We start from the raw sequence: 57,671 nt of genomic DNA, 5'->3' as shown, positions 1-57,671 counted from the left end.
GGAATTCGACATTCGCCGGGCGTTCGAGGGCCCTGTCGAGGCGCATGGCATGATCTACGGCCCCGACGGGCGGGTCACCTCGCGCTTCCGTGCCGTGATGACGGGGCGGTTCACCAATGATGGCGGCGTGATCGAGGAGGAGTTCGAATATGCCTCCGGTAGGCGACAGAGCCGTGCCTGGAATATCCAGTTCGGGCCGAACGGCGAGATCAGCTCGACCGCCGACGACATCGAAGGTCGCGCCGAGATGGAGCAGTCGGGCAATGCGCTGCGGATGCGCTATCGGCTGCGGTTGCCCGAGGATGCGGGCGGCCACGTGCTCGACGTGACCGACTGGATTTACCTGATGCCGGACGGGACGCTGCTGAATCGGTCGCAGATGCGCAAATTCGGGATCAAGGTGGCCGAGCTCTTCGCCGTCATGCGCCCAATGACTGAACCGGCCGAGTGATCACTCGAAGCAGCTTGCGCGCCCGTCTTTCTGGATCGTCGCCGCACCGTCCATGATCGACTGTGCGCGGCGCGACAGGAAGCTGCCGGGCTTCGCCGCCGAACGGTCCTTGGGGTCCGGCAGGACGCCAGCGATCAAAGCGGATTGGCGGGCGCTCAACTTGTCGGGCGTGGTGCGGAAATAGCGATGCGCGGCGGCATCGACGCCAAACGCGCCTTCGTCGAATTCAGCGACGTTAAGATAGATTTCCAGAATCCGCTTCTTGCCCCAGATCGCCTCGGCCAGCGGCGTCATCGACGCCTCAAGCGCCTTGCGCAGCCAGTTTCGGCCCTGCCAGAGGAACACGTTCTTCACGGTCTGCTGGGTGATCGTCGAGGCGCCGCGATTGGCGCCATCGTCGATTGCCTTGCGGATCGCGCGCATGTCGAAGCCCCAGTGGTTACAGAAATTCGCATCCTCCGCCGCGACGACAGAGCGGGCGAGCACGGGCGCGATATCCTCGATCGGCACCCATTTCTGATCGACTGCGCCAAGACGCTGTCGCTCGCTCCACATCGTCCAGGTGGTCGGCGGATTAACGAACTTGAACAGGACCATCAGCACAAGCACCAGCGCAACGAGACCCATCACGCCCCGTAGCGCCCATTTCAGGGCGGTGCGGAAAGGCGCGCGCATGCTGCTGGAAACGCTCGATTTCGTGCTGCGTTTGGCGGGTTTTCGGCCCGGTTTTTTCTTGCTCTTAGCCATGTGCGTATAAGTCACAGCGTGCCCCGAAGGGTCAAGCGACAAGCAGCGCCAATTCCGGTCCACGCGCGACCTGTCGCGCGGTTACCATGGTTTCGATCGGCGCATCTGACACCCGCTTCCACGCGGTGCGTATTTCGCGCGCGATACCGTGGTCGTCTTCAAGGACGACATTGCCGGGAAACAGGCTCTCGGTCGGCGCGCCCTCGGCCATGAGGATGTGATGGCGCGCGAAAAGCAGGTGGCGGTATTGCACGCGCGGGCGCGGAGCCACCCGAATGCTATTGCCGTTTACGAGATGCTTGGCGGCGACCAGAACTTCGCTATGGGCGCAGGCGATCTCGGCGCGCCAGCCGCGCAGCAACATCCGATGTTGTTGAGACACGTAAAGAGCGCGTCGATTTCCCATAGCCCCCGGCGCGAACCGGATCGGCGCATAGGCCCCGACGCCGCGACAGACCCGACCACCCGTCCAAAGAAGAGGCTGCGGCCCGTCGTCCTCGGTCATGACAAGATCGCCCGCCTTGAGCCGCTCCACCGGTCGCGGCCCGTCGGGCGTGTCGATCCGCGTCCCGGCGAGGAAGCATTCCGGCCCCAGATCGCCGACCGGCGCTTGGGTGCTCTGCGTGACATAGGTGGAGCTGATGAAGGTCGCGTTGTGGAGGATCGTGCCATCGGACGGCGTGAACACGGCACTCCCGTCGCGCAGGTAGAACGTGTCGCCGGTGATCGTCTCTTGCACGCCGTTCGGACGCTCGATGGTGATCGTGTCGCCACGCCAGACATCGGTGACGCGCTGGCCGTTGATCGTGTCGCGGGCGCTGTTGCTGCTGGAAATCCAATTGTCGTTATTCCGATCGACAATTTCATATGTCGTCGGTGAAAGCGCCGTGCCCGCAGCGGGCGGACTGCCCGGATCCATGATGTAGAACTGGTCGTAATAGGTTGCCATTTTTGCTGCTCGAGTAACGTTATTATAAATTATTCGTTACTTGGTAAGCAGAGATCAGGGCGACACAAAGGCGCCTGTGGGGCGCAAAGTTAACTACGGGTTAAAGAGTGACATCCCGGTCACAGCGGGTTTAGAGGGCAGAGGGGCCCACCATCCGCGCGAGATTTCCAGTTGCACCTTCGGTGATTTCCTTGCCGGTAAAGGCCGTGGTGCCGCCCGAAGACAGGGCGGATTCGAGCCGTTCGTGGAAATCTTCCGGCAGCGGAATTTGCAGCACGCGACCGCTTGCATGGCCTAGGGTCTTCATCCGGTCGAGGACCTCTGCAGCGGTGCCCTTCTTAAGCAAAATGAACACGGCCGAACCGCCTTGCGGCAGGCTCTCGCCCGCTTCGCGCAGGAAAGAGTCGTTCAACCCGAGGTCGGTGAACTTGCCGGACACAGCGCCCGCGCCCGCACCGATTGCCGCGCCGACGACAGGCGACAGGAAGACCAGCCCGAGCAGCCCGCCCCAGACAGCGCCACCGATCGCGCCAAGCGCCATCGTGTTGCTGCTTTCATGAACATTAATCTCGCCGCTTTCGTCGCGGGTCACGACAACAATGTCCTGCGACCGGAAAAATCCTTCTCTTTCCAGTGCTCTGAGTTCCTCGCGCGTCGCGAAACCCGCAGCCTCGGTTTCATGCGCCATCACCAACAGTTCGGACATCGTTACCTCCAGACAGAACAAAGGGCGAAGCATGTGCTTCGCCCTCTGAAACGGTTCCGTTGGGGAAAGGGTTCCCTTATTCCGCCGGCATCGCCTGCGGTTCGTCGCTGAGCGGGTAGGACAGATGCGCCAGCATTTCCTTCGGGCAGACCTGCAGGAAGTTCGCCTTCTCGGTCTCCCAGTGCTGGAGAATATCGGCCCCTTTGCGCGAGCCCGTCTCGGCGACGTGACGCTCGATCAGGCCTTTCAGCTCGGCTTCCCAATGCTCGTGGCCCAGACCGCAGGTGACGAGGCTTTCGAGATTGATCAGCTCTTCCGCCGTGTTGTCCGGATCGTAGAGATAGGCCATGCCGCCGGTCATGCCCGCACCGAAGTTCGGGCCGATCGAGCCGAGGATCACCGCGACGCCGCCGGTCATGTATTCGCAACCGTTGGAGCCGCAGCCCTCGATCACCACTTTCGCACCCGAGTTGCGCACCGCGAAGCGCTCGCCTGCGCGGCCCGCCGCGAACAGGTGACCTTCAGTCGCGCCGTAAAGCACGGTGTTGCCGATGATCGTGTTCTCGGAGGCGACCAGCGGCGAAGCCATCGGCGGACGCACGACGATCATGCCGCCCGAGAGACCCTTGCCGACATAGTCGTTGGCATCGCCCGACACTTCGATCTTCAGACCCGGGGCTGCGAAAGCGCCCAGCGACTGACCGCAGGAGCCGGTCAGCTTCACCGTCAGGTGGTCCGACTGCAGCGCGTTGCGCATCCCGAAGTTCTTCACGATATGGCTCGAAGCGCGCGTCCCGATGGTGCGCAGCGTGTTGCGCACCGCGTAGGAGAGCTGCATCTTCTCGCCTTCCTCGAAGAAGCGATGACCATCCTTGATGATCTCCGCATCGAGCGTATCCGAGACCCAGTTACGCGGCTTCGAACGGTCGTAGACGATTTTGTCCCAGCCATCGACGGTGATCAGGAGTGGATTGAGGTCCAGATCGTCGAGATGGGCCGAACCGCGGCTCACCTGGCTGAGAAGATCGGCGCGACCGATCACCTCGTCGAGCGAACGCGCACCGATCGAGGCGAGGATTTCGCGCACTTCCTGAGCGTAGAAGGTGATGAGGTTCACCACCTTGTCCGCCGTGCCGGTGAACTTGGCGCGCAGCTCCGGGTCCTGCGTACAGACGCCCACCGGGCAGGTGTTCGACTGACACTGACGGACCATGATGCATCCCATCGCGATCAGGGCGGCGGTGCCGATGCCGTATTCCTCGGCACCCATCATCGCAGCCATCACGATGTCGCGGCCCGTGCGCAGACCGCCATCGGTCCGCAGGGTGACGCGTTCGCGCAGGTTGTTCATCGCGAGCACCTGATGCGCCTCGGTCAGACCCATCTCCCACGGGAGACCGGCATATTTGATCGAGGTCGCGGGCGATGCGCCCGTGCCGCCATTGTGGCCCGAGATCAGGATGATGTCGGCCTTCGCCTTCGCGACACCGGCCGCGATCGTGCCGACGCCCGAGGACGCCACCAGCTTCACCGTAACTTTGACCTTCGGGTTGATCTGCTTGAGGTCGTAGATCAGCTGCGCGAGGTCTTCGATCGAGTAGATGTCGTGGTGCGGCGGCGGCGAGATCAGGGTCACGCCCTTGGTCGAGTGCCGCAGACGCGCGATCAGGTCGGTGACTTTCATCCCCGGAAGCTGGCCGCCCTCGCCGGGCTTCGCGCCCTGAGCGACCTTGATCTCAAGCTCTTCGCAGTGGTTGAGGTATTCGGCGGTCACACCGAAACGACCCGAAGCCACCTGCTTGATCTTCGCCGACGGGTTGTCGCCATTGGGTTCGGGCACGAAATGCGCCGGATCCTCGCCGCCTTCCCCCGAGTCCGACTTCGCGCCGATCCGGTTCATCGCGACGTTCAAGAGCTTGTGCGCCTCGGGCGACAGCGCCCCCAGCGACATGCCCGGCGTCACGAAGCGCTTGCGGATCGAGGTGATCGACTCGACCTCTTCGATCGGGACCGGTTTGCCCAGCGATTTGATATCCAGCATGTCGCGGATATGGATCGGCGGGTTCGCCCGCATCATCGAGCTGTATTGCTTCCAAAGATCGTAGCTCGCGCGGTTACAGGCCGATTGCAGCATGTGCATCGACTGCGCACCCCAGGCATGGGCCTCGCCGGTGCGGCGGGCCTTGTAGAAGCCGCCGATCGGGAGCACGTCCTGACCGCCTTTCCAGCCCTTGGCATGCACACCTTCCAGCGCGTGCTGGATGCCGTGCAGACCGATACCGGAGATGCGCGAGTGCATGCCGGGGAAGTATTCCGCGACCATTGCGCGCGACAGACCCACGGCTTCGAAGTTCAGACCGCCGCGATAGGAGGAAATCACCGAGATCCCCATCTTCGACATGATCTTCAGCAGGCCCGCGTCGATCGCGTCGCGATATTTGCGCATCGCGTCGACAAGCGTGCCGCCCAGCAGGCCGCGGTCGATCCGGTCGGCTAGCGTGTCCTGCGCGAGATAGGCGTTCACCGTGGTCGCGCCCGAGCCGATCAGCACCGCGAAGTAATGCGGGTCGATACATTCCGCCGAGCGCACGTTGATCGAGCAGAAGGTCCGCAGGCCTTTCTGCGTCAGCCAGCTATGCACGGCGCTCGTCGCGAGGATCATCGGCATCGCGACCTTGTCCTCGTCCTGCTCCTCATCGCTCAGCACGATATGGAGCGCACCCGAGCGCACCGCGTCTTCGGCTTCCTGACGGATCCGGGTCAGACCCTCGCGCAGCGCATCCTGATCGGCATTGGCCGGGAAGGTGCAGTCGATGATCGTCACCTGCTCGCCGAACTCTTTGAGCATGTGATCGAATTCGGAATTCGCGAGGAACGGGCTCTCGAGAATCCAGATCTCGGTCTGCGAGCTATCCTCGTCGAGCACGTTCTTGAGGTTACCGAAGCGCGTCTTGAGCGACATCACCCGGCTTTCGCGCAGCGAGTCGATCGGCGGGTTGGTGACCTGGCTGAAGTTCTGCCGGAAGAAATGGCTCAGCGGGCGGTATTGCTTGGACAGGACCGCAGGCGGCGTGTCGTCGCCCATCGAGGCGATGGCTTCCTTCCCGTCCTCGGCCATCGGCGCGAGGATCTGTTCGATCTCTTCGACCGAATAGCCAGCCGCGACCTGACGCTTGCGCAGTTCACCGCCCGAGAATTTCGGGTTTTCCGGCACGTCGACGAGGATCGCGTTCAGATCGGTGACCTTGCCGACCCATTCGCCGAAGGGCTGGGCCGCGGCCAGTTTGTCCTTGATTTCGGTGTCGTGGTAGAGCTTGCCCTCGCGCATATCGACCGCGATCATCTGACCCGGACCAAGCGCGCCTTTCTCGACAACGCTCGCCTCGTCGACCGGCACCATGCCGGCTTCCGAGCCCGCGATCAGCACGCCGTCGCCGGTGATGACATAGCGCAGCGGACGTAGACCGTTGCGGTCGAGACCGCCGCAGACCCAGCGACCATCGGTCATCGCTAGCGCCGCCGGGCCGTCCCACGGCTCCATCACGGCGTTGCAATAGGCATACATGTCCTGCCACGCGGAGGGCATCGTGTCGGTGGATTTCGACCACGGCTCGGGCACGAGCATCGTCTTCACCATCGGCGCGTTGCGGCCCGAACGGACCATCAGTTCGAACACCGCATCGAGCGCGCCGGAGTCGGACGCCCCCGCCGGGATGATCGGCTTGATGTCTTCGGCGCTGTCGCCGAAGGCCGAGGAGGCCATGCGGATCTCATGGCTCTTCATCCAGTTGGTGTTGCCCTTGATCGTGTTGATCTCGCCGTTATGCGCCAGCATCCGGAAGGGCTGCGCCAGCCACCATTGCGGGAAGGTGTTGGTGGAATAGCGCTGGTGATAGATCGCGAAGGCGGATTCGAAGCGCTCGTCTTTCAGGTCGGGATAGAATTCCGCGACCTGCTCAGCCAGCATCATGCCCTTGTAGATGATCGAGCGGCACGACAGCGAGCACATGTAGAGCCCGTTGATCTGCGCCGCGATCGCCGCTTTCTCGATACGGCGGCGGATGATGTAGAGCTCGCGCTCGAACTGCTCCTCGTCGATATCCTTGTCGTTGCGGATCAGGATCTGCTCGATCTCGGGGCGGGTCGAATTGGCTTTCTCACCCAGCACTTCGGTGTTCACCGGGACGTGGCGCCAGCCGTAGATGTAGTGACCCATCCGCAGAACTTCGGATTCCACGATCGTGCGGCAGCGCTCCTGCGCGCCGAAATCGGTACGCGGCAGGAAGACCTGACCGACGGCGACCATTTTCTCCATGTCCGGCTCGTGGCCGGTGCGGCGGATCTGGTCGTAGAAGAAGGGGGCGGGGATCTGGACGTGGATGCCCGCGCCGTCGCCGGTCTTGCCGTCGGCATCGACCGCGCCGCGGTGCCAGATCGCCTTCAGCGCGTCGATGCCGTTCTCCACGACGCGACGCGAGGCCTTGCCGTCGATCGACACCACGAGGCCGACGCCGCAGGACGCCTTCTCGTCTTCTTCCTTCCACAGCGAATTCTCGTTCATCCACTGGCGTTTCGCTTCCTCGGCGGCCACCCAGGCTTCGTCATATTTGGTCATTGCAGTGCCTCCTTGGAGAAAGAGCGGGAAAGGGGGGCGAGGCTGACTTGCGTGGGCCGAAGATCGGCCTGCGTCATCATCAGGTCGCAGTCATATTCGGGCGTCTCGGTCGAGAAACCGGGATCGCCGGGAAAGTCGAAGCGCACGGGGCTGTCGTCATAGCTCACAACGTCGCCCTGATCGTTCTCGAACCGCTCCGCGCCGCTGAAAAACACGCGATACTTGCGCGAGATATATTGCGTGCCGGTGCGGGTCGCGACGGTCTGGCCGTTCTGGTCATCCTCGCGCAGATCGAAGGTGATCGTCTCGAGCGGGACATCGTCGATGCTGACAGACTTGCCCGTGAGGGTATCGCTGCCGACATAGCGGCGCAGGCCCCGGTAATTCGAGCGCGTGACGAAATCGTAATCGTCCTTGCCGTCCGACAGGAGCGCCGAGAACGAGGGAGCATCCTTCGACGCGCCCGGATCGAACATCTCGATCTCGCCGGTATCGGTCGACACGCTTTCAAGCCAGCGCGTCTCGGCATCGATATGGCTCAGGTAATAGATGCCCTCACCATCCGCGAAGGCGGTCCAGAGATCGCCCTCGGGATCGGCGGCGCAGCGGTAGTAATTGGCGACCTGACAGTTATGCATCTGGACGGTCATGAAGACCTCGCAGCCCTGCGGTGGCTCGAAATCCGCGGCATGGGCGGGCAGGGCGCTGAACAGCCCCCCGCAGATCGCCATGCCGAGAAAATTCGACCGCATCGCATACATTCCTTTTCAGATCGGCAGGGCGCGGATCACTCCGCCGCCACAGCCGCCACGTTTTCGAGATAGCGCAGGATCGAGCCCGCCGCTTCGCGCCCGTCGCGGATCGCCCAGACGACGAGGCTTGCGCCGCGCACGATGTCGCCGACCGCGTAGACGCCGGGGATCGAGGTCGCGTGGGTGCCGAATTCGGCCTTCACGGTGCCCCAGCGGGTGGTCTCCAGATCGTCGGCCTCCCAAGCGCCGGGCAGGTCCTCCGGCTCGAAGCCGAGCGCCTTGATCACCAGATCGGCCTCTTCGTCATAGATGCCGCCCTCGATCTTCTCGGGGCTCTGACGACCCGAGGCATCCGGCGCGCCCAGACGCATCTGCTGCACCGAGCAGTTGGTGACCGGGTTGCCCGAGAAGGCCGCGGGGGCGGAGAGCCAGACGAATTCCACGCCCTCTTCCTCGGCGTTTTGCACTTCGCGCTGCGAGCCCGGCATGTTCGCGCGGTCGCGGCGATAGAGACATTTCACCGACTTGGCGCCCTGACGGATCGCGGTACGCACGCAGTCCATCGCGGTGTCGCCGCCGCCGATGACGATGACGCGCTTGCCTTCCGCGTTCAGCGTGCCGTCTTCGAACTCGGCCACGTCGTCCCCGAAGCTCTTGCGGTTCGACGCCGTGAGATAGTCGATCGCGCGGACGATGCCGGCAGCGTCTGCGCCTTCGTCGGTCAGTTCGCGCGTCTTGTAGACGCCCGTCGCGATCAGAACCGCGTCATGCTTGCCGCGGATCGCGTCGAAGGAAATATCGGTGCCGACATTGCAGTTCAGCACGAACTCGACGCCTCCATCTTCCAGCTGCTTCACGCGCTGCATGACGATGTCTTTCTCCAGCTTGAAGCCGGGGATGCCATAGGTCATCAGGCCGCCCGCGCGGTCGTAACGGTCATAGACCGTGACCTGCACGCCGGCACGGCGCAGCGCGTCGGCGGCCGCCAGGCCGCCCGGGCCTGCGCCGATGATGCCGACGCTTTCGGCGCGCTCGGTCGCCGGTTTGATCGGTTTCACCCACCCCATGTCGAAGGCGGTGTCGGTGATGTATTTCTCGACTGCGCCAATGGTGACGGTGCCGTGGCCCGACTGTTCGATCACGCAGTTGCCTTCGCACAGACGGTCCTGCGGGCAGATGCGGCCGCAGATTTCCGGGAAGGTGTTGGTGGCCTGCGACATCTCGTAGGCTTCCTGCAGACGACCTTCGGCGGTCAGCCGGAGCCAGTCGGGGATGTTGTTATGGAGCGGGCAATGCGTGTGGCAATAGGGCACGCCGCATTGGCTGCAGCGGCTCGCCTGCTCGGCAGCCTTCTCGGCCGCGTATTCGCGATAGATTTCGTTGAAATCATGGGAGCGCACGTTCGCGTCGCGCTTCTGAGGCATCTCTTTCGCCGTCTTGACGAACTTGAGCATCGGTTGCTTGGCCATTGTGGCGCCTCCCTAGAAAACCGGTGGGTGCGCATGACTACACTGCCTGCCACAGCAATAAAAGTAAGCAAGGCTGACCTAAATGTGCATTTTTTGCGAGAGGCGTACGAGAAGGCACCTCAAATTCGCTCAAAATAGGTCAGCTTCATTTACTTTATCGCCGCGTTACCCTGATTTTCCTGAGGATCACGCGTCGCCAAAAAGCGATTCGCTCCTGATCAGCCTAGCACACCGACCGCCGCAAGGCTCAGCAGAAGCCCGCCGAAGATGATCCGGTAGATCGCGAAGATGGTGAAACGGTGCCCCTGAATATAGCCAAGAAGCCATTTCACCGCGACAAAGGCCGTGACGGTCGAGACGACGAAAGCGATGCCGAGCCCGGCCCAATCCTCGTTGCCGCCGGTCCCATCCTTGAGCTGCTTGAGCAATTCGTAACCGCTCGCCGCGTACATGGTGGGAATGCCGACGAGGAAGGCGAATTCGGTCGCCGCCGCCCGGTTCGAGGTGCCCAGAAGCATCGCCACGAAAATCGTCGTGGCCGAGCGCGAAGTGCCCGGAAAGACCCCGGCCACGATCTGCGCGATCCCGACCGCGATGGCGACGCGCCAGAAAATCTGGCTGTTATCGGCCTGCCGATCCGCGACGCGTTCCGCAAACAGCATCCAGAAACCGCCGATCACCAGCGCCCAGGCGACGGGCTGGATCGTTGTCGGCAACTCGAAACCCATCTTCTTCACGATCAGGCCCAGAACGGCGGTGATCAGGAAGGCGACGGTCAGCTTCGCGAGATAGTCGCGGTTCTCCGGATTGCGCCAGTTGAACAGCAGCTCCATCAGGCGACGCCAATAGATCAGCGTCACCGCAAGGATCGCCCCGGCCTGAATGACGATGTTGTAGGTATCCGAGCGCGTGCCAAGCCAATGTTCGGCCAGGATCAAGTGGCCAGTGCTCGAAATCGGGAGAAACTCGGTGATCCCTTCGATCACACCGAGCAGAACGTCGTTCAGATAGCTCAAGAAATACCGCCTAGGTCAGAGAGGCGCCGCAAGCGGCACCGGGGAGGAAGGAGGGGGTTATGTCTTGCGAAGGTTCTTCGCCGAAGCTTTGATGTCGTCATATTGCCCACCGGGGCGGAAGCGCCACAGGTAGCCGGGCATCACCGCTTCCATTGCCATAGGCTGAATTCCGAGATCGGAGAAGCCTTTCGCGCCCTCGGACACGACATTGTCAGCTTGCAGGTTCTTCACCTGATCGCGGGTGAGGATGCGGTTCGTGAACAGACCGCCGGTGACCGCCTGACCCAGATCGAAGACGCCGCCGAGGATGCTTGCGACCCAGCGGGGCAGCGACAGCACGAGGCGACGACGGTGAATCACCGTCAGCATCTGCTTCATCAGGTCGTGGAAGGTCTCCACATCCGGCCCGCCGAGCTCATAGGTGCCGGGCGAGACTTTCCCGTCCGCTGCCATGACCGCGACCTTCGCGACATCATCGACGAAGACCGGCTGGAATTTCGTGTGACCACCCGTGATCGGAAGGATCGGGGTGAAGCGCGACATCGAGGCGAATTTGTTGAAGAACCCGTCCTCGTTGCCGAAAATGATCGAGGGGCGCAGGATCACGGCCTGCGGATAGGCATCCAGCACCGCCTTCTCGCCTGCAGCCTTGGTGCGGGCATATTCGCTCTCGCTGTCGGGATTGGCGCCGATGGCCGAGATCTGCACCAGTTTCGGCACACCCATCTCTGCAGCGATACGCGCCACGCGGCCTGCACCTTCGGCTTGCACGGCGCCGAACTTGTTCTTGCCTTCATTGACGAGAATACCGACGCAGTTGATCACCGCATCCGCGCCCTGCATCGCCGCGCGCACGCTGGCATCGTCGCGAATGTTGCAGAAGACCGGCTCGACTTGCCCGACCGCACCGTAGGGTTTGACGAAGAGCGCCTCGTTCGGACGCCGGACCGCAACGCGAATCCGCCAACCGTCCTTTGCCATGCGCTGCGCGATATAGCGCCCGACGAACCCCGAACCGCCGTAGATCGTAACCAGCTTGGACATGGGCAGAGGCCTTTCCTTGCAAGAATTTCGTTCTTTGATTACCGCCTCGCCCCCGCGGGAACAAGGCCAAAGACCCGAAGAGTCGAAGCTTGCGAATTTTTCGTGTCGATCCCCGTTGACAGTCCCAGCGCCGCTATGTATCTCGCGCTCCACGACACCTGCCCAGGTGGCGGAATTGGTAGACGCGCACGGTTCAGGTCCGTGTGCCGCAAGGCGTGGAGGTTCGAGTCCTCTCCTGGGCACCATAAACCAAGCGAAAAGCTCGGAAAACTTCGGTTTTCCGAGCTTTTCTCTGTTTTGGGCCTGTTTTTGCCTCAAAAACTGTCCCGCATGTGAATTTCATGAGGCGGGTTATGAATATCGTTCGTGAGGGTCGACCCTGAGGCACAACGATAAGATTCGGGCGCACCGGTTCCGGTTCAGTGGAGCAAATGCGGAAAGGATTTGGTGGCGCGCCCAGATGAACATTGGCTCGCCATCTCTTCAGCGCGATTACCGGCTCGCCTAAAGTCGCGCAGGCAAGTCCACCGACGCCGCCTGATCCAGCCGATGAAGGCTTGGCCTTCACGGGCCAAGGCGGCCAGTCAACTGCCCGCTATCTGGGGGGGCGCGGTTGACCGGTCGCTGTCTCATAGTGTGCGTCGCGCCCATACCCCGAAGTCGCCTGTTTTTGCGCCGGCCAATGGCAGGATTTTACCCCGCCGTTGACGGTCGCTCCTCATCGTCAAGGCTGTGCGCGGGGCGTCGACCTCCTTAGCCCGGCAAGAAGGGGCCTCTTTGCGCGATCGCCTCGTTTCCATGTCCTATCGAATGAATTTGCTCAGTTAAAAACGTTTGACACAAATTTGGAACGTTCCTATAGATATTTGGAACGTTCCTATTTGCTGAGTCTTTTGGGGGCGTGTCGACTGAAATCTTGTCTGGGGTCGGCAATTTGGATTGGGAGAAGCGAACTATGGGCACCATCGTCAGTGCATCGGAAGCAGTGGGGAAAATCGCGGATGGCGCTATCATCACGGTGTCCTCGTCTTCGGCATTGGGCTGCCCCGATTCCGTGCTCAAGGCGATCGGCGAGCGCTTCGATCAGGAGCAACATCCGCAGAACCTGACCATGATCCATCCGATCGCTGCGGGGGACATGTACGGTGTGAAGGGCATCGACCATATCGCCAAGGATGGTCTGCTCGACACGGTTCTGGCCGGATCCTATCCGTCGGGTTCGTCGAACCTGCCGATGCCGGAAATCTGGAAGATGGTCGTCGAGGATCGGGTTGCTGCCTATAACGTGCCCTCCGGCATCCTGTTCGACATGCATCGTGAAGCGGCTGCGCGGCGTCCGGGGGTGATGACCAAGGTCGGTCTGAAAACCTTCGTCGATCCCGAGCGCGAGGGCTGTGCGATGAACGATCGCGCAGCAGGCGCCCCCATCGTGCGCCGCGTGGAATTCGATGGCGACACCTGGCTCCATTTCCCGAATATCTATCCCGATGTCTGCATTCTGCGCGCAACCACCGCCGATGAGCGCGGCAATCTGACCTATGAGCACGAAGGCGCCTATCTCGGCGGGCTCGAGCAGGCGATTGCGGTGCGCAACAATGGCGGGCTGGTGATCGCGCAGGTGGAGCGGGTTACAGCGGCGGGTTCGCTGCGTCCCCATGACGTCCGGGTGCCGGGCCATCTCGTGGATTACGTGGTCGTGGACGAAGATCAGAAACAGACCTGCGAGACTCCCTATGATCCGGCGATCTCGGGTCAGGTAATGCGTCCGTGGTCGAGCTTCGAACTGGCCGAGCACGGGATCGAGAAGGTGATCGCACGGCGCGCGGCAATGGAGCTGCGCGGAGGCATGACGGCCAATCTCGGCTTTGGGATTTCGGCGATGGTGCCGCGCATCCTGCTCGAGGAAGGCCATCCCGACGCGGTCACCTGGGCGATCGAACAAGGCGCGGTGGGCGGTATGCCCCTGACCGGCTTCGCCTTCGGCTGCGCATCGAACGCCGATGGCTACGTGCCCTCGCCGCAGCAATTCATCTATTTCCAGGGCGCCGGGTTCGACATGTCCTTCCTGTCCTTCCTCGAAGTCGACGTAGAGGGGAACGTGAATGTCTCCAAGCTCGGCAAGAAACCCTACTTGACCGCTGGCTGCGGCGGCTTCGTGGATATCACCGCCCATGCGCGCAAGATCGTCTTCTCGGGTTGGTTCGAGGCCGGGGCGCAGATGGAGATGGACGAGACCGGCATCCGCGTCCGTGCGCCCGGAAAGTTCACCAAGATGGTCGACCAGGTCGAGCATGTGACCTTCTCCGGGGAGCGTGCGCGCGAGCAGGGGCAGGAAGTGCTCTATATCACCGAGCGCTGCGTGATGCGGCTCGATGACAAGGGGCTTATCGCGACCGAAATCATGCCGGGGATCGATCCCGAGCGGGACATCGTCGGTGCCTCCGAAGGGCGGGTGCGCGTGGCGGAGAATGCCGTCACCATGTCCACGAAGCTTCTCGCCGATGCCCCGATGGGGTGGACGCCATGAGCGATATTCACCTGATCATCGACGGCGCGGTGGCAGAGCTGCGCCTCGACAACCCGGCGAAGATGAACGCCCTGACGGTCGAGATGCTGAGTGCGCTTGAGGCGCATCTCGACCGGATCGAACGCGACACCGATATCCGTTGCGTGCTGGTGACCGCCGAGGGCGACCGGGCCTTCTGCACCGGGGCGGATATCAACGGTTGGGGCGATCTGAGCCCCGCCCAGTTCGCGCGGCATTGGGTCCGCGACGGGCACCGGATCTTCGACCGGCTGGCGCGCCTATCGAAGCCGACGATTGCGGCGCTGAACGGGCACGCCTTCGGGGGCGGGCTCGAACTTGCCGCAGCCTGCGACCTTCGGGTCATGGCACCCGGCGCCAGCCTTGCCCTCCCGGAAGCTGGCGTCGGGATCGTTCCCGGTTGGTCGGGCACGCAGCGGCTGATGCGTCTGCTGCCCGAACCGATGGTGAAGGAGATGGCGCTTTTCGGTCACCGGGTGAAAGCCGAGCGGGCTTTGGCGGTCGGCTTCGTGGCCGCGATCTCCGACGATCTGCGCGCGGCGGCGCAGACCCTGATCGACCGTGCGCTCGGGCTGTCGCCCCGCGCCGTCGAAATCACGAAATCGATGATCCATGTCGCGGCGGGTGAAGATCGCGGCGCCATGGCTGAGGCGCTCGGAAGTGCCGCCATTTCGGCCAGCGAAGATCGCGCCGAAGGGGTCACGGCTTTCCGCGAGAAACGCAAACCTAATTTTTCGGGACTTTGAACATGACCGAGCTGAACCTGATCTCTGCCGTCGATGCGGCGATCCCCGCAGAGCCCTTCATCTGTCGTCACCTGATCGCAGGCGAGTGGCGCGACAGTGCCTCTGGCGAGACCTACGATCGGATGTCCCCGGCGCATGGCTGCCTCGTGAGCCGCGCGGCGCTGGGCGCCGAAGCCGATGCGGAAGCCGCGATCGTTGCGGCGCGTGAGGCATTCGACAGTGGCGTCTGGAGCCGGATCTCGGGCAAGGAGCGCGCCACGATCCTGCTGCGCGTTGCCGATCTGATCGAGGGCAATGTCGAGCGCATGGCACTGCTGGAGACGCTCGAAAGCGGCAAGCCGATCTCGCAGTCGCGCGCCGAAGTGTCGGGCGCCGCGGACCTGTGGCGCTATGCGGCTTCGCTGGCGCGCACCATGCATGGCGATAGCCACAACACGCTGGGGCCGGACATGCTCGGCGTCGTCGTGAAAGATCCGATCGGCGTCGTCTCGATGATCACGCCTTGGAATTTCCCGTTCTGGATCCTGAGCCAGAAACTGCCCTTCGCGCTTGCCGCCGGCTGCACCACGGTCATCAAGCCGTCCGAACTGACGCCATCGACCACCGTGATGCTCGGGGAGCTGTTGTTCGAGGCGGGGATGCCCGCGGGCGTCGTGAATATCGTTCTGGGCTATGGAGCTTCCGTGGGCAGCGTGATGACGACGCATGAGGCCGTGGACATGGTGACCTTCACCGGATCGACCATGGTCGGCAAGGCGATCTCGGCGGCCGCGTCGAGCACGTTGAAGAAGGTCGCGCTGGAGCTTGGCGGGAAGAACCCGCAAGTCGTGTTCCCCGATGCCGATATCGAGAGCGCAGCCGATGCGATCACCTTCGGCGTCTATTTCAACACCGGGCAATGCTGCAACTCGAGCAGCCGGATCATCGTCCATGAAGATATCGTGGATGAGGTGGTCGAGCGCGTGGTGGACCTGTCGAAGCGCGTGGCTTTCGGCGACCCGCTCGATCCGCGCACGCAGGTCGGGGCGATCATCTCCGTCCAGCATCAGGGCAAGATCGACGACTATGTTCGCGCGGCCGTCACTGAAGGCGCCGAGATCGCGCTGGGTGGCGGGCCGATGACCGTGCCGGGCCTCGAGGGGCAATTCTATCAACCCACCGTCGTGCGCGGCGTCTCGCCCGAGATGGCGATCGCCCGCGAGGAGGTCTTCGGACCGGTGCTCTCGGTTCTGACCTTCCGCACGATGGACGAAGCGGTAGCGCTAACGAATGATGCAAGCTACGGTTTGTCTGCGGGCGTTTGGAGCGAGAACGTCCACACCTGCCTCGAGTTCTCGACGCGGGCGCAGGCTGGGACCGTCTGGACGAATACCTGGATGGACGGTTTCCCGGAATTGAGCTTCGGTGGGGTCAAGCAGTCCGGTCAAGGGAGAGAGATCGGACGCTACGGCCTGGAGGAGTTCTTCGAGATCAAGACGCTCGTGATGCGCATCGGTCGCACGCGAGAGCCTTGGGTGAGACCCGAATGACCTGATCGGTCGCACGGGAGGGAGTGTGACGACAACGCAAGAGGGAGGAAAATCATGCGTAGTTACATCGGACGGACACTGAAAATGGCGAGCGTTCTGGCGCTCGTGGCAGGGTCGGCACAGGCGGAGGATGTGGAGGTCCTTCACTGGTGGACTTCGGGCGGCGAAGCAGCCGCGCTCAACGTTCTCAAGGACGATCTGCAGAAAGAAGGCATCGGCTGGAAGGATATGCCTGTCGCAGGTGGCGGTGGCCAAAGTGCGATGACCGTGCTGCGTGCGCGCGTCACCTCGGGTGATCCGCCGACCGCGGTTCAGATGCTCGGTTTCGACATCTCGGACTGGGCGCAGCAAGGCGCGCTGGCCGATCTCGACAAGGTCGCGGCCGATGGCAACTGGGATGCCGTGGTGCCTGCGGCGCTGCAGAAGTTCTCGAAATATGACGGCCATTGGGTCGCGGTTCCGGTGAACGTGCACTCGACCAACTGGGTCTGGTCGAACAAGAAGATGCTCGCCGATCTTGGCATCGAAGAGCCGAAGACCTGGGACGAGTTCATCGCTGCGATGCAGAAGGTGAAGGATTCCGGGAAGATCGCGCTCGCCGCGGGCGGCCAGCCCTGGCAGGAAGCCACGATGTTCGATGGCGTCGTGCTGTCGGTCGGTGGTCCCGAGTTCTACAAGAAGGCCTTCGTCGATCTCGATCCCGAGGCGCTCGGTGGCGAGCAGATGGTCGAGTCCTTCAAGCGCATGGAGCAGCTTCACAGCTTCGTCGACCCGAACTTCTCGGGCCGCGACTGGAACCTCGCGACCGCGATGGTCATCAATGGCGAAGCCGCCTTCCAGATGATGGGCGACTGGGCCAAGGGTGAATTCCTGCGGGCCGGCAAAGAGGCCGAGGTCGATTTCGGCTGCTTCCGGACCCCGGGGACCGCAGGCGATGTGACCTTCAACTCCGACCAGTTCGCGATGTTCAAGGTGGGCGAGGATGCGCAGGCCGCACAGGACGCGATGGCGAAAGCCGTGATGTCGCCGTCGTTCCAGATCGCCTTCAACACGGTGAAAGGCTCTGTTCCTTCGCGCACGGACGTGTCGGACGAAGAGTTCGACGCTTGCGGCAAGAAGGCGATGGCTCAGCTGAAATCGGCGAGCGAGAACGGCACGCTGCTGGGTTCGATGGCGCATGGCCATGCCGACCCGGCTTCGGTGAAGAACGCGATCTACGACGTGGTGACGGCGAATTTCAACGGCGAATATGACGCCGAGACCGCCGCCAAGGAACTCGTCAAGGCCGTGTCGCTGGCTCAGTAAAAGGCTCTCGGGCCGGTCGATCTGACCGGCCCGTATCCCCACCCATCCGTCTCATTTCCCCAAAGGAGAGAGCAATGGCCCGTCCGGTCCAGTCAGACTTGCGTACCCGGCTTCAGGAATGGATTCCCAAGATCGTCCTCGCGCCCTCTGTCGCGTCCATGTTGATCTTCGTCTACGGCTTCATTGTGTTCACCGGGTACCTGTCGTTCACAAACAGCCGGATCCTGCCGAGCTTCGACCTTGTCGGCTGGCACAATTACTGGCGGCTTTTCCAATTGCCGACCTGGACGATCGCGGTCCAGAACCTTGCGATCTTCGCCTCGCTCTACATCGCGATCTGTATCGCGATCGGGCTCACCCTCGCGATCTTTCTGGATCAGAAAATCCGCGGCGAGGGGATGTTGCGCCCGATCTTCCTCTATCCGATGGCGCTGTCGTTCATCGTGACGGGCACGGCGTGGAAATGGCTTCTCGATCCGGGCATCGGCATCGAACATACCCTGCATCTCTGGGGATGGGAGAGCTTCCATTTCGGCTGGATCAAGAGCTCGTCCATGGCGATCTACACGGTGGTGATCGCCGCGGTCTGGCAAAGCTCGGGCTTCGTCATGGCGATGTTCCTCGCCGGACTGCGCGGCATCGACAACGAGATCCTGAAAGCGGCACAGATGGATGGCGCCTCGAACTGGAACCTCTATCGCCGCATCATCATTCCGCAGCTTCGGCCCGCCTTCCTGTCGGCCTTCGTCATCCTCGCGCACCTCGCGGTCAAATCCTATGACCTCGTCATCGCGCTGACCGGTGGCGGCCCGGGCCGGGCAACCGAACTGCCCGCGACCTTCATGTATTCCTACACTTTCACCCGCAACGAGATGGGCGTGGGCGCAGCGTCGGCGGTTATCATGCTGATGACCATCGCCGCGATCATGATCCCCTATCTCTACGCTGAACTGAAGGAGCCGAAGTAATGTCCGGCGCCGTCGATACCGGGGTCGCGATCCGCACAAATCGCGTGACCCGCACCTTCATCTATCTCTTCCTGCTGCTGTTCGCGCTGTTTTACCTGCTGCCGCTCGCGGTGATGCTGATCAACTCGGTCAAACCTCTGAGCGAGATCACGGGCGGCAACATGATGGCGCTGCCCAATGTCTGGACCTTCGAGCCCTGGCGCGAAGCCTGGTCCTCGGCCCAGATCGGCGTTCAGCCAACCGGCCTGCGCCCCTACTTCATCAACTCGATCCTGATCGTGGTTCCGGCCGTGGCGATCTCGACCATCATGGGCGCGCTCAACGGGTACGTGCTGACCAAGTGGCGGTTCCGTGGCGACACGATCCTGTTCGGGATGCTGCTGTTTTCGTGCTTCATTCCGTTCCAGATCGTGCTGATCCCGATGGCGCGGGTGCTGGGCATGATCGGGCTCGCAGGCTCGGTGCCGGGGCTGATCCTCGTCCACGTCGTCTACGGGCTCGGCTTCACGACGCTTTATTTCCGCAACTACTACTCGGCCTTCCCGACCGAGCTGGTGCGCGCGGCGCAGATCGACGGGGCCGGGTTCTTCCGGATCTTCTACCGCATCCTGCTGCCGTTGTCGGGGCCGATCATCGTGGTCACGATCATCTGGCAGTTCACCAATATCTGGAACGACTTCCTGTTCGGGTCGTCCTTCGCCGGGCAGGCCAGCCAGCCGATGACCGTCGCCTTGAACAACCTCGTTCAAAGCTCGACCGGCGTGAAGGCCTACAACGTTCACTTCGCGGGTGCGATCCTTGCGGCGCTGCCCACTCTCATCGTCTACATCGTCTCGGGGCGCTTCTTCGTGCGCGGCCTGATGGCGGGCTCAGTCAAGGGGTAATGCCAATGGGTCTCCTCGATATTTCAAACGTCACCAAGTCCTACGGCGCGGTCGAAGTGCTGCACAGCGTCGACATCTCGGTCGATGAAGGTGAATTCCTCGTGCTGGTCGGCCCGTCCGGCTGCGGCAAGTCCACGCTCTTGAGCATGATCGCGGGGCTGGAAGGGATCACCTCCGGCGAGATTTCGATCAAGGGGCGCACGATGAACGGTGTGCACCCGTCGAAGCGCAATATCGCGATGGTGTTCCAGTCCTACGCGCTCTACCCGAACATGACGGTCGGCCAGAACATCACTTTCGGTCTCGAGATGCATGGCACGCCCAAACCCGAACGCGAGGACGCGATGAACCGGGTGGCGGAGATGCTGCAGATCGACAATCTGCTCTCGCGCAAACCGGGGCAGCTTTCAGGTGGTCAGCGTCAGCGCGTCGCGATGGGCCGTGCGCTGGTTCGCGATCCGGATGTGTTCCTGTTCGACGAGCCGCTGTCGAACCTCGACGCGAAACTGCGCGTCGATATGCGCACCGAGATCAAGAAGCTGCACCAGAGCCTTGGCACCACGATCGTCTACGTGACCCACGACCAGATCGAGGCGATGACGCTCTCGACCCGGATCGCGGTGATGAACAAGGGCTATGTGCAGCAGCTTGGCACGCCGAAGGAAATCTACGACACGCCCTCGAATGTGTTCGTGGCGACATTCATGGGTAGCCCCGCGATGAACGTGTTCCCGTCGCGGATCGTGGTGAAGGACGGTGCGCCCCATGCCGCCGTGACGGGCCATGACGGGGTGGAGCAACTGCTTCGCTTCCCGCAAGCCAATCTCGCTCAGTGGGACGGGCGCGAAATCCTTCTCGGAATCCGGCCGGAGACGATCACCGATCCGGAGGGGGCCGATCGCAACGCCGCCCATATCGCGTCGCTGCGCAACCATATCGGCGTCACCGAACCCGCAGGGTCGGACACGTTCGTGACGATGACGCTGGGCGGGCGCGACGCTATCGCCCGGATGCGGGCCGATGTGACCGTGCGGGCGGGCGAGGTCTTCGATTTCGCCGTCAACATGGACAAGGCGGTGGCCTTCGATCCCGAAACGGAGGAGCGCATCCAGCCATGAGCGATGCCGACGTCATCATCATCGGCTCGGGTATGGGCGGTGCCACCACGGCGGCGGCACTGGCCCGGACGGGGCGGCGCGTGCTGGTGCTCGAGCGTGGCGAACGCCTGCCCGACACGCCAGACGCGCGCGACCCGGACGCGATCTTCGCGCGCGGTCATTACCGGCCCGAGGAAACCTGGCTCGATGGCGATGACGTGCCGTTCAACCCCGGTAATTACTACAATGTCGGCGGCAATTCGAAATTCTACGGCGCGGTTCTGATGCGCTACCGCAAGGCGGATTTCTCACCCGTCGCGCATCAGGGTGGCACCACGCCGGGTTGGCCGATCGCCTATGACGAGATCGAGCCCTTCTACCAGAAGGCCGAGGCGCTCTATCAGGTGCGCGGTCAGCTTGGAGAGGACCCGACGGAGCCGCGCCATTCCGGTCTCTACGCCCATGCGCCGGTCCCGGACGAGCCCGATATCAAGGCGCTCCGGCGGCGGTTGAAATCGGTCGGGCTGCATCCGTCCTCCCTGCCGCTCGGGGTCGATATCGACCGCTGGCTCGCGCATGGGCGGACGCCTTGGGATGCGTTCCCCGATACCTGCGGCGGCAAGATGGATGCCGAAAGCGTCGGTCTGGCGACGGCGCTGAAAGCCCCGAATGTGGAGCTGATGACGGGCGCGCGGGCACAGCGTCTGATCGTGGGTGACGAGAACCGCATCAGCGGGGTCGAGATCGAGAAAGACGGGCAGACGCAGACGCTCACGGCATCGGTCGTCGTGCTCTCCGCCGGCGCGGTGCAAAGCGCGGCCCTCTTGCTGGCCTCTGCGAATGAGCGTCATCCGACCGGGCTGGCGAACGGTTCCGATCAGGTCGGGCGCAATTTCATGAACCACAATTGCTCGGCCGTTCTGGCGCTGCATCCGCTGCGCCGGAACCGGGCGATCTACCAGAAAACGTTGGCGATCAACGATTTCTACCTGTCGGGCGGGGCGAACGGCGCGCCGCTGGGCAATATCCAGCTGCTCGGCAAAATCTCCGGTCCGATCCTCGCCTCGGCCTCGCCGCTGCCGCGTCCGGTGGCAAGCTGGATCGCCAACCGTTCGGTCGATCTCTACGCGATGTCCGAGGACCTTCCCAATCCCGAGAGTCGCGTGACGCTGAAGGATGGCAAGATCCGGCTCGACTGGAAGCGCTCCAACTGGGAAGCCCATCTCGAACTCGTCGCCATGCTGCGCAGAAAACTGCGCGCTGCGGGCTACCCGATCGTGCTTGCGCGGCCGTTCGACCGACAGACCCCGTCGCATCAGTGCGGGACGGCACGGATGGGTAACGATCCGGCGTCCAGCGTCGTCGATACCTTCTGCCGCAGCCACGATCACCCGAACCTGTTCATCGCCGATGCGTCCGTCCTGCCGACCTCGGCCGCCGTGAACCCCGCCCTTACCGTCGCGGCGCTCGCCCTGCGCGCCGCCGAGCATATCGCACAGACAGAGCTTGCCGCCTGAGCCACCCGGGCCGCGGCGAGAGACTTGGCCAAGGAGGCCAGCATGAAGACGACTTACGATTTCATCATTATCGGCGGCGGTTCGGCGGGCTCGGTGCTGGCCGGGCGTCTCTCCGAGGACCCGTCGGCTGACGTGTTGCTGCTCGAGGCGGGCGGCAGCGATCGCCACCCGTTCTATCATCTGCCCGCGGGCTTCGCGAAGATGACCAAGGGCATCGGCAGCTGGGGTTGGGACACGGTTCCGCAGCGCCACATGCAGAACAAGGTCTTTCGCTACACGCAGGCCAAGGTGATCGGCGGCGGCTCCGCGATCAACGCGCAGGTCTATACCCGTGGCAATGCGCGCGATTACGACGAATGGCGTCAGATGGGATGCACCGGCTGGGGCTATGAGGACGTGCTGCCCTATTTCCGCAAGGCCGAGGATAACGCGAGCATCGAGAACCGGTATCACGGCAAGGGCGGCCCGCTCGGCGTGAGCGATCCGCGCGCGCCCCTGCCGGTCTGCGAGGCCTATTTCGAAGCGACGGCCGAGCTTGGCATTCCGCGCAATTACGACGTGAACGGCGAGAAGCAGGACGGGGTCGCCTATTACCAGCTGACCCAGCGCAACGTGCGTCGCTCCTCGGCTGCGATGGCCTATGTTGCGCCCAATCGTCACCGCGAGAACCTCACGGTGAAGCTGGGTGCTCAGGTGCGCCGGATCGTGGTCGAGAATGGCCGCGCCACCGGGGTCGAGCTTGTCGATGGCACGCAGCTTCGGGCGGAAAGCGAAGTGCTGCTCTGCTCGGGGGCGATCGGCTCGCCGCGGCTGCTGCAGCTGTCGGGGATCGGACCGGCGGATGAGCTGGCCTCGCTCGGGATCGATGTCGTCTTCGACCAGCCGGAGGTGGGGTCCAATCTGCAGGATCACCTCGACCTTTATTGCATCAGCGAACTGTCTGGTCCCTATAGCTATGACCGTTATGCGAAACCGCATTGGGCGGCGCTGGCGGGGCTGCAATATCTGTTCGGACGCAAGGGGCCGGTGGCGTCGTCTTTGTTTGAAACCGGTGGCTTCTGGTATGCCGATCCCGAGGCGCGGTCCCCGGATCTGCAGTTCCACCTCGGGCTCGGGACCGGCATCGAACACGGCGTCGTCTCGATGCCGCAGGGCGGTATCACGCTCAATTCCTGTTACCTGCGCCCGCGCTCGCGCGGCAGCGTCCGCCTACAAAGCGACGATTCGGCGAAGGCGCCGCTGATCGATCCGAACTACCTGCAGGATCCGCTTGATCGCGAAATGTCGATCCGGGGGCTGAAGCTGACCCAGGAAATCCTGTCGCAATCGCCTCTGCGCAAATATATCCTCGCCGAGCGCCTTCCGGGGCCCGATGTCCGAACCGACGAGGATTACTTCGATTTCATCTGCACCCATTCGAAAACGTCGCATCATTGCGCGGGGACATGTCGCATGGGCGCCGATCCGGGAGCTGTCTTAGACCCGACATTGCGGTTCAACGGGATCGAGGGGCTGCGCGTCGTCGACAACTCGATTATGCCACGTGTGATCTCGTCCAACACCAACGCCGCGGCGATCATGATCGGCGAGAAAGCCGCCGATATGATCCGCGCGGCACATGGAGGCTGACATGACAGTGCGCCACATCGTTCTCGTCAAATTCAAACCCGAACTGAGCGAGGAAGAGATCGCGCCGCTCTGGGAGGAGCTGCATGCGATCGAGGGCAAGGTGGACGGGCTTGGCGCGATCTGTGCGGGCCGCTCCGAGAGCCCCGAGAAGATCGAGCGCGGCTACATGCATGGCTTCACGGTCGATTTCCGCGACTGGGAGGCGCTCGCCGCCTATCAGGAACATCCCGATCACCGGGCGCTCGGTGCGAAGCTCGTCGCCAACGCCCAAGGCGGGATCGACGGCATCCTCGTCTTCGACCTTGAGATCGCGGCACAGCCGGAAGGGGCGTGACATGGCGCCGAGCGACCGCAGACCGACGATCATCGACGTGGCCCGCAAGGCCGGGGTCTCGAAATCGACCGTCAGCCTCGTGATCCAGAACAGCCCCCTGGTAAAGCAGAAAACGCGCGAGCAGGTGCAGGCTGCGATGGCCGAGATCGGCTATGTCTATAACCGGGCGGCGGCCAATCTGCGCAGCGCCGGGGCCGGGCTCATCGGTCTCGTGATCAACGACCTTCGCAACCCGTTCTTCACCGAATTCGCGACATCCGTTCAAATGGCGTTGTCGAGCCGCGGCTATGCGGCCGTCGTGGCCAATACCGACGAAGACCCGCAGCTGCAGGCGCAGGTGGTCGAGGCGATGATCGAGCACGGCGTCTCCGCGATGATCCTGTCGCCCGCCTATGGCGACGAGGCGCTGAGCTTCGAGGCGCTTCAGCGGGCGGGCATTCCGGCGATGCAGGTGCTGCGCAAAGTCGAGATGCGGACCGAGCTTTTCCCCTTCGCCGCGCCGGACTATCCGAACGGGACGCGCATCGCGACCGAGCATCTCCTCGAACAAGGCGCGAAGCGGATCGCTTTCGTGGGCGGTCTGGAAGGCCGGGCCGTAACGCAGGAACGTATGGCGGGGTATCTGAGTGCGATCGAGATGGCCGGGCTCGAGCCTCATGTTCTGACCGGCAGCGCGAGCCGCGCCTTCGGCAGGCAGGCGGCGCATGAGCTTGCAAAGGATCATCCGGAGGTCGATGCCGCAGTCTGCTTCAACGATCAGGTCGCGCTCGGGATGATTTCCGGCTGCGCCGAGATCGGGCGCAATGTCGGCCGCGATCTGCGCATCGTGGGCTTCGATGACATCGAGGAGGCGGCCCATTCCTGGCCCCCGCTTAGCTCGGTGCGCTGCGACATTGACGGCTTCGGGAAGCTTGTCGCCGAAACGATCCTGGCCTGGCTCGAGAACGACAAGGTGCCGGCGCCGGAAATCCGCACGCCGGTCTCGCTGGCCATTCGTGGCTCGAGTGGCGAGACGCCCGCGGGCTGAGACGACAGGGAGACGGGAGGCCCGCCCGTTCGGACGAAACAGAGACGAGACCGCGCGGAGAGACACCGGCGCGAACAGGAGAGGAGTGTTCAAATGACAGAGATCCGCGTTGCCGTGCTCGGCGCTTCGGGGTGGATGGGCAAAGTCCATACGATGGCCTACCAGACCTTTCCGCATTTCTTCGGGACCGAGGGAGGTACGGCGCGCGTCGTTACCCTCGTTGATCGCAATCCCGCGCGGGCGCAGGAACTTGCCGCCCGGGTGCCCGGTGCGCGGATCGTTCAGGACTGGCGCGAGGTGATCGCCGATCCCGAGGTTGACCTCGTGGATATCTGCCTGCCCGACAACCTGCATTACAAGGTCGCGAAAGCCGCGCTCGAAGCGGGCAAGCATGTCTTTTGCGAAAAGCCCCTTGCCGAGTCCTCCGAGGAGGCGCGCGAGCTTGCCGATATCGCGAAGGCGCGCGGCCTGATCACCCGCGTCGGTCACGGCTTCCCGCGCAACCCTGTCCATGATCTCGCGAAGGAGATCATCGATGCGGGCGAGATCGGTGAGATCACGATGTTCAAAGGGTGCCAGCATGTCGACATGTATGGAGATCCGATGGTGCCCTATATGTGGCGCGCCGACGGGTCGCTCGCGCCGACCGGGATCGTCGGGGATACCGGCAGCCACGTCTTCAGCTTCATGGAATTCCTCGTCGGTCGCGTCTCGTCTCTGATTGCCAACAACATCATCGTCACGCCGCGCCGTCCCAAGATCGAAGGGCTGGGGCTTGGTGAGACGGCAGAGCTGACCGGCAGCGAGGAATGGGCCGATATCACCAATCCCGACGCGAGCCAGATTCTGTGCACCTTCGAGAACGGCGCCAACGGGATCGTGGATTTCAGCCGTGTCGCGACCGGACGCAAATTCATGCAGACCTATGAGATCTACGGCACGAAAGGCAGCCTCGCCTATACGTTCGACGAGGTGAACCGGCTGCGCTTCTACACCAATGCCGATCCGATCGGGCGCCGCGGCTACCGCGAGATCGATGTCGGGCCCGAGCATCCGACCTATGCGGCCTTCCTGCCGCTGCCGAATTTCGCGCTCGGCTATAATGAGACCAAGATCATCGAAGCGGCGGAGGTCATCCGCTCCATCGTCTCCGGCAAGGCGATGTGGCCGACCTTCGAGACAGGCCATCACATCACCCAGATCGTCGACGCCTGCATGAACTCGTCCCGGCAACGCGCCTGGGTCGATATTCCGCAGAGCTGACCGGACCGCAAACGGAGCCAAGACATGGACAGTGCAATTCCTCAGGAAATCCTCGACGCCCTGACCGATATCGAGATGCCGCGGCTGCGGGCCGACGAGGCGATCCCGGAGATGCTTGAGGTCGCGGGCCTCACCCTGCCGGTCTATCGCACCGGCTGTCTCGTCGTCGGCAGCGGGGCCGCGGGCCTTCGCGCCGCCGTCGAACTCAAGCGGCGCGGCGGCGAGGTTGTCGTCGCGAGCCAGAGCGCCTGGGGCGGGACCTCCGCCTGTTCGGGCTCCGACAAGCAGACGCTGCACACCGCGAACACCGCCGATCACGGGGATGATTTTCAGGCGATGGCGCGGGCGATCCGGGCTGGCGGCGCGATGGACGAGGACACGGCCTATATCGAGGCGGTGGGCTCGCCGCGCATGATGGCCTCGCTGCAATATCTCGGCCTGCCGCTGCCGCAGGACCGGTTCGGCGCGACGCTGCGCTACAAGACCGACCATGACGAGACCGGACGCGCGACGAGTTGCGGCCCCAGAACCTCGCGGTTGATGGTCAAGGTACTGGCGGAAGAGGCGCTGCGGCTCCACGTGCCGATCTTCAACCACACGACGGTCGTGCAACTGCTCACCGAAGGCGAGGGGGATGACCGCCGGGCCACCGGCGCGCTGGCGTTCCGCAAATCCGACCGCAGCGAGGCCAATCCCTATGGTCTCGTGCTGTTTGCCGCGCCGAATGTCGTGCTAGCGGCGGGCGGGCCGGGCGAGCTTTATCGCGACAGCGTCTATCCCAATGGCTGTTTCGGAACGCTGGGTCTCGCGCTTGAAGCGGGGATCGAACTGGTGAACCTCACCGAGAGCCAGTTCGGCATCGGGACGCGCCGCGAGGGGTTCCCGTGGAACCTTTCGGGGACCTACGTGCAATCCCTGCCGCATATCTATTCGGTCGATGCCGACGGGCGCGAGCATCATTTCCTCGCGCAATATTACCGGACGACGCAGGAGCTGGCCTCCAACGTGTTCCGCAAGGGCTATCAATGGCCGTTCCACGCGACGCGGATGCTGGATTTCGCGTCGAGCCTCGTCGATCTGGCGATCTGGCGCGAGAGTGCAGCGGGGCGCCGGGTCTTCATGGACTTCAACCGCAATCCGCTTCCGGTGCCCGGGGATCAGCCCTTCGATCTTACCCGCCTCGACGAGGATGTGCGGACCTATCTGGGCACCGCCGGGGCGGATCAGGAGTTGCCGATCGACCGGCTGCGCCACATGAACCCGCTCGCGATCGAACTGTACCGACGCTACAAGGTCGACATCGCCGCCGCGCCGCTCGAATTCGCGGTGAACAACCAGCATATGAATGGCGGGATCGCGGTCGACCCCTGGGGGCGCTCCAACCTGCGCGGTGTCTATGCCGCGGGCGAAGCGGCGGGCACGCATGGCGTGACGCGCCCGGGCGGATCGGCCCTGAACGCCGGTCAGGTTTTCGGCACTCGCGTTGGCGAGCATATCGGCGCGAGCCGCACGGCCCATGCGCCGGATGCCGTCGGATCGGAGGCCCTCACGGCGGCGGTGACGGATCTGCTTGCACGGTTGAACACGGACAGCGCGCATTCCGTGAAGTCGGTTCGCGACGAAGTTCAGGCCCGGATGAGCGACCATGCCGGGATGATCTGCAATGGCGAGGACGTGGCCGAAGCGCTTGCAGCGGCGCGCCAGTTGAACCGGAGTTTGCGCAGCGGCGGGATCGCCCCGGAGCGCGCGGGCGATGGCGGGCGCGCGATCCAGTGGCAGCAGATGGCGCTTGCCTCCGAGGCCGTCCTTGCCGCGCTCGACCAGTATATCTCGCAAGGCGGTGGCAGCCGCGGCGCGCGCGCGATCTGTTCCGATGAGGGCGAAGCGATCCCGATGGCGCGCGACACGGATCTGAGCGCGTTCCGCTTCAAGACGGAGCGCGACATCGACAAGCAGACGCAAATCCTCGTCCGTCTCGATGGGGAAGACTTGAAGATCGACACCCGCCAAAACCGCAGCTTCGACGAGAGCGCACGCGCGTTCTTCGAGCGGGACTGGCCCGATTGGCTGACCGGTCGCATCTTTGACCTCGATGCGAAAGGCCTGCGCGAATGAGCGAGAACCCGAAGAAGATGGTCGCAATCGGGGAAGCGATGCTGGAACTCGCCCCGGTCGAGGGCCGCACGTTCCGCCTCGGCTATGCGGGCGATACGTTCAACACGCTGTGGCATGCGGCGCAATTGCTTGGGTCGCGTGCCCGGGCGGGCTTCGTCACGCGCATCGGCGAGGATAAGCTGTCCGGTCGTTTCCTCGCAGAGATGGAGGCGGATGGCTTGGACATCTCCACCGTTCAGCGCGATGCCGAACGCGAGATGGGTCTCTACATGATCGAGCTCGAGGGGGCGGAGCGCAGTTTTCACTATTGGCGCCAGCTCTCTGCGGCGCGTCGGCTCGCGGATGATCCCGATACACTCGGGCGCGCCTTGTCCGGCGCGGATCTCGCCCATGTGTCGGGCATCACCCTCGCCATTCTCTCGCCGGAGGCGCGCGAGACGCTGTTCGACGCGATTGCCAAACTGCGCAGCGAAGGCGCGCGAATTTCCTTCGATCCGAACTATCGGCCACGGCTCTGGCAATCGCCGGAGGAGGCGCGTGACACGTGTCTGCGCATGCTCGACCATACCGATATCGCGCTGCCGAGCTTTGACGACGAGGCTGCCTTGTGGGGCGATGCGACGCCGGAACAGACCTTGGAGCGATTGAGTGGGCAGGGGGTTGCTGAGATCGCCGTGAAGGATGGCGCGCAACCCGTCTGGTATCATGCCGAGGGCCACACTGGTCGGCGCGACACCCCGGTTCTGACAGAGTTGCGCGATACCACCGGCGCGGGCGATGCGTTCAATGCGGGCTATCTTGCCGCCCGTCTTCTTGGGCACCCGGTCGAACAGGCGATCGGCATGGGGCAGACAGTCGGCGGCGCGGTCTTGGGCGAGCCGGGCGCGCGGCTGGGCAAGGACGCAGCGCGCGCCCTCGCGGCATCGCTGGAATAGGGCGGTTACGGTCCATCGAGTGACCTCATGCCTATGCGGTGGTCGTCATTCCGCCGCGCCGTGACGCTTCAAACCTGTCAGGCTGCCGTGTCGGGCGCGGGACTTCCACCCACGCCAAACCGCTCTGGCATCTGAAAATAGGTAAGCGTTGACGTGTGTTCTTCTCACGAACCTCATTCGCCTTCAGGATGGGCATGCCTTTGGCTCTCATTGAGAGACAGGTCGGGGAGGCCTATGGCTCCGCGTGCTGCCGGGACTGCGGGCGACAGAGGATCCACATTGGCAATGGCCTCGATTCGGGAATGGACGTCGCTGAGAGGTCCCGTAATCAGGTCTGCCATCGGGCTGAAGCTCATGCCCCAGGCCTTCAGTATGTCGACCGAGGCGTCGAACATAGCTCGTGTGTCTGCGGCACGCCCGGCGCGACGGGCCCTCCACTCGGTGAAGAGAGCAAGCCTGACGTTGGCACAGCGTGCCTCGGCCTTGATGAGTCCCTCGTCTTAAGAGACCTGTTAATCTCACGGAGGGGTTCGACGTCCGTAAACTCATTCGGGACGCGCATGCGGAAGTAGTAGGTCTTGCCCGTTGCCCCACCCGGGTGGAGTTCTCGCAAATTCCACCCGCAGTTGGGTGGAGAAATTTCTCCAAAGAAACTAGGAGCTTCCGACGCCCGAGAGAAAATTGCTTTCTCCCTCGAGGCAGCATCTCCTGGGCACCATTACTCAAAAAGTCGCGCAACTCATCCGGGTTGCGCGACTTTTTCGTTTCCGGGCTGAGCTTTTTCGCGCAGGCGCGCGCGCTGGGCCTTATTTCCTGCGGAAAAAGCGCGCACGGTCATAAAGGGCCTCCAGCCGCGCCATGCGGGCCGAGGTTTCTTCCCAAGTCAGCGACTGGATCGCGGCCATGAGCGTTTCGACCAGAACCTGAATCGCGACCGTCGAATCCCAGGCCGAGGGCGCTTCGATCTGCGCCGAGAAGCGATACCGCGCATGGGTTGCGGCGGGCGAGACCCAAGGGTCGGTGATCAGCACGACTTCCGCGCCCTGCTCGACCGCCATCTCGACCAGTTGCAGCACGCTCGATTCGTAGCGGCGAATGTCGAAAACCAGCAGCACGTCGCCCTTCTGCATCTCGAGAAGCGCGGGCGGCCAGCTGTTCGAGAGCGGTTCGAGCAGTTCGACCCCGGGGCGGATCACCTTCATATGCGCCACGAAATAGGCCGCGATCGGGCCGGTGATCCGGCCCCCGGTCGCGAAGATGCGGCGCTTCGGGTCGGCCATCAGCGCGGCGGTGGCGTCGAACTCGGCATGGTCGATTTGCTTCAGTGTCGCCTGCAGGTTGCCCAGAACCGTATCGGCGAAGCGGTTGATCATATGGGTGTCGGGCGCATCCCCCGCCCAGCGATCGTGTTTGACCAGCGGCGAGACAAGCTGCGCCTCCAACTCGTCGCGCACCGCCTGCTGCAGCCCCGGATAGCCGCCATAGCCCATCTTCTGCGCCAATCGCACCACGGTGGGAGAGGACACTTCGGCGGCCCGCGCCAGCTGCGCGACAGATCCCAGAAGCGCCATCGGATAGTGGCGCAGGATATGTCCGGCGAGTTGCTTCTCGGTCCGGGTCATCTCTTCGATGCCCGTCCGGAGCCTGTCTTCGATGCTTTGCGTCGCTGCTGACAAATCGGGCACCCCCGTGCGAATCAAGTTAGAAATGATTGTAACAGAATTTTCTTCTCTGAAATTTTCTTGACAGATGCGGCTTGGCGGGGCGAGCCTGACCCCAGGACGCGACGTAGAATCGCGCCGCTCAACAGAGAGGGACCGATTTGAACAGCGCGCATGTAGCGGTGGAAATCGAAGGCGCGGATCGACCGGGTGAGGTCGTTCTGGTCTGCGAACATGCGTCGAATGTTTTTCCCGCGCCTTGGGGCGATTTGGGGCTGACGCCCGATCAGCGCGAGGCGCATATCGCTTGGGATCCCGGCGCGCTGGGCCTTGCGCGCGGTCTGGCTGCGAAACTGCACGCACCGCTGGTCGCCGCCCGCCAGTCGCGGCTGATCTACGATCTCAATCGTCCGCCGCATCATCCGGGTGCGATGCCCGTGACCTCCGAGATTCACGACATTCCCGGTAATGCGGCGCTTTCGCCGGATGACCGTAGTGCGCGCACCGAGGCGCTTTACGAGCCGTTCCACGCAGCCCTACGTAGTCTGATCGCCGAGCGGTTGGCCCGCGGGCGGCCGACGGCGCTGGTGACGGTCCATTCCTTCACGCCGATCTGGTTCGGGAAGCCCCGCGAAGTCGAGCTTGGCGTGATCCACGATGCCGATCCGAGCCTGGCTGAGGCGGTTCTCGAGGAAGCCCGCCGTGTGACCCAGCTCGATGCGCGTCTTAACGAACCTTACTCCGGCGCGGATGGCGTCTGTCATACGCTGGCGCTGCAGGCCACGCCGATGGCGCTGCCGAATGTCATGCTGGAGCTGCGCAACGATCTGATCGCCGATCCTACCGCGCAAGAGGCGATGGCTGCGACGCTTGCCCCGGTGCTGCAAGCCGCGCTGTCGCAGATCACCGCAAATAACGGGGAGGCCGCCTGATGCCACGCTGGAGTGTCGCCTATGTTCGCCTGATTGACGGGTTCAACCGCAAGCTCGGCAAGGTGGCGATGTACCTTCTCTACGTGATGATGGCGATCATGTTGTTTTCGTCGCTGACGAAGATCTTCGAAATCCCCGCGCTCTGGACGCTCGAGATGGCCCAGTTCACGCTGGTTGCCTATTACATGCTCGGCGCGCCGTGGACCCTGCAGGGCGACACGAACGTCCGGATGGACCTGCTGTACTCCCGCTGGTCGCCGAAAGGGCAGGCCTGGTGGGATGCCTTCACCGTCTTCGCGCTGATGTTCTACCTCGGGATCATGGTCTACTCGGCCTTCGATTCCACGGTCTATTCCTTCGAATATAACGAGCGAAACCCGACCGCGTGGCGCCCGGTGTTGTGGCCGATCAAGGTCATCATCACCACGGGCTTCGCACTTCTCTTCTTGCAGGCCGTGGCCCTTCTGATCCGCGATGTCGCGACTATTCGCGGAGAGGAAATCTGATGGATCACAACACCATCGCCCTTTTGATGTTCTCGACGATGCTGCTGATGATGCTGACCGGTCAGCGCGTCTTCGGTGCCATCGGCTTCGTCGCAGTCGTCGCGGCGTTCTGGCTCTGGGGGCCGGGCGGCACGCAGATGGGCTTCGGCTCGGTCATGAAGCTGATGAAATGGACGCCGCTCCTGACGCTGCCGATGTTCGTCTACATGGGCTATGTGATGTCCGAGAGCCGTCTGGCCGAAGACCTCTACCGCATGTTCCACGTCTGGTTCGGGCCCTTACCGGGGGGGCTCGCCATCGGGACGATCATGCTGATGGTGATGATCTCGGTGATGAACGGGCTGTCGGTCGCGGGCATGGCCATTGGTGCGACGATCGCGCTGCCGGAACTGCTGCGGCGCAACTACGACAAGCTGATGATCTCGGGTGTCATTCAGGCGGGCTCGTCCTTGGGCATCCTGATCCCGCCCTCGGTGGTGCTGGTGCTGTTCTCGCTGATCGCGCGGCAGCCGGTGTCGGAACTGTGGCTGGCAGGTGCGGTACCGGGGCTGCTGATGGCCACGCTTTTCGTCGCCTATATCGTGATCCGCTGCAAAATGAACCCGGACCTCGCGCCGCCGATGGATGCGGAAGAGCGCGCCATGATCACCATGCGCGAGAAGCTGCGCCTGCTGCGCGCGGGCCTGATGCCGGTCTTCATCTTCGTTGCGATGATGGTGCCTTTTCTTAAGGGCTGGGCGAGCCTGACCGAAGCCTCGGTGATCGGCGCTCTGGCGGCCGTCTTCGCGGCGGCCATCAAGCGGCGCTTCACCTGGCAGGTCTTCAAGGTTTCGACCGAGAACACGCTCAAGATCACCGTGATGTTCATGCTGATCATCACCGCGGCGCTGTCCTTCGGGGCCGTGTTCGACGGTCTCGGTGCGGGCCGCGCGATCGAGGATTTCTTCACCGACAGCCTCGGCCTCGGCCCGTGGCAGATCCTGATCCTGATGCAGCTGAGCTTCCTCGTGATGGGGATGTTCCTCGATGACACGGCGATGCTGGTGATCGTGGCCCCGGTCTATGTCTCGCTCGCCCGGCATCTGGGCTTCGACATGATCTGGTACGGTGTCCTTTATACCATCACCTGTCAGGTTGCCTATCTCACGCCGCCCTTCGGTTATAATCTGTTCCTGATGAAGGCGATGGCGCCCAAGGAATTCACCCTGCCGGTGATCTACGCCTCGGTGATCCCCTTCGTGGGCGTGATGGTCCTGACGCTGATCCTCGTGATGATCTTTCCGCAGCTGGCGCTCTGGCTGCCGCATGCGGTGCTTGGAAGATAACCATAACCCGGAAAAACCGGGATCAACCAACAAGGAGAGAGAGTGATGACGACAAGAAGACAGTTCCTCACCACCGGTGCAGTGGGTGCGGCTGCGGCGGGCCTTGCGGCCCCGGCCGTCGCGCAGACCACACCGATCAAGTGGCGTATGCAGACCTATGCCGGCCCTGCGCTGGCCGAACAGGTCGTGGACAATTGCATCAAGACCTTCAACGAAATCGCCGATGGCGAGATGGAGATCGAACTTTACTACGCCGACCAGCTGGTGCCGACCTCCGAGCTGTTCCGCGCGATGCAGTCGGGCACGATCGACGCCGTGCAATCGGACGATGACTCGATGGCCTCGCCCACCGAAGTCACCGTCTTCGGCGGCTATTTCCCCTTCGGCCTGCGCTACTCGCTCGACGTGCCGACGCTGTTCAACGAATGGGGCCTCAACGAGATCTGGGACGAGCAGTATTCGGCCGTCGGCGTGAAGCACATCTCGGCGGGCTCGTGGGATCCGTGCAACTTCGCCATGAAAGAGCCGGTGAAGTCGCTGGACGATCTCAACGGCAAGCGGGTCTTCACCTTCCCGACCGCCGGGCGCTTCCTTGCGCAATTCGGCGTCGTGCCGGTGACGATCCCGTGGGAAGACGTCGAAGTCGCGCTGCAGACCGGCGAGCTCGATGGCGTCGCATGGTCGGGCATTACCGAGGATTACACCTCGGGCTGGGGCAAGAACGCGCCCTACTTCCTGACCAACAACATCTCGGGCGCATGGATCGGCCACTTCTTCGCCAACATGGATCGTTGGAACGAAGTGCCGGATCGTCTGAAGACGCTGATGAAGACCTGCTTCGATCAATCGCATTACCACCGCCAGTACTGGTACTGGTCGGGCGAGGCGAAGCTGCGCGTCGAAGGCACCGATATGGAGCTGACGACCATTCCGGACGCCGAATGGCAGAAGGTCGAAGACGCCGCCCACAAGTTCTGGGACGAGATCGCGGCCGAGAGCGAGTTGAAGGCCAAGGTCGTCGACATCTTCAAGAAATACAACGCGACGATGGCGAAGGCAGGCCCGCCCTATCGCTGCGGCTAAGCAAAGCGGGGGCGGCGGAAACGCTGCCCCTACGACGCAACATTTGCCCTCTTGTGGGGCCCCGCACCGCGCGGCAATCTCGCGCGGTGATCTTGATCCCGGAGGAACTCATGTCGCGCAAATTATCGTTCGACGCGCTCAAGAAATCGGTCAATGCAGGCGAGGTCGATACGGTCATCGCAGCCCTTGTGGATATGCAGGGGCGGCTTCAGGGCAAGCGGTTCCACGCGGCGCATTTCATCGACAGCGCATGGGAAGAGACCCATTGCTGCAACTACCTGCTGGCGACCGACATGGAGATGGTCACCGTGCCGGGCTATGACGCGTCCAGCTGGGAGCGCGGCTACGGCGATTACGTGATGAAGCCCGACATGGAGACGCTGCGGCTGATCCCGTGGGTTCCGGGCACGGCGCTGGTGATCTGCGATCTGCTCGATCATCACAGCCACGAGCCGATCCCCCATTCGCCGCGCCAGATGCTGAAATCGCAGATCAAGCGCGCCAAGGACATGGGCTTTGACGTGATGATGGCGACCGAGCTGGAATTCTTCCTGTTCGAGGAAAGCTATCCGCAGCTCTTCGATGCGGGCTATCCCGATCCGACCCCGGTCGCGCGCTACAATGTCGACTATTCGCTGATGGGCAATTCGCGCGCCGAACCGGCGATGCGGGCGATGCGCAACGCGCTCTATGCGGCGGGCGTGCCGGTCGAATGCTCCAAGGGCGAGGCCGAATGCGGTCAGGAAGAGCTGAACGTTAAATATGCGGGCGGGCTTCAGACCGCCGACATGCATGTGCTGGTCAAGCAATGCGCCAAGGAAGTTGCCCAGTCCCACGGGCTCTCGGCGACCTTCATGGCGAAATACCACACCGACAAGGCGGGATCGTCGAGCCACGTGCACCAGTCGCTCTGGAAGGGCGGAAAGCCTGCCTTCTTCGACAAGGACGCGCCGAATGGCATGTCCGAGCTGATGCACCAGTTCCTCGCCGGTCAGCTGACCCACGCGCGTGAGATCACCTATTTCCTCGCGCCCTACACCAACAGCTACAAGCGCTTCTGCGAGGGGCTTTTCGCGCCGACGAAAGCGGTCTGGTCTTTGGACAACCGCACGGCGGGCTTCCGCATCTGCGGCGAGGGCACGAAATCCATCCGCGTCGAATGCCGCATCGGCGGGGCGGACCTGAACCCCTATCTGGCCTGCGCGTCGCTTCTCGCGGCGGGTCTTGCCGGGATCGAGGGTGAGATGGACCCGGGGCCGGAAGCCGCAGGCGACATCTACAAGGCGGGCGAAGTGACCGAGGTGCCGAAATCGCTGACCGAGGCGCTGGGCGCTCTGGAAGGTTCGGACATGCTCAAATCCGCCTTCGGTGAGGACGTGATGGCCCATTACGTGCGCGCCGCCCGCTGGGAAATCGAAGAGCAGAACCGAGTTGTGACCGACTGGGAGCGGATGCGCGGTTTCGAACGCGCCTGAGTTTTGACAGACCCGCGGGGCCCTACCCCCCGCAAGGAGACATGATGACCAAGACCCTGAAATGTATCTCGCCCGTCGACGGGCAGGTCTATGCCGAACGCGAGGCGCTGAGCGCCCCCGAAGCGCAGGCGCTGGCGGCAGGCCTGCGCGCCGCGCAGCCCGCATGGGCCGAACGCCCGCTGTCGGAGCGTATCGCGCTCGTCGAGGCGGGCATCGCCAAGCTCAACGAGATGAAGGATCTCGTGGTCGAGGAGCTTGCGTGGCAGATGGGCCGCCCGACCCGCTATGGCGGCGAATTCGGCGGCATGAACGAGCGCGCGGGCTACATGGCCTCGATCGCCGAAGAGGCGCTGGCCCCGATGGTTGTCGAGCAAAGCGACAGCTTCCTGCGCCAGATCGCGCGCGAACCGGTCGGCGTCGTCTTCATCATCGCGCCGTGGAACTACCCCTATATGACGGTGATCAACTCGCTGGTTCCGGCGCTGATCGCGGGCAACACGGTGATGTTGAAGCACGCGACGCAGACGATGCTGGTCGGCGAGCGCATCGCGGAAGCCTTCCACGCGGCGGGCGTGCCGCAGGACGTGTTCCAGAACGTCTACCTCACGCACGAGACCTCGGAAGAGCTGATGGGCGCGAAGGCGTTCGATTTCGTCAACTTCACCGGCTCGGTCGGTGGCGGCCGCGCGGTGGAGCGCGCGCTGGCGGGCACCTTCACCGGGTTGGGCCTCGAACTGGGCGGCAAGGATCCGGGCTATGTGGCCGCGGATGCCGATCTGGACGCGGCGGTCGACGGGCTGATGGATGGCGCGCTGTTCAACGCGGGCCAGTGCTGCTGCGGGATCGAGCGGATCTACGTCCATGCCAGCCTCTACGATGCGTTCGTCGAAAAGGCCGCAGCCTGGGCGAGCAAGCTGACCCTCGGCAATCCGTTCGAACCGGAGACGACCCTCGGCCCGATGGCCAACAAGCGCTTCGCCGAAGTGGTGCGCGGCCAGATCGAGGATGCGATCACCGATGGCGCCAAGCCGCTGCTCGACCCCGAGCTGTTCCCGGCAGACGACGGTGGCGCCTATCTCGCGCCGCAGATCCTCGTCGACGTGAACCACGAGATGCGCGTGATGCGCGAGGAAAGCTTCGGTCCCGTCGTCGGCATCATGCCGGTGAAGGATGACGAGGAAGCCATCGCCGCGATGAACGATTGCGATTACGGGCTGACCTGCTCGATCTGGACCGCCGATCCCGCCCGCGCCGAGGCGATGGGCAAGCGGCTGCAGACCGGCACCGTCTTCATGAACCGCTGCGACTATCTCGACCCGGCGCTGTGCTGGACCGGCTGCAAGGAAACGGGCCGTGGCGGCTCGCTTTCGGTGCTGGGCTATCACGCGCTGACGCGTCCGAAATCCTACCATCTCAAGAAGGTGACGAAATGACTGCCCCCACCGCAAACTGGTCCTATCCGACCACGATCAAATTCGGCCCCGGCCGGATTTCGGAACTGGCCGATCACTGCAAATCCGTGGGTATCGCGAAGCCGCTTCTGGTGACCGACAAGGCGCTGGCCGCGCTGCCGATCACCGCCGTTGCGCTCGACGTGCTGGACGCGGCGGGCCTTGGCCGCGCGGTTTTCTCCGAGGTCGATCCGAACCCGAACGAGGGCAACATGACCGCCGGGATCGAGGTCTATAAGGCGGGTGGCCATGACGGCGTGATCTGCTTCGGCGGCGGCTCCGCGCTCGATCTGGGCAAGATGATCGCGCTGATGGCGGGGCAGGACGCTTCGCTGAGCGTCTGGGATCTGGAAGATATCGGCGACTGGTGGACGCGGGCGAATGGTGACGCCATCGCGCCGATCATCGCGGTGCCGACGACGGCCGGGACCGGCTCGGAAGTGGGCCGCGCAGGCGTTCTGACCAATTCCGAGACCCACAAGAAGAAGATCATCTTCCACCCGAAGCTGATGCCCGCGATCACGATCTGCGATCCGGAGCTGACGGTCGGCATGCCGCCCTTCATCACGGCGGGTACCGGGATGGACGCGCTCGCGCATTGCCTCGAGGCGTTCTGTAGCCCTCATTACCACCCGATGAGCCAGGGCATCGCGCTCGAAGGGATGCGGCTCGTGTTCGAGAACCTGCCGCGCGCCTACACGACGCCGGACGATCTGGAGGCGCGCGCCAATATGATGTCGGCAGCGGCGATGGGGGCGGTGGCCTTCCAGAAGGGCCTCGGCGCGATCCATTCGCTGAGCCACCCGGTCGGCGCGGTCTACGGCACCCATCACGGCACGACCAATGCCTGCGTGATGCCGATGGTGCTCGACTTCAACCGCGCCACCATCGAGGAGCGGATCAACCGCGCGGCGGCTTACCTGGGCATCGCGGGCGGCTTCGAGGGCTTCAAGGCCCGGATCGAGAGCCTGCGCACCGAATTGTCCATCCCGGCGAACCTGACCGAGATGGGCGTGAAGCGCGAAGATCTCGACATGTTGGTCGAGATGGCGCTGGAAGATCCGTCCTGTGGCGGCAACCCGGTCGAGATGACGGCCGAGAATACCCGCGCGCTTTACGAGGCGTGCCTTTGACATCGGCGCGAGCGGGGGCTGCGCCCTCGCTCGTTGGCGCGGCTCACGCGTCTGTAACTAGTGTTGATGAGGAATTTTGCTTCAACATCTGTACTGCCAAAAATCTGTTACAACGCCCGCATAAAGGGTCGCCGATGCCGGAGCCAACCGGACGGCACAACCGTCGAAAGACATTAGCTCGGGGGAGACAGGACCGCATGAGGCGGCACCGCCCTCCATCAACGGGGAGAGACCTGAAAATGACCTTCAAGTTCCGTTACCTTGCAGCGGCCAGCGCCATGGCCCTTGCTGCCAGCACCGGCGTCAGCTTCGCCGACAGCATGGATGACCTCTACGCTGCTGCGAAAGAAGAAGGCAGCCTGACCACGATCGCGCTGCCGCATTCGTGGTGCAACTACGCGGGCGTGATCGACGGCTTCAAGAAGAAGTATCCCGGGATCACCGTGAACGAACTGAACCCCGATGCGGGCTCGGCCGACGAGCTCGAAGCGATCCGCGCCAACAAGGACAACAAAGGTCCGCAGGCGCCCGACGTGATCGACGTGGGCCTTTCCTTCGGCCCGGCGGCCAAGGACGAGGGTCTGATCCAGCCCTACAAGGTCTCCACCTGGGACACGATCCCGGACAGCGCCAAGGATGCCGAAGGCTACTGGTATGGCGACTATTACGGCGTGCTGTCGTTTGCGGTGAACAAGGACATCGTCGACAACGTGCCGCAGGACTGGTCGGACCTGCTTAAGCCGGAATACGCGAACTCGGTGGCTCTCGCGGGCGATCCGCGCGCCTCGAACCAGGCGATCCTCGGCGTTCTGGCCGCGGGCGTCGCAGCAGGCGGCGAGCCGGGCAAAGCCTCGGGCGAAGCTGGCCTGAAATACTTCGCCGAGATGAACAAGAACGGCAACTTCGTGCCCGTCATCGGCAAGACCGGGACGCTCGCACAGGGCGCGACCCCGATCGTCGTCGAGTGGGACTATAACGCGCTTGCCGGTCGCGACACGCTGAACGGCAACCCGCCGGTCGACGTCGTCGTGCCGAAATCGGGCGTTGTCGCCGGTGTCTACGTTCAGGCGATCTCGGCCTACGCGCCGCACCCGAACGCAGCCAAACTCTGGATGGAATACCTCTATTCGGACGAAGGTCAGCTCGGCTGGCTGGAAGGCTATTGCCACCCGATCCGCTTCAACGACCTGTCGGCCAACGGCAAGGTTCCGCAGAAGATGCTCGACGCGATGCCGCCCGCCGAGGGCTATGCCAAGGCGGTATTCCCGTCGCTCGACGCGCAGGCTGCGAACAAGGAAGTCGTGACCGGCGGCTGGGATAGCGTCGTCGGCGCGAACGTCCAGTAACCGAACCCGCATAAGCACACGCCCCGCGCCTGATCGCGCGGGGCGACTTTATTGAAAATTCTGCAAAGCGAGGCCCGATGCAAAGCCGCAAGCTGCCGCTGACTTGGGTGGGGATGGTTCCCTTCACGCTCTTCGCGCTTTTGTTCCTGATCGCCCCGACGATGTATATCGTGGTGGGCGCGTTTAGGACGAGTGACGGGGGCTTCACGCTGTCGAACCTCGTGAACCTGTTTCAACCGACGATCCTCGCGAGCTACTGGATCTCGATCAAGATCAGCCTCGCCACCGCGCTTGTAGGCTGCCTGATCGGCTTCGCGCTGGCCGCCGCCGTGACGCTGGGCGGCCTGCCGAACTGGCTGCGCGGTCCGGTGATGACCTTCTCGGGCGTGGCCTCCAACTTCGCAGGCGTGCCGCTGGCGTTTGCCTTCCTTGCGACGCTGGGACGTCTGGGCCTCGTGACCGTGCTGCTGAAGTCGTGGTTCGGCTTCAACATCTACACGCATGGCTTCAACCTGCTGAGCTTCTTCGGCCTGACGCTGACCTATCTGTTCTTCCAGATCCCGCTGATGGTGCTGATCATCACCCCCGCGCTGGACGGTCTGAAGCGCGAATGGAAAGAGGCGGCGAGCATCCTCGGCGCGACCGGCTTCCAGTATTGGCGCATCGTCGCGCTGCCGATCCTCTGGCCGTCGCTGCTGGGCACGCTGGCGCTGCTGTTCGCCAATAGCTTCGGCGCGGTGGCGACGGCCTATGCGCTGACCGGCTCGTCGATGTCGATCGTGCCGATCATGCTTTACGCGCAAATCCGCGGCGATGTGCTGCAGGACCCGCATCTGGGCTACGCGCTGGCCTTCGGGATGATCGTCATCACCGGCCTCGCCAACCTCGCCTATGTCTGGCTCCGCGTACGCTCCGAAAGGTGGATGCGATGAAATCCAAGAAACTCTGGTCCTGGCTCGCGCTGGCTTTCGGGGCGCTTTATTTCGCGCTGCCGCTGCTCGGCACGCTGGAATTCTCGCTGCGCGCGCGGCGCGGGGTCTATTCGCTCGACGCTTACCGCTCGGTGCTCGCCGATCCGCAATTCCGCGAAACCTTCAGCTACTCCGTCGTGATGGCGATCTTTACGATCCTCGTGGGCGCGCTGATCGTGGTGCCGACCGCCTATTGGGTGCGTCTCAAGCTGCCGCATTGGCGCCCGGTGGTGGAGTTCATCACGCTCCTGCCGCTGGTGATCCCGCCGATCGTGATCGTCTTCGGCTATATCCGGCTCTATAACACCTCGTCGATCCTGCCGCTGACCGGCACGACGACGGGCACTAACCTTCTGCTGATGCTGGGCTATGCCACGCTCTCGCTGCCTTACATGTATCGTGCGGTCGATACCGGACTGCGCACCATCGATGTCGGGACGCTGACCGAAGCCGCGCAGAGCCTCGGCGCCGGGTGGAGCACGATCCTCGCCCGCGTCATCCTGCCGAACGTGCTGGTCGCGGTGCTCTCGGGCGCCTTCATCACCTTCGCCATCGTCATCGGCGAGTTCGTCCTCGCCTCGCTCCTCAACCGGCCGGCATTCGGCCCCTACATGCAGCTGACCGGCGCGAACAAGGCTTACGAGCCTGCCGCGCTTGCGGTGATCGCCTTCTCGATCACCTGGATCTGCATGGGGCTGATCCAACTCGTCACCCGGTTTTCCAAACATACGAACGCAAAGCGGTAACCCATGGCCTCTCTCGAGATCGAACATCTGGAAAAATCCTTCGGCGCGAACCGCGTGGTGAAGGATTTCAACCTCTCCATCGAAGAGGGCGAATTTATCTCGCTGCTCGGCCCGTCGGGCTGCGGCAAGACGACGGTGCTGCGGATGGTGGCAGGCTTCGAGAGCCCTTCGGGCGGAGCGATCCGCATCGGTGGGCAGGACGTCACGCATCTGGGGGCGAACCAGCGCAATATCGGCATGGTGTTTCAGGCCTATGCGCTGTTTCCCAACCTGACGGTCGCGCAGAACGTGGGCTTCGGGCTGCGCGTGGCGAAACGTCCGCGCGCCGAGATCAAGGCCCGTGTGGCCGAGATGCTGGAGCTGATCGGTCTGCCCGATCTGGGCAACCGCTATCCGTTCCAGCTGTCGGGCGGGCAACAGCAGCGTGTGGCGCTGGCGCGCGCGCTCGCGATCCAGCCGCGCGTGCTGCTGCTCGACGAGCCGCTTTCCGCGCTTGATGCGAAGATCCGCGTCTCCTTGCGCGAAGAAATCCGCGATATTCAGCGCCGCCTCGGCATCACCACGATCTTCGTGACGCACGATCAGGAAGAGGCGCTGTCGATCTCGGATCGGGTGGTGGTGATGAATGGCGGTGTGGCCGAGCAGATCGGTGCGCCTTTCGAGATCTACAACCAGCCGAAGACCCGTTTCGTCGCGCAATTCGTGGGCACGCTGAACGCGCTCGAGGCCGAAGTGGCCGATCCGGCGCGCGGCGCCCTGCGCGTCGGCAATACCGAGGTTATCCTCTCCGAACCCGTCACCGCGGGCCAAGGCACTCCGGTCACGCTGGCCGCGCGGCCCGAAGTTCTGGCGCTGGGCCGCCGCGAGGGCAATGACACAGTGTTCACGGGGCGGATCGTCGAGACGCATTTCCTCGGCTCGATCCTGCGGGTGCGAATGGAAGTGGAAGGGCAGCTTATCGCGCTCGACACGTTCAACCGCCCCGGCAATCCGCCGCCCAAGGTCGGCACCGAGGCCGAGGTCAGCGTGGCGAGCCGCGATTTGCTCGTTCTGGCCGACTGACGACGCGAAAACGGGCCCGCACCCCTCTTTTCTCCGGGTTTTCGGACCCGGAGCCCCTTCTGCTGCGTTGCCGATGAAAGCTTACACGCGACCGTTGCAGAAGGATGAAAATGGAGTGGCTCGTCGATCATAATCAGGTGGTGAGTATTGCGGTGCAGATCGTCACCGCGCTCGTCTGGATTATCTATCTGCAACTTCTGCTGCAGAATTTCCGGCGGGAGCGTCGCTCGAAACTGCTGCTTACCCGGGTCGCGGGCGGCCATGAGCGCGGGCATCTGATGCTCGGCAATATGGGCGCCGAGCCGATTTTCGTGAAAGCCCTTCTGGCCGATCTCGTGATCGACGGGAAAACCTATCACTCGATCGCCAGCGATTCCGGCGGGTTTGCTCCGTTCGCGGATTCCGGCCCCAACGAGTCGATCAAGGGCCCGCTGAAAACCGCGGATTATCGCGATCTCGGCCGCATCTCCGATCTTGTGGACGTCGCGCTGGACTTCTCGAGCTTGCCCGACGACGCAAAAGAGGTGGAGTCGGTGGTTTTCACCGTTCTCGCGGAAAGCAGTCGCGACAATATCCTGACCGCCGGGCGGCTCTGTTTCGATGTCTATCACGCCGGGGAGCATCAGCGCTTCTTGCCGCAGACCTCTTCGACGGTGCAGCTGCGCAGTTTCCGCAAGCGTCGGGAATTGGCGTCGCGGCTGGAGGAAATGCTGGAGCAGGAGGCGCGTGCCTTCCTGACCAGCGAGGACGGCGAGCGTCGAGCACGGGGCGCAGAGCTGAAACTGCTCCGACAGCGGCAACAACAACGCCGGCAGGATCAGCAGACGGGCTCTCCGCAGGAGGCCGCCGAATGAAGCACCGCGGGAACTTCAGCTAATTCAACCGACCATGGCGCGCCGTTCCGGCTTGAGGCGCCAAAGGAGAAAACATGTTCAACTGGATCACCGGCGTCATCGCGTCCTTCGGCTATTTCGGTATCGCGGGCCTGATGTTGCTGGAGAACGTGTTCCCGCCGATTCCGTCCGAGCTGATCATGCCACTCGCAGGCTATATGGCGGCGCAGGGGAAATTCTCGCTGATCGGGCTGATCGTCGCGGGCACCATCGGTTCGGTGCTGGGCGCGCTCCTTTGGTACTGGATCGGCCTCAAGATCGGGATCAAGCGCCTGTGCCACCTGTCGAGCCGCCATGGCCGCTGGATCGGCATCACCCCGCGCGACATTACCCGGACCAAGAAATGGTTCGACAAGCACGGCTGGGTGGGCGTGTTCTTCGGGCGCATGCTTCCCGGCGTCCGCACGCTGATCTCGGTGCCGGCGGGCATGGCGCGGATGCCCTTCGTCCCGTTCCTTGCCTACACGACGCTGGGCAGCGCGCTCTGGACCGCCTTGCTGACCGTCGCGGGCTATCTGCTCGGGAAGCAGTACAGCGAAGTCGCAAGCTGGGTGAACCCGGTCTCGACCGGCGTGATCGTGGTGCTCGTCCTGCTCTACGCCTATCGGGTGATTACCTGGAAGCCGCTGAGAGATGACGACGAACCCAGCGGCGCCACGCCCGCGCGCGAGAGCTGAACTGCTGAGCACAAGCGACACCTAAGCCGGGTTTTGCCATCTCGCGTTGGCAAGAACGCGGCAAAAGGCTTATATGCCCGGCAAGACGTTAAAGAAGGACACGCCGTGGCAATCCACCTGCATCAAAACGACCTTCCCGACGGGCTCGATCTCGGTCCCGTCGTAGCCATCGACTCCGAGACGATGGGCCTCGACCCGCGCCGCGACCGGCTCTGCCTCGTGCAGCTTTCGGCGGGCGACGGCGACGCGCATCTGGTGAAGATCGCCCAAGGTCAGACCGAAGCGCCGAACCTGTGCCGCATGCTGGCCGACCCGTCGGTGGAGAAGCTGTTCCACTTCGCGCGCTTCGACGTCGCCGCGCTCTACAATGCGTTCGGGGTGGAGACGAAGCCGGTCTTCTGCACCAAGATCGCCTCGAAGATGGTGCGCACCTTCACAGATCGCCACGGGCTGAAAGTGCTGGTGCAGGAGCTTGTCGGCGTCGACATTTCCAAGCAGCAGCAAAGCTCGGACTGGGGCGCGGCGGAGCTGACCGACGCGCAGATGGAATATGCGGCCTCCGACGTGCTCTACCTGCACCAGATCAAGGCCGAACTCGTGGCACGGCTCGAGCGCGAGAACCGGCTCGGACTGGCGCAGGCCTGTTTCGATTTCCTGCCGGCGCGTGCGAAGCTCGATCTGCTGGGCTGGGATGAACCCAATGACATCTTCCACCACTGATTATTCCGACATCGCCCGTCGCGTGATCGGCATCGAGGTCGCCGGGCTGGAAGCCTTGGCGGCGAGCCTCGATGGCGAGTTTTCGCGCGCGGTGGCGATGATCCTCAAGACCGAGGGGCGTGTGATCGTCTCCGGCATGGGGAAATCGGGCCATATCGGGCGCAAGATCGCGGCGACGCTGGCCTCGACCGGGACGCCTGCGCATTTCGTGCATCCGGCGGAGGCGAGCCACGGTGATCTGGGCATGGTCACCCGGCACGATCTGGCGATGGTTCTGTCGAATTCCGGGGAGACGCCGGAGCTGGCCGATCTGATCGCCCATACGCGGCGCTTTCAGATCCCGCTGATCGGTGTCGCGAGCCGCCCGGACTCGACCCTGCTGCGGCAGGCCGATCTGGCGCTGGTGCTGCCCAAGGCGGAGGAAGCCTGCGGCACGGGCGTGGTACCCACCACCTCGACGACGATGACGCTCGCGCTGGGCGATGCGTTGGCCGTCGCGCTGATGGAGCATCGCGAATTCACCGCCGAGCATTTCCGCACCTTCCATCCGGGCGGAAAGCTGGGCGCGCGTCTGTCGAAAGTCTCCGACCTGATGCATCGCGATATGCCGCTGGTGGCGGAAGACACGCCGATGCCCGATGCGCTCTTGATGATGAGCCAGAAGGGTTTCGGCGTGGTCGGCGTCACCGATGAGGCGGGCCGTCTGACCGGGATCGTCACCGACGGCGATTTGCGGCGTCATATGCAGGGTCTTCTGGAGCACAAGGTCTCCGAGGTGATGACCGCCAATCCGCGCACCATCGCGCCCGGACAATTGGCCGAGGCCGCCGTGGCGCAGATGAACGAGCGCAAGATCACCGCGCTTTTCGTGGTCGAAGACGAAAAGCCCGTGGGCTTCCTGCAGATCCACGACTGCCTGAGGGCCGGGATCGTTTGATGATGTACGACAACAGCCATACACGACTGGTGACCTGGGCGAAGATCGTCCTGCCGCTGCTCGCGCTGGCGCTGTTGTCGACGATCTTTCTCGTCTCGCGCCGGATCGATCCGAGCGCCGCGATTCCCTATGCCAAGGTCGATGTCGAGAAACTCGCGCGCGAAAATGCGGTCACCCGGCCCGAATATTCTGGCGTGACCGATACCGGCGCGACGCTCTCGGTGACCGCAGCAATGGCCCGCACCCAGCCCTCGCAGGATCAGGGTGCTAGTGCCGATCAGGTCGCGGCAAAGCTGACCGCGCCCGATGGCCATGTGACCGATCTGAGCGCGAATGAGGGTCTATTCCAGCCCAATTCGAACCGGATCGACCTGACCGGCAAAGTCGCGATGCAGACCTCCGATGGCTACCGGGTGAACTCCGACAAGGTCGAGTTGCAGACCGATAGCAGTATCCTGACCTCGCCCGGCCCGATCCATGGAACGTCCCCTTTCGGAACGCTCGATGCGGGCTATATGCAGATGGTCCCGACGGCGGATGGCAGCAGTCACGATCTTGTTTTCAAACAGGGTGTGAAGCTGGTATATCAGCCGCAACAATGAGGGTGTGGATGTTTCGAGCGCGTTTTTTCACCGCCTGTGCGATGGCGGTTTCGTTCCCGGTTCTCGTGATGGCGCAAAGCGTCGATTTCGGCGGGCTGCGCGCCGACAAGACGGCCCCGGTCGAAGTCACGGCCGACTCGCTCAACGTCAATCAGGAAAGCGGGCAGGCGGTGTTCTCCGGCAATGTGGAGGTCACGCAGGGCGACATGCACATGAAAGCCGCCGAGCTTGAGGTGTTCTACGCCAGTGACAAGCGCTCCGAGATCACGAAGCTGCACGCGACGGGCGGCGTCACGCTGGTTTCGCCCACTGAGGCGGCGGAGGCCGAGGAAGCCGTCTATGACGTGAAAGCGGGCACCGTCGTGATGACCGGCAATGTGCTGCTGACCCAAGGCGACAATGTGATGTCGGGCAACAAGCTCAACGTCGATCTGAGCACCGGCGCCGGCACGATGGACGGGCGTGTGCGCACGCTTCTGAAGCCCGCCGGGAGCAAGTGATGACCGAGGATGCCGTCAAAAGCGACGCCGGGCTCGCCCCGGTCGCGGGCCAGGGCGGTTTGCAGGTCCGGGGTCTGCGCAAGAGCTACAAGCGCCGCCCCGTGATTCGCGACGTCTCGCTCGACCTGTCGCGCGGCGAGGTCGTGGCGCTTCTCGGGCCGAACGGGTCGGGCAAAACTACCTGTTTTTACAATATCGCCGGTCTGATCCGACCCGATGCGGGCGAGGTTCTGATCGACGGGCGCGATGTGACGGGCCTGCCGATGTATCGCCGCGCGCGGCTCGGGATCGGCTATCTGCCGCAGGAAGCCTCGATTTTCCGGGGTCTCTCGGTCGAAGAGAACATCATGGCGGTGCTGGAAGTGGCGGAGTCCGATCCGCACACCCGTCGCGAACGGCTGGAAGAACTTCTGGGCGATTTCTCGATCGGCCACCTGCGTCACGCGCCCGCTTTGGCGCTGTCGGGGGGCGAACGCCGGCGCTGCGAAATCGCACGCTGTCTGGCCGCCGATCCGAAATATCTGTTGCTGGACGAACCCTTCGCGGGCGTCGATCCGATCGCCGTGTCGGAGATTCGCGCGCTCGTCGCACAGCTGAAAGATCGGGGTATCGGGGTTTTGATCACCGATCACAATGTGCGCGAAACGCTCGAGATCGTGGATCGTGCCTACATTCTGCATGACGGCACGGTGCTGATGTCGGGCACCGCGGAAGAGGTTGTGCAGGACGAAAACGTGCGCCGCGTCTATCTCGGCCAGCACTTCCGCATCCTCTGATCGTGATCCGCGGATCCCTGCCGGGCGCCTCCGCCTACCGGCAGTTTTGCACTGCAGCGAGGGAGACCCGTTGACACCCCCCACGATCCATCCCCAAATACATAAGAGATGCGTAATGTTCGCCCCCACTCCCCGGGCGCGCTTGCGGCTCCCGAAAGGGGTCCGGCGCGCGGAAGGTCCCCGAAAGAGGGCCCGGGCGAATTCAGACTCAACGCGACTTTTCAAGAGATTAACCGGCCCGAAATACCTCAGCCCAAAGGTTGGGGTCACTGGCCCAATGCGTGAAGGAGGAAATCCATGCGTTACCAAATCACCGGCAAACAAATCGATGTCGGAGAGGCCCTGCAATCTCACGTCAAGTCGGAGTTGGGCGAGGTCGCCGAGAAATACATGCAGCGTCCCACCGACGCGCAGATCACCTTCTCGCGCGATGCGCATGAGTTTATTTGCGAGGCGACGGTGCACCTGTCGACCGGGCTCACCGCTTCGGCCAAGGGTCATGCCACGGAAATCTATGCGGCCTTCGATGCGGCGCGCGAAAAGATGGACAAGCAACTGCGGCGTCACAAGCGCAGATTGAAAGATCATCACCGCGACCGTGCTGAACCAGTTGAATTCGAAGCTGCAGGTCTATATGTGCTCGCCTCGGAAGAGGATGACGATACCGGCGAGACGCACGAAGGTGCTCCGATGATCGTAGCCGAGATGGAAACCAAGGTTCCCACTCTCTCGGTCGGTGAAGCGGTCATGCAGATGGAGCTGTCTGATGCGTCGCTACTCGTCTTCCGCAACGAGAAACATGGCGGGGTCAACGTCGTTCATCGGCGTGAAGACGGCAATGTCGGCTGGATCGACCCGCGCAACAGCAAATGAGCGGCCCGGAACGGGCGCGGAGTAGACGAGTTCATGGACCTATCTAAACTTCTCGTGCCTGGCGCGGTCAAAGTGCTGTCGAATGTCACGAGCAAGAAACGCCTGTTTCAGGATCTCGGTGATATCGCGGCGGCGTGCTACAAGATCGACGCCTCGGAAACCGTCGATGCGCTGCAGGAGCGTGAAAGCCTCGGGCCGACCGGTGTCGGTCATGGCGTTGCGCTTCCGCATGCGCGGCTCGACGGGCTGAGCGAAGTCGTGGGTGTCTTCCTGCGTCTGGAAAAGCCGCTCGATTTCGACGCGGTGGACCGGCTGCCGGTCGATCTGGTCTTCGCGCTCTTCGCGCCGAAGGATTCCGGGGTCGAGCATCTCAAGGCGCTGGCCCTCGTGTCGCGCACGATGCGCGATCCGGAAACCTGCGAGAAGCTGCGGGCGAATACCGATCCGTCGACGCTGCACGCGGTGCTGACCGAGGCGCAGAGCCGTCAGGCGGCCTGAACCGGTCTCGAATGAAAATCGAAAAGCGCGTCGGTCTGCCCGGCGCGCTTTTTTCATGGGGCAGGCTCAGTCGCGCCAGTTGCCGAAGCCGAACTGCATCATGTCGCGCGTATAGGTCTCGCGCGCGGCGGCCTCGAGGTCGGGCGTCCAGATATCGGCGAGCTTGATCGGCGCGGTGTCGGTCTCGCCGGGCGCGAAGGCAGGGGCCTCCACCCCGGCCATGTTGGCGAGATAGGCGAAATCCTCCGCCATCCGCTCCTCGCGCACCAGAAGGTCGGGCAGGGCGAACTGGCCGATCCCCTGAAGCGCCGCGGATTGCGTGGCCCAAAGCGTATTCACCGGCAGGCTCGTCTGGTTCGCGAGATTGGATTTGAGCCAGCCCAAGAACACGATCAGCGCCTCGGTATAATCGGCGGGCGCGATGCTCTCGCCTTCCTTCGGGATCGGCAGCTTGTAGCTTTGACGCAGGACGGCGCGGGTCTCGTCCATAGTGTCCCAGTTGAGCACCGCGTTGAACGCCAGATGCGCGCGCATCAGCGGGTGGCGCAACACGGTGAAGCTGCGATGGCCGGGATGGCGACGCTTCCACTGGCGCAGGGTCTTCTGGCTGAACCCTTCGACCAGTTCGCCGGTCGCCGCCAGCCAGTCGCGGATCGGCGCATCCATCGCGGGCCGGAGCGGCATATAAAGCAACCCCGCCTCGCTCGCGATGAAGCCGGGGACGCCGGGGCCGCGGCGGGGCTCGAAATTCGGGGTTTTCGACAGGTTGAACCGGTCGAGCCGCGCCAGCGACGCTTCCATCCCCGGGAAATTCGCGACCTTCGTCTCCAGCGGCTCGGGGTTCTGCACTTTCAGGCTCTCGGGCAACTGTTTCAGCCGCCCCGCGACGCCCAGCCAATTCGCCAGACCGTTGAGCACCTCGACCGACTGCGCATCCTCGTAATCGATATAGAAGGCCGTCTGCCCAGAGCGCTGCAGCGCGTTTTGCAGCGTCACCTGAAAATCCTGCAGCCCTTCCAGATGGGCCTCGAACTCCTCGGCATCGAAGCGCGCCTTGGTGGCCTTGCGGTGCTTCGCATCGCCCAGCTTCCACTGGCCGGTGGCGCGCGCGATCATCAGGCTGACATAGCTCTCGATCGGATTGCGGGTCAGCACGATCTTCGCGCATTTCGGGTCGTTCACGAAGACGGCGAGCATCCGCGGGTCGTGATCGTGGAAATAGCGGCAGCCGTTCAGCCCGTCCTGCGATTTGATCGCGCCCCACAGCGCCAGCGGATCGTCATCGCGCTGCGCCTTGGTGACGCCCACCAGCTCCTTGCGGTTGGGATAGCCGATCAGCGCCGGATTGAACGCCTCGCCATGGCAGGTCACGCCGTCCAGATCGTTCAGCGCGGCTTCCACGAGGTTGGAGCCGGTGCGCATCTCGGCGAAGACGACGAAACTGTCAAATTTGGGCATGTCTTATTTCACCAGATAGGGGCGGCCGCGGCGGGTGGCGGCATCGCGCTTCCCGCTTTGCTCGAGCGGGAAATCCCCCATCACGAGCGGCTGCATCCCCTGGTTCTTGAGATTTTGCAGGAATTGGTTGAACCCCGACAGATCGACCATCTGCGGCGCCTCGGTCAGACGACGGGTGGCGCGGGGGCTGATCTCGTCGATGATGGTCTGCAGGGGCTCCATCGGGTTCTCGATGAAATCCGCGACGGTCCAGATCCGCACGCGCGCCTTCACATACATCGAGCGCAGAATCTCCAGATGCTCCAGCTCGCGCTTTTGCAGCATCGCGGCCTCGCGCCGGATCGTCGCGAAATTCTCGTTCTTGCGCGACAGCGGCAGGGCCCAGGCCCCGGTGATGACCGAAATCTGCGCATTCGGATCGGTCGCGGTGAACCAGTTATTCGCCTGATTGTCGCGCGGCGAGAACATGTAGCACTGACGTTCGCCGCGCGAGTTCCAGATCAGGTTCGTGAGAAAAGCACGCGGGTTGTAGTCGCGCAGCGCCGCGTCGTCGGTCAGGCAGCCGTTGAACATCCGCTCATTGCCCGCGAACTCGGCGCGCTCGGGGGCGTAGAGATGGCCATGCACCCGCGCGCCCACGTATTTCGCGAGCCAGCCGTCGAAATTCTCGAATAGATCCGAGAAGCCGTGGAAGATCGAATAGGGCGCCGAGGTCTTGCCGTTCTCGTGGTCCTTCTTGGGAAAACGGCTTTGCATGTAGAGGCCCGGTCGCCCGCGGGTGCGCCGCTCGATCGACTTGGAAAACAGCCGGTCGATCTTGGCCGGGTTCGGCTCCGCCATGACGGACCGCCCGGGGCTTTTGTCGAGGAAGGTCCGATAGAGCTTGTCCGCCTTGGGCCAGATTTTCCGCGCCACGAAACAGTCCGACCGCCGCAGTAGCTGCAGGTGATCGTCGTAGAAGATATGCGGCTTGCCCTGAAAATCGAACTTGGTCAGCGTCAGCGAGCGGCTCTCGATAGAGGTGGAATAGAGCCTTGCGAGGGTCTGGAAATAGCTCTCATCCGGGATCCAGACGCGCTTGAAATAGCGGTCGTAAAGCGCGCGATCGGGGTCTTCCAGAATGGCTGAAAGGGTCTGGCGCGTCAGGCACCACCATTGGCTGCCCAGATGCGGCACCAGCCCGTCGGGGATGCGCCGTTTGAAGCCCACGCGGCGTTGAAATTCGACATAGCGGTCGAACATGCGCCGCTGCTTCTTCCACGAGAAGGGAAAGCGCAGCGTGAAGCGTTCGATGTCGATCCCGCCGACGGTCCAGCCGACTTCGGTGGTGGTCACGCTCTCGATGAAATCGGTATAGGGCCGCGCGTCGAGATAGTCGGTCAGCTCGTGCAGCGGGCGCAGCGGCAGGCAGGAGCCCGACGCCAGATAGACGTGGCGCACGTCGTCATGCAGCGCCAGCATCTGCTCGGCCGCGGCTTGGCTGGCGGCAACCAGCGACCACGTGCCCCAGTCGCATTTGTAGCGCCGCGAGAAGGAGACATTCTCCAGATCGGAGAGCATCTTCTTGAAGCCGTTATAGTCATGCGCGGTCACGCGGGCATCGACATGGATCACCACGGGCGATCCGCCCTCCGACCAGAACCGCGCGACCTGCGCGGCCCGGTCGAGCGCGGTGTGGCACATCATGATGAATCCGACTGTCACGCGCCTTGTTTCCTCACGCCCAATTGCCCTTCGACATCAGCCCGAGGATCTCGAGCTGGCGCCAGTTGATATATTTCTCAGACCATTTGCACCACAAATCGGGCTCTTTTGAGATCGTGCGGGCATAGGCGTGATATTCGCGCGATCCCGCGTAATGCTGTTTGCGCTGCAATTCCTCTTCGACCTTGTCGGTCAGCGGCGAGAGGAACTTCGCATGCAGCAGGCAGCCCGAGACCATCTCGCCGCCGATCGTGTCGTATACCTGGTTCAGACCACGCGGCAGCAGCGCATGGGTCGAGGAGATATAGACGTTCCCGCGCTCCCATCTGACCAGCGGAATCTTGTTGAGCGAGGGGGCTTTCTTGGGCGCGTCGGGAAAGAAGATGCGCGCCCGGGGCCCGCCTTGAATCCACAGATTGTTGGTCTCGGGATTGGGCGAGATCATGTAGTTGCCCGCGTCGAACCAGCAAGCCAGATCGAACGGGTTCTGCCCCTCGCGATAGGGCTGCGCGTCGATCGGGCCTTTCGGATACATATCCAGCAGCATCGCCGGGAAGGACCGGATGCCATAAGTGTCGAGCCAGTCGGTCAGCGCCTGAATGGGCCGGGTATCGCAGAACGGGTAGACGAAGAACTCGTCCGGATCGAGCGTCAGCGTCCAATGCCCGGTGCCGTATTTGCGCAGCAGCCAGTTCATCCAGTCGATGCCGAAATTCGATGCCTTGTAGGAGGCCTCCGTGTGCCAGACCGAGCAGTCCTCCTGCTGGGCGAGATACTCGGCGCTGCCATCGTCGCTGCCATTGTCGACAAACAGGAAGTGCCCGACGCCCATCTCGCGGTAGTAGCGCAGGAAATAGGGCAGGCGGATGCGTTCGTTGCGGGCGGTGACGAAGACGAGGATATCCTCGGGGCGGATGTCGCCGGTGCGGTCGGAATAGAGAGAGAGTTCGCGGCTTTTGCGGAAAGCCCGAATCTGCCGAATTCTGCGTTTACGGCGCAGCCTGGCGATCTCTCTCAGTCCCAATACCCGTCCCTCTCCGACGTCGCGGTCATTTCGTGCCGCACTGGTCCCTTGCTACTCGCAGCGTAGTTCTCAAATCGTTAAAGGTCGCCCTGTTCAAATCGGCAAGTTTTCAACGGCTTATCAATATCTTCCGATACTTACCCGGTTTGCGCGCAGCTGAGAAGGCCATGCCTAACGCTTGCGTCAGCAATGTTGCCTCCAAGTCAACACGTTCACATCCAGCCGCCGCGCGACATCAGCCCCTGCGCCTCCAGTTGTCGCCAGTCGCCGAGCCGCGTCGAATGCGGCGTCCAAAGCTCCGGATCGGCGGCCAGCGCGTCGTAGTATTGGTCGAATTCCGCGGGCTGGCCGAAATGCTCGCCGCGCGATTTCTCCTCCTTCGACTTGTCCACGATCTCGTCGAGAAACTTCGTGTGCAGCAGCAGCCCCGAAATCGCCTCGCCGCCCTCCGTGTCGTAGGTCTGGTTCAGGTGGCGCGGCAGCAGCGCATGGGTCGAGTTCAGATAGGCCCATCGCCGGTGCCAGCGCACCAGCGGGATCTTCGACAGGGTCGGCGACTGGCGCGGGCTGTCGGGGAAAAACGCCCGCGCCCGTGCTCCGCCTTGGATCCACAGCGCATCTGTCCGGTCCTGCCGGGTGATCATGTAGTTCCCGGCATCGAACCAGTTCAGGATCTTGCACGGGTCCTGCCCCGCCTCGTAGCGCTGCGCGCCAAGCGGCCCTTTCGGGTAGAGGTCGAGCATCATGGCCGGGAAACTGCATTGCTCCGACCGGTCGAGCCAGTCGGTCAGCGCGGGCAGGGGGCGACTGTCGTGATAGGGATAGATCAGAAGCTCATCCGCATCGACGGTCAGGCACCAGTGATCGTGCCCGTAGCGCAGCATCAGCCACGTCACCCAATCGAGCCCGAAGCGCGACGCCCGGTAGCTGCCCGTCGTCTGCCACAGCGAGACATCGCGCGCCTCCGCCAGCAGCGCGGCGGTGCCATCCGTGCTGCCATTGTCGACGATCAGGAAGTGATCCACGCCGAGCTTGCGGTAATGCTTGAGAAAAAACGGCAGCCGCCCCGCCTCGTTGCGCATCACCGCGAAGGCGAGGATCGCGCCGGGCTTTATCTTGCCCGTGCGGTTGGTGACGGGGTCGAGCTGGTGCCGTTTGCGCAGGGCGCGCCACAGGAAATGCTTGCGCTTGAGGCGCAGCCTGTAGCCCTCCCAAAGCTCATGGCGCGATGGCATTCATTCTCCTGACCCTACCTCGGGGTCAGTATTCATACTCTGCCGCCTGATGCCAACGCCATGCATCGGAAATCATGGTGGAAAGGTCCGACCGCTTCGGCTGCCAGCCCAGCTCCTCGGTCGCCCGTTTCGAGCCCGACACCAGCGCCGCCGCATCGCCGGGACGACGGTCCCCCTCGACGATCGGCACATCGCGATTGGTCACCGCGCGCGAGGCGTCGATCACTTCGCGTACCGAGAACCCGTTGCCCGAGCCAAGGCAAAACACCCGCGACGGCTTACCGTCCTCGAGCCATTTCAGACCCAGAACATGCGCATCGACGAGATCGGAGACATGGACGTAATCGCGGATGCAGGTGCCGTCGCGCGTCGCGTAATCCGAACCGAACACGGTGAGCGCCGGGCGTTTGCCCGCGATGGCATCCAACATCAGCGGGATCAGATGCGTCTCGGGGATGTGCTGCTCGCCGACCTCGGCATCGGGATCGGCGCCCGCCACGTTGAAATAGCGGAAGATCACCGAGTTCAGCCCGTGGCTCGCGCCGAAATCGCGCAGCATGTCTTCGATGGCCCGCTTCGAGCCGCCATAGGCATTGATCGGGCGCTGCTCGGTGTCCTCGTTGAGAACGACCCCGTCCTGATCGCCATAGGTCGCGCAGGTCGAGGAGAAGACGAAGTTGCGGCAGCCCGCATCGACGGCCGCTTCAATCAAATTCAGCGCGCAATTCACGTTGGTGCGCCAGTATTTCGACGGGTTCTGCATCGACTCGCCGACAAGGCTCAGCGCCGCGAAATGCATCACCGCGATCGGCTGATATTTCGCGAAGACCTCGTCGAGGCGGGAACGATCGGCAAGATCGCCCTCCTCGGCGGGGCCGAACTTCACCGCCTCTTTCCAGCCGGTGGAGAAATTGTCGAAGCAGACCGGGACATAGCCCGCCGCGGCCAGCGCTTTGCAGGCGTGCGAGCCGATATAGCCCGCACCACCCGTTACCAACACATGTTGCTGCATCGCTTACTCAGCCGCCTGCCGCATCGCGGAAAGATCGGAGAGATATTCGCCGAACTCATCCTTCAGATCCGGGCGCTGGAGGCCGAAAGCCACCGTCGCCTGCAGGAAGCCCGCCTTCGAGCCGCAATCGTAGCGCTGCCCGTCGAAGCGATAGCCATAGACCGAGTTGCCGCCATGGATTTCCTGCGCGATCGCGTCGGTCAGCTGGATTTCACCGCCAGCACCCGCCTTGCGCGCATCGAGGTTCCACATGATGCGCGGGGTGAGGATGTAGCGACCGATCACCGCGAGGTTCGAGGGGGCATCCTCGGGCTTGGGCTTTTCGACCATGCCGTTGACCTGCAGGCGCGGACCGTCGCCCGGGGCGACATCCAGAACCCCGTAGGACGCGGTCTTGTCGGCGGGCACTTCCATCGCCGCGACATAGTTCCCGCCGGTCTCGTTATAGGCTTCCATCATCTGCTGCAGACAGGGCTTGTCGGCGGCGATGACGTCGTCGGTCAGGATCACGGCGAAGGCTTCGTCATGCACGAGACGACGCGCACACCAGACCGCGTGGCCCAGACCCAGCGGCTGGTTCTGACGGACATAGGCGATCGCGCCGCTGTCCATATTGGTCTGCTGCAGCTCGTCGAGGATTTCGGTCTTGCCCTTCTGCGCCAGCGCGCTTTCCAGTTCGGGGGCGTTGTCGAAATAATCCTCAAGTGCCGATTTGCCGCGCGAGGTGACGAAGATGAACTCCTCGATACCCGCCGCACGCGCCTCGTCGATGGCGTATTGGATAAGCGGGCGGTCCACCAACGTGAGGATCTCTTTCGGGATCGACTTCGTCGCGGGGAGGAAGCGGGTTCCGAGGCCGGCCACCGGGAAGATCGCCTTCGTCACCTTGCTTTTCATTCGTCACCTATAGGGTTGCTACGATTAAATCGTCAGAAGTTGGTTTATTGTGTCCCCAAAGCCGTGATCCAACAAGGGACCGGTTCTGGCGTTGAGCACTCCCGAAGGAAGAAATGCTGCAAATGCGAAAATTGTTTCCTGCAATGCCGTGAAAAACCGCATTTTTAATGCGATAGGCGAGAAATTGCGTGCGTTCAGGGAAGCTGCATCTGCAGCATCATGGATTCGATCCGGGCCACATCTGACGGATTGTTGAGTTCCCAGAACTGCCGTCCGCGCGACTCGACCTCTGTGCAGAGCACCGCGCGACCGTTCTCCAGAAAGCGCAGCTGCTCCAGCCCTTCGAGCGTCTCCAGAGGCCCGATCGGCCAGCCCGCATAGGCCGCCAGCGTGTCCGGCCGGTAGGCATAGACGCCCACATGGTGGAACACCGGCGTGGGGGCTTCGTCCGCGTAAGTCTCGGAGGTGAAGGGAATGACCTCTTTCGAGAAATAGAGCCCGCGATTGCCAGCTCCGAACACTGCCGTCGTG

The 57,671-nt window shown here is 63.2% G+C and carries 51 protein-coding genes and 1 tRNA gene (2 of these 52 only partly in view); 36 read left to right on the top strand and 16 right to left on the bottom strand.

Annotation, left to right across the window (positions count from 1 at the left end):
* A protein-coding gene (locus tag BMI88_RS18530; protein WP_078550997.1) for a DUF3833 domain-containing protein crosses the window boundary here: on the top strand, positions 1–451 show its 3' portion. 116 nt of this gene lie to the left of the window's left edge; 451 of the gene's 567 nt are visible here — the last part of the coding sequence; the start codon falls outside the window, past its left edge; the stop codon is at positions 449–451.
* On the opposite strand, the gene mtgA is transcribed toward BMI88_RS18530, so the two are convergent.
* From mtgA to BMI88_RS18490, 8 genes are all read right to left on the bottom strand, one after another.
* Positions 452–1,198: a monofunctional biosynthetic peptidoglycan transglycosylase gene (mtgA, locus tag BMI88_RS18525; RefSeq protein ID WP_078550996.1), complete on the bottom strand. Its 747-nt coding sequence runs from the start codon at positions 1,196–1,198 to the stop codon at positions 452–454.
* A 31-nt stretch (positions 1,199–1,229) separates the two neighbouring features.
* On the bottom strand, positions 1,230–2,147 hold the full coding sequence (locus BMI88_RS18520; RefSeq protein ID WP_078550995.1) for a Hint domain-containing protein: 918 nt from the start codon (positions 2,145–2,147) through the stop codon (positions 1,230–1,232).
* 130 nt (positions 2,148–2,277) lie between these two features.
* Positions 2,278–2,853: a DUF1269 domain-containing protein gene (locus BMI88_RS18515; protein WP_168174017.1), complete on the bottom strand. Its 576-nt coding sequence runs from the start codon at positions 2,851–2,853 to the stop codon at positions 2,278–2,280.
* A gap of 76 nt (positions 2,854–2,929) precedes the next feature.
* Positions 2,930–7,468, bottom strand: a complete 4,539-nt coding sequence (gene gltB, locus BMI88_RS18510; protein WP_078550993.1) for a glutamate synthase large subunit — start codon at positions 7,466–7,468, stop codon at positions 2,930–2,932.
* Positions 7,465–8,220 carry a hypothetical protein gene (locus BMI88_RS18505; RefSeq protein ID WP_246831930.1) on the bottom strand — a complete coding sequence of 252 codons (756 nt, stop codon included), beginning with the start codon at positions 8,218–8,220 and terminating at the stop codon, positions 7,465–7,467. Before BMI88_RS18505 ends, gltB begins: the two co-directional genes overlap by 4 nt.
* 35 nt (positions 8,221–8,255) lie before the next feature.
* The gene (locus BMI88_RS18500) at positions 8,256–9,689 is read right to left on the bottom strand and encodes an NAD(P)-dependent oxidoreductase (protein ID WP_078541530.1); all 1,434 of its coding nucleotides are present in this window, start codon (positions 9,687–9,689) and stop codon (positions 8,256–8,258) included.
* A gap of 218 nt (positions 9,690–9,907) precedes the next feature.
* The gene (locus BMI88_RS18495; RefSeq protein ID WP_078523332.1) at positions 9,908–10,705 is read right to left on the bottom strand and encodes an undecaprenyl-diphosphate phosphatase; all 798 of its coding nucleotides are present in this window, start codon (positions 10,703–10,705) and stop codon (positions 9,908–9,910) included.
* A 57-nt stretch (positions 10,706–10,762) separates the two neighbouring features.
* Positions 10,763–11,749 carry a complex I NDUFA9 subunit family protein gene (locus BMI88_RS18490; protein ID WP_078550991.1) on the bottom strand — a complete coding sequence of 329 codons (987 nt, stop codon included), beginning with the start codon at positions 11,747–11,749 and terminating at the stop codon, positions 10,763–10,765.
* A gap of 160 nt (positions 11,750–11,909) precedes the next feature.
* On the opposite strand from BMI88_RS18490, the gene BMI88_RS18485 reads away from it, so the two are divergent.
* The 15 genes from BMI88_RS18485 (at position 11,910) to BMI88_RS18415 (ending at position 29,643) form a co-directional block, all read left to right on the top strand.
* Positions 11,910–11,994: transfer RNA gene (locus BMI88_RS18485), tRNA-Leu, on the top strand.
* A 710-nt stretch (positions 11,995–12,704) separates the two neighbouring features.
* On the top strand, positions 12,705–14,276 hold the full coding sequence (locus BMI88_RS18480; protein ID WP_078550990.1) for a CoA-transferase: 1,572 nt from the start codon (positions 12,705–12,707) through the stop codon (positions 14,274–14,276).
* On the top strand, positions 14,273–15,040 hold the full coding sequence (locus BMI88_RS18475) for an enoyl-CoA hydratase/isomerase family protein (protein ID WP_078550989.1): 768 nt from the start codon (positions 14,273–14,275) through the stop codon (positions 15,038–15,040). The genes BMI88_RS18480 and BMI88_RS18475 overlap by 4 nt, the downstream gene beginning before the upstream one ends.
* Positions 15,041–15,042: 2 nt before the next feature.
* Positions 15,043–16,569 (top strand): aldehyde dehydrogenase family protein, encoded by a 1,527-nt coding sequence (locus BMI88_RS18470; protein ID WP_078550988.1) that lies wholly within the window; start codon positions 15,043–15,045, stop codon positions 16,567–16,569.
* Between the two features lie 54 nt (positions 16,570–16,623).
* Positions 16,624–17,874: an ABC transporter substrate-binding protein gene (locus BMI88_RS18465; protein WP_146673627.1), complete on the top strand. Its 1,251-nt coding sequence runs from the start codon at positions 16,624–16,626 to the stop codon at positions 17,872–17,874.
* A gap of 74 nt (positions 17,875–17,948) precedes the next feature.
* Positions 17,949–18,842: a sugar ABC transporter permease gene (locus tag BMI88_RS18460; protein WP_078522163.1), complete on the top strand. Its 894-nt coding sequence runs from the start codon at positions 17,949–17,951 to the stop codon at positions 18,840–18,842.
* On the top strand, positions 18,842–19,726 hold the full coding sequence (locus BMI88_RS18455) for a carbohydrate ABC transporter permease (protein WP_078522164.1): 885 nt from the start codon (positions 18,842–18,844) through the stop codon (positions 19,724–19,726). Before BMI88_RS18460 ends, BMI88_RS18455 begins: the two co-directional genes overlap by 1 nt.
* A 5-nt stretch (positions 19,727–19,731) precedes the next feature.
* Positions 19,732–20,844 (top strand): sn-glycerol-3-phosphate ABC transporter ATP-binding protein UgpC, encoded by a 1,113-nt coding sequence (gene ugpC, locus BMI88_RS18450; RefSeq protein ID WP_078550986.1) that lies wholly within the window; start codon positions 19,732–19,734, stop codon positions 20,842–20,844.
* On the top strand, positions 20,841–22,340 hold the full coding sequence (locus tag BMI88_RS18445; protein WP_078550985.1) for a GMC family oxidoreductase: 1,500 nt from the start codon (positions 20,841–20,843) through the stop codon (positions 22,338–22,340). The genes ugpC and BMI88_RS18445 overlap by 4 nt, the downstream gene beginning before the upstream one ends.
* A gap of 42 nt (positions 22,341–22,382) precedes the next feature.
* Positions 22,383–23,969, top strand: coding sequence for a GMC family oxidoreductase N-terminal domain-containing protein (locus BMI88_RS18440; RefSeq protein ID WP_078550984.1), 1,587 nt, complete (start codon positions 22,383–22,385; stop codon positions 23,967–23,969).
* A 1-nt stretch (position 23,970) separates the two neighbouring features.
* Entirely contained in the window at positions 23,971–24,303 is a 333-nt protein-coding gene (locus tag BMI88_RS18435; protein WP_146673626.1) for a Dabb family protein, read from the top strand.
* Position 24,304: 1 nt separating this feature from the next.
* Positions 24,305–25,330 (top strand): LacI family DNA-binding transcriptional regulator, encoded by a 1,026-nt coding sequence (locus BMI88_RS18430; protein WP_078550982.1) that lies wholly within the window; start codon positions 24,305–24,307, stop codon positions 25,328–25,330.
* 93 nt (positions 25,331–25,423) lie between these two features.
* Positions 25,424–26,593 (top strand): Gfo/Idh/MocA family oxidoreductase, encoded by a 1,170-nt coding sequence (locus BMI88_RS18425; protein ID WP_078550981.1) that lies wholly within the window; start codon positions 25,424–25,426, stop codon positions 26,591–26,593.
* Positions 26,594–26,617: 24 nt separating this feature from the next.
* On the top strand, positions 26,618–28,708 hold the full coding sequence (locus tag BMI88_RS18420) for an FAD-binding protein (RefSeq protein ID WP_078550980.1): 2,091 nt from the start codon (positions 26,618–26,620) through the stop codon (positions 28,706–28,708).
* Entirely contained in the window at positions 28,705–29,643 is a 939-nt protein-coding gene (locus tag BMI88_RS18415) for a sugar kinase (RefSeq protein ID WP_078550979.1), read from the top strand. Before BMI88_RS18420 ends, BMI88_RS18415 begins: the two co-directional genes overlap by 4 nt.
* An 806-nt stretch (positions 29,644–30,449) precedes the next feature.
* Here BMI88_RS18415 and BMI88_RS18405 read toward each other — a convergent pair.
* Positions 30,450–31,328, bottom strand: coding sequence for a MurR/RpiR family transcriptional regulator (locus BMI88_RS18405; RefSeq protein ID WP_246831929.1), 879 nt, complete (start codon positions 31,326–31,328; stop codon positions 30,450–30,452).
* A gap of 137 nt (positions 31,329–31,465) precedes the next feature.
* On the opposite strand from BMI88_RS18405, the gene BMI88_RS18400 reads away from it, so the two are divergent.
* The 20 genes from BMI88_RS18400 (at position 31,466) to BMI88_RS18305 (ending at position 49,810) form a co-directional block, all read left to right on the top strand.
* The gene (locus BMI88_RS18400; protein WP_078550977.1) at positions 31,466–32,236 is read left to right on the top strand and encodes an N-formylglutamate amidohydrolase; all 771 of its coding nucleotides are present in this window, start codon (positions 31,466–31,468) and stop codon (positions 32,234–32,236) included.
* Positions 32,236–32,742 carry a TRAP transporter small permease subunit gene (locus BMI88_RS18395; protein WP_078522175.1) on the top strand — a complete coding sequence of 169 codons (507 nt, stop codon included), beginning with the start codon at positions 32,236–32,238 and terminating at the stop codon, positions 32,740–32,742. The genes BMI88_RS18400 and BMI88_RS18395 overlap by 1 nt, the downstream gene beginning before the upstream one ends.
* Entirely contained in the window at positions 32,742–34,067 is a 1,326-nt protein-coding gene (locus BMI88_RS18390) for a TRAP transporter large permease subunit (protein WP_078550976.1), read from the top strand. The genes BMI88_RS18395 and BMI88_RS18390 overlap by 1 nt, the downstream gene beginning before the upstream one ends.
* A gap of 45 nt (positions 34,068–34,112) precedes the next feature.
* Positions 34,113–35,150, top strand: coding sequence for a TRAP transporter substrate-binding protein (locus BMI88_RS18385; RefSeq protein ID WP_078522177.1), 1,038 nt, complete (start codon positions 34,113–34,115; stop codon positions 35,148–35,150).
* 110 nt (positions 35,151–35,260) lie between these two features.
* The gene (locus BMI88_RS18380; RefSeq protein WP_078550975.1) at positions 35,261–36,625 is read left to right on the top strand and encodes a glutamine synthetase family protein; all 1,365 of its coding nucleotides are present in this window, start codon (positions 35,261–35,263) and stop codon (positions 36,623–36,625) included.
* Positions 36,626–36,669: 44 nt separating this feature from the next.
* The gene (locus BMI88_RS18375; RefSeq protein ID WP_078551127.1) at positions 36,670–38,058 is read left to right on the top strand and encodes an aldehyde dehydrogenase family protein; all 1,389 of its coding nucleotides are present in this window, start codon (positions 36,670–36,672) and stop codon (positions 38,056–38,058) included.
* Positions 38,055–39,209: an iron-containing alcohol dehydrogenase gene (locus BMI88_RS18370; RefSeq protein WP_078550974.1), complete on the top strand. Its 1,155-nt coding sequence runs from the start codon at positions 38,055–38,057 to the stop codon at positions 39,207–39,209. The genes BMI88_RS18375 and BMI88_RS18370 overlap by 4 nt, the downstream gene beginning before the upstream one ends.
* A 239-nt stretch (positions 39,210–39,448) precedes the next feature.
* Positions 39,449–40,555 carry an ABC transporter substrate-binding protein gene (locus BMI88_RS18365; protein ID WP_078541552.1) on the top strand — a complete coding sequence of 369 codons (1,107 nt, stop codon included), beginning with the start codon at positions 39,449–39,451 and terminating at the stop codon, positions 40,553–40,555.
* Between the two features lie 77 nt (positions 40,556–40,632).
* A complete protein-coding gene (locus BMI88_RS18360) occupies positions 40,633–41,487 on the top strand; it encodes an ABC transporter permease subunit (RefSeq protein ID WP_078550973.1) in 855 nt (284 codons plus the stop codon).
* Positions 41,484–42,272 (top strand): ABC transporter permease, encoded by a 789-nt coding sequence (locus BMI88_RS18355; protein ID WP_078541553.1) that lies wholly within the window; start codon positions 41,484–41,486, stop codon positions 42,270–42,272. The genes BMI88_RS18360 and BMI88_RS18355 overlap by 4 nt, the downstream gene beginning before the upstream one ends.
* Positions 42,273–42,275: 3 nt before the next feature.
* On the top strand, positions 42,276–43,334 hold the full coding sequence (locus BMI88_RS18350) for an ABC transporter ATP-binding protein (RefSeq protein WP_078550972.1): 1,059 nt from the start codon (positions 42,276–42,278) through the stop codon (positions 43,332–43,334).
* A 110-nt stretch (positions 43,335–43,444) separates the two neighbouring features.
* Positions 43,445–44,188 (top strand): hypothetical protein, encoded by a 744-nt coding sequence (locus BMI88_RS18345; RefSeq protein ID WP_078550971.1) that lies wholly within the window; start codon positions 43,445–43,447, stop codon positions 44,186–44,188.
* Positions 44,189–44,262: 74 nt separating this feature from the next.
* Positions 44,263–44,904, top strand: coding sequence for a DedA family protein (locus tag BMI88_RS18340; protein WP_078550970.1), 642 nt, complete (start codon positions 44,263–44,265; stop codon positions 44,902–44,904).
* A gap of 105 nt (positions 44,905–45,009) precedes the next feature.
* Complete coding sequence (locus BMI88_RS18335) at positions 45,010–45,624, top strand: ribonuclease D (RefSeq protein WP_078550969.1); 615 nt, start codon at positions 45,010–45,012, stop codon at positions 45,622–45,624.
* A complete protein-coding gene (locus BMI88_RS18330) occupies positions 45,605–46,561 on the top strand; it encodes a KpsF/GutQ family sugar-phosphate isomerase (RefSeq protein ID WP_078550968.1) in 957 nt (318 codons plus the stop codon). Before BMI88_RS18335 ends, BMI88_RS18330 begins: the two co-directional genes overlap by 20 nt.
* Positions 46,561–47,163, top strand: a complete 603-nt coding sequence (gene lptC, locus BMI88_RS18325) for an LPS export ABC transporter periplasmic protein LptC (protein WP_143594779.1) — start codon at positions 46,561–46,563, stop codon at positions 47,161–47,163. The genes BMI88_RS18330 and lptC overlap by 1 nt, the downstream gene beginning before the upstream one ends.
* A gap of 8 nt (positions 47,164–47,171) precedes the next feature.
* Complete coding sequence (gene lptA / locus BMI88_RS18320; protein ID WP_078541559.1) at positions 47,172–47,663, top strand: lipopolysaccharide transport periplasmic protein LptA; 492 nt, start codon at positions 47,172–47,174, stop codon at positions 47,661–47,663.
* Entirely contained in the window at positions 47,663–48,439 is a 777-nt protein-coding gene (gene lptB, locus BMI88_RS18315) for an LPS export ABC transporter ATP-binding protein (RefSeq protein ID WP_078550967.1), read from the top strand. Before lptA ends, lptB begins: the two co-directional genes overlap by 1 nt.
* Positions 48,440–48,736: 297 nt before the next feature.
* Entirely contained in the window at positions 48,737–49,312 is a 576-nt protein-coding gene (gene raiA, locus BMI88_RS18310; RefSeq protein WP_078522191.1) for a ribosome-associated translation inhibitor RaiA, read from the top strand.
* 33 nt (positions 49,313–49,345) lie between these two features.
* Positions 49,346–49,810 (top strand): PTS sugar transporter subunit IIA, encoded by a 465-nt coding sequence (locus BMI88_RS18305; RefSeq protein ID WP_075775186.1) that lies wholly within the window; start codon positions 49,346–49,348, stop codon positions 49,808–49,810.
* A gap of 66 nt (positions 49,811–49,876) precedes the next feature.
* Here the strand turns inward: BMI88_RS18305 and BMI88_RS18300 are convergent, their stop codons facing one another.
* The 7 genes from BMI88_RS18300 to BMI88_RS18270 all read right to left on the bottom strand — a co-directional run.
* Positions 49,877–51,268 (bottom strand): nodulation protein NodH, encoded by a 1,392-nt coding sequence (locus BMI88_RS18300; RefSeq protein ID WP_078550966.1) that lies wholly within the window; start codon positions 51,266–51,268, stop codon positions 49,877–49,879.
* A gap of 3 nt (positions 51,269–51,271) precedes the next feature.
* The gene (locus tag BMI88_RS18295; protein ID WP_078541563.1) at positions 51,272–52,972 is read right to left on the bottom strand and encodes a beta-1,6-N-acetylglucosaminyltransferase; all 1,701 of its coding nucleotides are present in this window, start codon (positions 52,970–52,972) and stop codon (positions 51,272–51,274) included.
* 13 nt (positions 52,973–52,985) lie between these two features.
* Positions 52,986–53,996 carry a glycosyltransferase family 2 protein gene (locus tag BMI88_RS18290; protein ID WP_078550965.1) on the bottom strand — a complete coding sequence of 337 codons (1,011 nt, stop codon included), beginning with the start codon at positions 53,994–53,996 and terminating at the stop codon, positions 52,986–52,988.
* 212 nt (positions 53,997–54,208) lie between these two features.
* Positions 54,209–55,231, bottom strand: coding sequence for a glycosyltransferase family 2 protein (locus BMI88_RS18285; protein WP_078550964.1), 1,023 nt, complete (start codon positions 55,229–55,231; stop codon positions 54,209–54,211).
* Positions 55,232–55,256: 25 nt separating this feature from the next.
* Positions 55,257–56,243, bottom strand: a complete 987-nt coding sequence (gene galE, locus BMI88_RS18280) for a UDP-glucose 4-epimerase GalE (protein WP_078550963.1) — start codon at positions 56,241–56,243, stop codon at positions 55,257–55,259.
* A 3-nt stretch (positions 56,244–56,246) separates the two neighbouring features.
* On the bottom strand, positions 56,247–57,140 hold the full coding sequence (gene galU, locus BMI88_RS18275) for a UTP--glucose-1-phosphate uridylyltransferase GalU (RefSeq protein WP_078522198.1): 894 nt from the start codon (positions 57,138–57,140) through the stop codon (positions 56,247–56,249).
* A 194-nt stretch (positions 57,141–57,334) separates the two neighbouring features.
* Positions 57,335–57,671, bottom strand: the 3' end of a protein-coding gene (locus BMI88_RS18270; RefSeq protein WP_078550962.1) for a manno-octulosonate cytidylyltransferase. It continues 464 nt past the right edge of the window; only the last 337 of its 801 coding nucleotides appear in the window; its start codon lies off the right edge, out of view — the gene reads right to left on this strand; its stop codon occupies positions 57,335–57,337.

The organism is Thioclava sp. F36-6, from assembly GCF_002020305.1.
In the GTDB taxonomy this organism is placed as follows: domain Bacteria; phylum Pseudomonadota; class Alphaproteobacteria; order Rhodobacterales; family Rhodobacteraceae; genus Thioclava; species Thioclava sediminum.
The sequence above is the reverse complement of the archived record's forward strand: the minus strand, read 5'-3'. Positions and strand labels throughout refer to the sequence as shown.

Coding starts and splice junctions, on each gene's coding strand:
- BMI88_RS18430 (WP_078550982.1), top strand. CDS start 24,305: ATGGCGCCGAGCGACCGCAGACCGACGATCATCGACGTGGCCCGCAAG.
- BMI88_RS18360 (WP_078550973.1), top strand. CDS start 40,633: ATGCAAAGCCGCAAGCTGCCGCTGACTTGGGTGGGGATGGTTCCCTTC.
- BMI88_RS18350 (WP_078550972.1), top strand. CDS start 42,276: ATGGCCTCTCTCGAGATCGAACATCTGGAAAAATCCTTCGGCGCGAAC.
- BMI88_RS18505 (WP_246831930.1), bottom strand. CDS start 8,220: ATGCGGTCGAATTTTCTCGGCATGGCGATCTGCGGGGGGCTGTTCAGC.
- BMI88_RS18385 (WP_078522177.1), top strand. CDS start 34,113: ATGACGACAAGAAGACAGTTCCTCACCACCGGTGCAGTGGGTGCGGCT.
- raiA (WP_078522191.1), top strand. CDS start 48,737: ATGCGTTACCAAATCACCGGCAAACAAATCGATGTCGGAGAGGCCCTG.
- lptA (WP_078541559.1), top strand. CDS start 47,172: ATGTTTCGAGCGCGTTTTTTCACCGCCTGTGCGATGGCGGTTTCGTTC.
- BMI88_RS18305 (WP_075775186.1), top strand. CDS start 49,346: ATGGACCTATCTAAACTTCTCGTGCCTGGCGCGGTCAAAGTGCTGTCG.
- BMI88_RS18355 (WP_078541553.1), top strand. CDS start 41,484: ATGAAATCCAAGAAACTCTGGTCCTGGCTCGCGCTGGCTTTCGGGGCG.
- BMI88_RS18460 (WP_078522163.1), top strand. CDS start 17,949: ATGGCCCGTCCGGTCCAGTCAGACTTGCGTACCCGGCTTCAGGAATGG.
- BMI88_RS18380 (WP_078550975.1), top strand. CDS start 35,261: ATGTCGCGCAAATTATCGTTCGACGCGCTCAAGAAATCGGTCAATGCA.
- BMI88_RS18440 (WP_078550984.1), top strand. CDS start 22,383: ATGAAGACGACTTACGATTTCATCATTATCGGCGGCGGTTCGGCGGGC.
- BMI88_RS18515 (WP_168174017.1), bottom strand. CDS start 2,853: ATGTCCGAACTGTTGGTGATGGCGCATGAAACCGAGGCTGCGGGTTTC.
- BMI88_RS18465 (WP_146673627.1), top strand. CDS start 16,624: ATGCGTAGTTACATCGGACGGACACTGAAAATGGCGAGCGTTCTGGCG.
- mtgA (WP_078550996.1), bottom strand. CDS start 1,198: ATGGCTAAGAGCAAGAAAAAACCGGGCCGAAAACCCGCCAAACGCAGC.
- lptB (WP_078550967.1), top strand. CDS start 47,663: ATGACCGAGGATGCCGTCAAAAGCGACGCCGGGCTCGCCCCGGTCGCG.
- BMI88_RS18490 (WP_078550991.1), bottom strand. CDS start 11,749: ATGTCCAAGCTGGTTACGATCTACGGCGGTTCGGGGTTCGTCGGGCGC.
- ugpC (WP_078550986.1), top strand. CDS start 19,732: ATGGGTCTCCTCGATATTTCAAACGTCACCAAGTCCTACGGCGCGGTC.
- lptC (WP_143594779.1), top strand. CDS start 46,561: ATGATGTACGACAACAGCCATACACGACTGGTGACCTGGGCGAAGATC.
- BMI88_RS18395 (WP_078522175.1), top strand. CDS start 32,236: ATGCCACGCTGGAGTGTCGCCTATGTTCGCCTGATTGACGGGTTCAAC.
- BMI88_RS18345 (WP_078550971.1), top strand. CDS start 43,445: ATGGAGTGGCTCGTCGATCATAATCAGGTGGTGAGTATTGCGGTGCAG.
- galE (WP_078550963.1), bottom strand. CDS start 56,243: ATGCAGCAACATGTGTTGGTAACGGGTGGTGCGGGCTATATCGGCTCG.
- BMI88_RS18390 (WP_078550976.1), top strand. CDS start 32,742: ATGGATCACAACACCATCGCCCTTTTGATGTTCTCGACGATGCTGCTG.
- BMI88_RS18425 (WP_078550981.1), top strand. CDS start 25,424: ATGACAGAGATCCGCGTTGCCGTGCTCGGCGCTTCGGGGTGGATGGGC.
- BMI88_RS18435 (WP_146673626.1), top strand. CDS start 23,971: ATGACAGTGCGCCACATCGTTCTCGTCAAATTCAAACCCGAACTGAGC.
- BMI88_RS18330 (WP_078550968.1), top strand. CDS start 45,605: ATGACATCTTCCACCACTGATTATTCCGACATCGCCCGTCGCGTGATC.
- BMI88_RS18370 (WP_078550974.1), top strand. CDS start 38,055: ATGACTGCCCCCACCGCAAACTGGTCCTATCCGACCACGATCAAATTC.
- BMI88_RS18375 (WP_078551127.1), top strand. CDS start 36,670: ATGACCAAGACCCTGAAATGTATCTCGCCCGTCGACGGGCAGGTCTAT.
- BMI88_RS18475 (WP_078550989.1), top strand. CDS start 14,273: ATGAGCGATATTCACCTGATCATCGACGGCGCGGTGGCAGAGCTGCGC.
- BMI88_RS18480 (WP_078550990.1), top strand. CDS start 12,705: ATGGGCACCATCGTCAGTGCATCGGAAGCAGTGGGGAAAATCGCGGAT.
- BMI88_RS18445 (WP_078550985.1), top strand. CDS start 20,841: ATGAGCGATGCCGACGTCATCATCATCGGCTCGGGTATGGGCGGTGCC.
- BMI88_RS18420 (WP_078550980.1), top strand. CDS start 26,618: ATGGACAGTGCAATTCCTCAGGAAATCCTCGACGCCCTGACCGATATC.
- galU (WP_078522198.1), bottom strand. CDS start 57,140: ATGAAAAGCAAGGTGACGAAGGCGATCTTCCCGGTGGCCGGCCTCGGA.
- BMI88_RS18415 (WP_078550979.1), top strand. CDS start 28,705: ATGAGCGAGAACCCGAAGAAGATGGTCGCAATCGGGGAAGCGATGCTG.
- BMI88_RS18500 (WP_078541530.1), bottom strand. CDS start 9,689: ATGGCCAAGCAACCGATGCTCAAGTTCGTCAAGACGGCGAAAGAGATG.
- BMI88_RS18285 (WP_078550964.1), bottom strand. CDS start 55,231: ATGCCATCGCGCCATGAGCTTTGGGAGGGCTACAGGCTGCGCCTCAAG.
- gltB (WP_078550993.1), bottom strand. CDS start 7,468: ATGACCAAATATGACGAAGCCTGGGTGGCCGCCGAGGAAGCGAAACGC.
- BMI88_RS18520 (WP_078550995.1), bottom strand. CDS start 2,147: ATGGCAACCTATTACGACCAGTTCTACATCATGGATCCGGGCAGTCCG.
- BMI88_RS18340 (WP_078550970.1), top strand. CDS start 44,263: ATGTTCAACTGGATCACCGGCGTCATCGCGTCCTTCGGCTATTTCGGT.
- BMI88_RS18300 (WP_078550966.1), bottom strand. CDS start 51,268: ATGCCCAAATTTGACAGTTTCGTCGTCTTCGCCGAGATGCGCACCGGC.
- BMI88_RS18455 (WP_078522164.1), top strand. CDS start 18,842: ATGTCCGGCGCCGTCGATACCGGGGTCGCGATCCGCACAAATCGCGTG.
- BMI88_RS18470 (WP_078550988.1), top strand. CDS start 15,043: ATGACCGAGCTGAACCTGATCTCTGCCGTCGATGCGGCGATCCCCGCA.
- BMI88_RS18365 (WP_078541552.1), top strand. CDS start 39,449: ATGACCTTCAAGTTCCGTTACCTTGCAGCGGCCAGCGCCATGGCCCTT.